The organism is Pseudoxanthomonas winnipegensis (assembly GCF_004283755.1).
In the GTDB taxonomy this organism is placed as follows: domain Bacteria; phylum Pseudomonadota; class Gammaproteobacteria; order Xanthomonadales; family Xanthomonadaceae; genus Pseudoxanthomonas_A; species Pseudoxanthomonas_A winnipegensis.
Window position 1 is genome coordinate 1 of record NZ_SHMH01000013.1, and the last position, 56,009, is coordinate 56,009.

At 67.0% G+C, this 56,009-nt stretch carries 52 protein-coding genes, 2 tRNA genes and 1 pseudogene; 17 read left to right on the plus strand and 38 right to left on the minus strand.

The genetic code is table 11. The features are described 5' to 3' along the window. Positions 1 to 275: hypothetical protein (locus EAT51_RS20465; protein ID WP_205965182.1), on the plus strand; the 275-nt coding region annotated here is incomplete at its 5' end. 87 nt (positions 276 to 362) lie between these two features. On the opposite strand, the gene EAT51_RS19115 is transcribed toward EAT51_RS20465, so the two are convergent. The 9 genes from EAT51_RS19115 to parA all read right to left on the minus strand — a co-directional run bounded on the left by EAT51_RS19115 (position 363) and on the right by parA (position 10,969). Next, a complete protein-coding gene (locus EAT51_RS19115; RefSeq protein WP_130550565.1) occupies positions 363 to 3,518 on the minus strand; it encodes an efflux RND transporter permease subunit in 3,156 nt (1,051 codons plus the stop codon). Between the two features lie 13 nt (positions 3,519 to 3,531). After that, complete coding sequence (locus tag EAT51_RS19120) at positions 3,532 to 4,524, minus strand: efflux RND transporter periplasmic adaptor subunit (protein WP_130550566.1); 993 nt, start codon at positions 4,522 to 4,524, stop codon at positions 3,532 to 3,534. After that, positions 4,521 to 5,807, minus strand: coding sequence for a TolC family protein (locus EAT51_RS19125; RefSeq protein WP_130561906.1), 1,287 nt, complete (start codon positions 5,805 to 5,807; stop codon positions 4,521 to 4,523). The genes EAT51_RS19120 and EAT51_RS19125 overlap by 4 nt, the downstream gene beginning before the upstream one ends. A gap of 58 nt (positions 5,808 to 5,865) precedes the next feature. Then, the gene (locus tag EAT51_RS19130; RefSeq protein ID WP_130550568.1) at positions 5,866 to 6,249 is read right to left on the minus strand and encodes a hypothetical protein; all 384 of its coding nucleotides are present in this window, start codon (positions 6,247 to 6,249) and stop codon (positions 5,866 to 5,868) included. Between the two features lie 195 nt (positions 6,250 to 6,444). Then, on the minus strand, positions 6,445 to 8,436 hold the full coding sequence (locus EAT51_RS19135; protein WP_130561907.1) for a relaxase/mobilization nuclease and DUF3363 domain-containing protein: 1,992 nt from the start codon (positions 8,434 to 8,436) through the stop codon (positions 6,445 to 6,447). A 460-nt stretch (positions 8,437 to 8,896) separates the two neighbouring features. Continuing rightward, positions 8,897 to 9,496 (minus strand): S26 family signal peptidase, encoded by a 600-nt coding sequence (locus EAT51_RS19145; protein WP_122379257.1) that lies wholly within the window; start codon positions 9,494 to 9,496, stop codon positions 8,897 to 8,899. Next, entirely contained in the window at positions 9,493 to 10,050 is a 558-nt protein-coding gene (locus tag EAT51_RS19150; protein WP_122379258.1) for a DUF2840 domain-containing protein, read from the minus strand. The genes EAT51_RS19145 and EAT51_RS19150 overlap by 4 nt, the downstream gene beginning before the upstream one ends. After that, complete coding sequence (locus tag EAT51_RS19155) at positions 10,047 to 10,334, minus strand: chromosome partitioning protein ParB (protein WP_122379279.1); 288 nt, start codon at positions 10,332 to 10,334, stop codon at positions 10,047 to 10,049. The genes EAT51_RS19150 and EAT51_RS19155 overlap by 4 nt, the downstream gene beginning before the upstream one ends. After that, entirely contained in the window at positions 10,331 to 10,969 is a 639-nt protein-coding gene (gene parA, locus EAT51_RS19160) for a ParA family partition ATPase (RefSeq protein ID WP_122379259.1), read from the minus strand. The genes EAT51_RS19155 and parA overlap by 4 nt, the downstream gene beginning before the upstream one ends. On the opposite strand from parA, the gene EAT51_RS20365 reads away from it, so the two are divergent. Further along, on the plus strand, positions 10,968 to 11,108 hold the full coding sequence (locus EAT51_RS20365) for a hypothetical protein (RefSeq protein WP_158612759.1): 141 nt from the start codon (positions 10,968 to 10,970) through the stop codon (positions 11,106 to 11,108). The two genes, parA and EAT51_RS20365, sit on opposite strands and share 2 nt — an antisense overlap. Positions 11,109 to 11,270: 162 nt before the next feature. Here EAT51_RS20365 and EAT51_RS19170 read toward each other — a convergent pair whose 3' ends face one another. The 4 genes from EAT51_RS19170 to EAT51_RS19185 form a co-directional block, all read right to left on the minus strand. Then, a complete protein-coding gene (locus tag EAT51_RS19170) occupies positions 11,271 to 12,128 on the minus strand; it encodes a replication initiator protein A (RefSeq protein WP_122379261.1) in 858 nt (285 codons plus the stop codon). Positions 12,129 to 12,154: 26 nt separating this feature from the next. Next, entirely contained in the window at positions 12,155 to 12,439 is a 285-nt protein-coding gene (locus EAT51_RS19175; protein WP_084304870.1) for a helix-turn-helix transcriptional regulator, read from the minus strand. A gap of 119 nt (positions 12,440 to 12,558) precedes the next feature. After that, complete coding sequence (locus EAT51_RS19180) at positions 12,559 to 13,329, minus strand: DUF2285 domain-containing protein (RefSeq protein ID WP_122379262.1); 771 nt, start codon at positions 13,327 to 13,329, stop codon at positions 12,559 to 12,561. A gap of 346 nt (positions 13,330 to 13,675) precedes the next feature. Next, positions 13,676 to 14,011: a DUF2958 domain-containing protein gene (locus tag EAT51_RS19185; RefSeq protein ID WP_122379263.1), complete on the minus strand. Its 336-nt coding sequence runs from the start codon at positions 14,009 to 14,011 to the stop codon at positions 13,676 to 13,678. 285 nt (positions 14,012 to 14,296) lie between these two features. Here EAT51_RS19185 and EAT51_RS19190 point away from each other — a divergent pair, with 285 nt between their 5' ends. The 3 genes from EAT51_RS19190 to EAT51_RS19200 are packed head-to-tail and all read left to right on the plus strand — an operon-like array spanning position 14,297 to position 16,029. After that, on the plus strand, positions 14,297 to 14,587 hold the full coding sequence (locus EAT51_RS19190) for a helix-turn-helix domain-containing protein (RefSeq protein WP_122379264.1): 291 nt from the start codon (positions 14,297 to 14,299) through the stop codon (positions 14,585 to 14,587). An 8-nt stretch (positions 14,588 to 14,595) separates the two neighbouring features. Then, positions 14,596 to 15,159, plus strand: coding sequence for a TIR domain-containing protein (locus EAT51_RS19195; protein WP_122379265.1), 564 nt, complete (start codon positions 14,596 to 14,598; stop codon positions 15,157 to 15,159). A 33-nt stretch (positions 15,160 to 15,192) separates the two neighbouring features. Beyond that, positions 15,193 to 16,029, plus strand: a complete 837-nt coding sequence (locus EAT51_RS19200) for a macro domain-containing protein (protein ID WP_128550710.1) — start codon at positions 15,193 to 15,195, stop codon at positions 16,027 to 16,029. A gap of 111 nt (positions 16,030 to 16,140) precedes the next feature. On the opposite strand, the gene EAT51_RS19205 is transcribed toward EAT51_RS19200, so the two are convergent. From EAT51_RS19205 to EAT51_RS19250, 8 genes are all read right to left on the minus strand, one after another. Continuing rightward, complete coding sequence (locus EAT51_RS19205; RefSeq protein ID WP_122379235.1) at positions 16,141 to 16,455, minus strand: DUF736 domain-containing protein; 315 nt, start codon at positions 16,453 to 16,455, stop codon at positions 16,141 to 16,143. 811 nt (positions 16,456 to 17,266) lie between these two features. Further along, entirely contained in the window at positions 17,267 to 19,330 is a 2,064-nt protein-coding gene (locus EAT51_RS19215; protein WP_122379233.1) for a ParB/RepB/Spo0J family partition protein, read from the minus strand. A gap of 80 nt (positions 19,331 to 19,410) precedes the next feature. Further along, on the minus strand, positions 19,411 to 20,238 hold the full coding sequence (locus EAT51_RS19220) for a DUF932 domain-containing protein (protein ID WP_122379231.1): 828 nt from the start codon (positions 20,236 to 20,238) through the stop codon (positions 19,411 to 19,413). Between the two features lie 742 nt (positions 20,239 to 20,980). Continuing rightward, positions 20,981 to 21,376, minus strand: coding sequence for an ATPase (locus EAT51_RS19230; RefSeq protein ID WP_122379229.1), 396 nt, complete (start codon positions 21,374 to 21,376; stop codon positions 20,981 to 20,983). A 335-nt stretch (positions 21,377 to 21,711) separates the two neighbouring features. Beyond that, positions 21,712 to 22,779 (minus strand): PDDEXK nuclease domain-containing protein, encoded by a 1,068-nt coding sequence (locus EAT51_RS19235; RefSeq protein WP_122379228.1) that lies wholly within the window; start codon positions 22,777 to 22,779, stop codon positions 21,712 to 21,714. Then, positions 22,776 to 23,975, minus strand: coding sequence for a tyrosine-type recombinase/integrase (locus EAT51_RS19240; RefSeq protein ID WP_122379227.1), 1,200 nt, complete (start codon positions 23,973 to 23,975; stop codon positions 22,776 to 22,778). The genes EAT51_RS19235 and EAT51_RS19240 overlap by 4 nt, the downstream gene beginning before the upstream one ends. Before the next feature lie 229 nt (positions 23,976 to 24,204). Next, positions 24,205 to 24,289: transfer RNA gene (locus tag EAT51_RS19245), tRNA-Leu, on the minus strand. Positions 24,290 to 24,984: 695 nt separating this feature from the next. Continuing rightward, a tRNA-Leu gene (locus tag EAT51_RS19250) sits at positions 24,985 to 25,069 on the minus strand. 95 nt (positions 25,070 to 25,164) lie between these two features. Between EAT51_RS19250 and rnr the strand changes: the two genes are divergently transcribed. From rnr to EAT51_RS19270, 4 genes are all read left to right on the plus strand, one after another. Further along, entirely contained in the window at positions 25,165 to 27,708 is a 2,544-nt protein-coding gene (gene rnr / locus EAT51_RS19255) for a ribonuclease R (RefSeq protein WP_425479887.1), read from the plus strand. A 15-nt stretch (positions 27,709 to 27,723) separates the two neighbouring features. Then, entirely contained in the window at positions 27,724 to 28,173 is a 450-nt protein-coding gene (locus tag EAT51_RS19260; RefSeq protein WP_130519176.1) for a GFA family protein, read from the plus strand. Between the two features lie 142 nt (positions 28,174 to 28,315). Continuing rightward, entirely contained in the window at positions 28,316 to 29,062 is a 747-nt protein-coding gene (rlmB, locus tag EAT51_RS19265) for a 23S rRNA (guanosine(2251)-2'-O)-methyltransferase RlmB (protein ID WP_130519173.1), read from the plus strand. 36 nt (positions 29,063 to 29,098) lie between these two features. After that, on the plus strand, positions 29,099 to 32,101 hold the full coding sequence (locus EAT51_RS19270; RefSeq protein ID WP_130519171.1) for a diguanylate cyclase: 3,003 nt from the start codon (positions 29,099 to 29,101) through the stop codon (positions 32,099 to 32,101). 178 nt (positions 32,102 to 32,279) lie between these two features. On the opposite strand, the gene EAT51_RS19275 is transcribed toward EAT51_RS19270, so the two are convergent. Then, positions 32,280 to 32,786, minus strand: coding sequence for an O-acetyl-ADP-ribose deacetylase (locus EAT51_RS19275; RefSeq protein WP_130561908.1), 507 nt, complete (start codon positions 32,784 to 32,786; stop codon positions 32,280 to 32,282). A gap of 47 nt (positions 32,787 to 32,833) precedes the next feature. Next, the gene (locus tag EAT51_RS19280; RefSeq protein ID WP_130519167.1) at positions 32,834 to 33,376 is read right to left on the minus strand and encodes a helix-turn-helix domain-containing protein; all 543 of its coding nucleotides are present in this window, start codon (positions 33,374 to 33,376) and stop codon (positions 32,834 to 32,836) included. 99 nt (positions 33,377 to 33,475) lie between these two features. Here EAT51_RS19280 and rhtA point away from each other — a divergent pair, with 99 nt between their 5' ends. Next, a complete protein-coding gene (gene rhtA / locus EAT51_RS19285) occupies positions 33,476 to 34,366 on the plus strand; it encodes a threonine/homoserine exporter RhtA (RefSeq protein WP_165421964.1) in 891 nt (296 codons plus the stop codon). A gap of 4 nt (positions 34,367 to 34,370) precedes the next feature. Here rhtA and EAT51_RS19290 read toward each other — a convergent pair whose 3' ends face one another. The 9 genes and pseudogenes from EAT51_RS19290 to pstS (EAT51_RS19330) form a co-directional block, all read right to left on the minus strand. Continuing rightward, a complete protein-coding gene (locus EAT51_RS19290) occupies positions 34,371 to 34,712 on the minus strand; it encodes a DUF6966 domain-containing protein (protein WP_130519163.1) in 342 nt (113 codons plus the stop codon). Then, positions 34,712 to 35,371, minus strand: coding sequence for a ribonuclease T (gene rnt, locus EAT51_RS19295; RefSeq protein WP_130519161.1), 660 nt, complete (start codon positions 35,369 to 35,371; stop codon positions 34,712 to 34,714). Before rnt ends, EAT51_RS19290 begins: the two co-directional genes overlap by 1 nt. Positions 35,372 to 35,488: 117 nt before the next feature. Then, positions 35,489 to 35,808: pseudogene (locus tag EAT51_RS20885) on the minus strand (RcnB family protein). 102 nt (positions 35,809 to 35,910) lie between these two features. Continuing rightward, the gene (phoU, locus tag EAT51_RS19305) at positions 35,911 to 36,642 is read right to left on the minus strand and encodes a phosphate signaling complex protein PhoU (RefSeq protein WP_130519159.1); all 732 of its coding nucleotides are present in this window, start codon (positions 36,640 to 36,642) and stop codon (positions 35,911 to 35,913) included. Positions 36,643 to 36,780: 138 nt separating this feature from the next. Further along, positions 36,781 to 37,611, minus strand: coding sequence for a phosphate ABC transporter ATP-binding protein PstB (gene pstB / locus EAT51_RS19310; protein ID WP_130519157.1), 831 nt, complete (start codon positions 37,609 to 37,611; stop codon positions 36,781 to 36,783). Between the two features lie 19 nt (positions 37,612 to 37,630). Further along, entirely contained in the window at positions 37,631 to 38,482 is an 852-nt protein-coding gene (gene pstA / locus EAT51_RS19315; RefSeq protein WP_130519155.1) for a phosphate ABC transporter permease PstA, read from the minus strand. After that, positions 38,482 to 39,450 carry a phosphate ABC transporter permease subunit PstC gene (pstC, locus tag EAT51_RS19320; protein WP_130519153.1) on the minus strand — a complete coding sequence of 323 codons (969 nt, stop codon included), beginning with the start codon at positions 39,448 to 39,450 and terminating at the stop codon, positions 38,482 to 38,484. Before pstC ends, pstA begins: the two co-directional genes overlap by 1 nt. 401 nt (positions 39,451 to 39,851) lie before the next feature. Then, positions 39,852 to 40,952, minus strand: coding sequence for a phosphate ABC transporter substrate-binding protein PstS (pstS, locus tag EAT51_RS19325; protein ID WP_130519151.1), 1,101 nt, complete (start codon positions 40,950 to 40,952; stop codon positions 39,852 to 39,854). 748 nt (positions 40,953 to 41,700) lie between these two features. Beyond that, complete coding sequence (gene pstS, locus EAT51_RS19330) at positions 41,701 to 42,711, minus strand: phosphate ABC transporter substrate-binding protein PstS (RefSeq protein WP_425599596.1); 1,011 nt, start codon at positions 42,709 to 42,711, stop codon at positions 41,701 to 41,703. Between the two features lie 274 nt (positions 42,712 to 42,985). On the opposite strand from pstS (EAT51_RS19330), the gene EAT51_RS19335 reads away from it, so the two are divergent. Further along, the gene (locus EAT51_RS19335; protein WP_130519147.1) at positions 42,986 to 44,275 is read left to right on the plus strand and encodes a porin; all 1,290 of its coding nucleotides are present in this window, start codon (positions 42,986 to 42,988) and stop codon (positions 44,273 to 44,275) included. Positions 44,276 to 44,998: 723 nt separating this feature from the next. On the opposite strand, the gene nth is transcribed toward EAT51_RS19335, so the two are convergent. The 3 genes from nth to EAT51_RS19350 are packed head-to-tail and all read right to left on the minus strand — an operon-like array spanning position 44,999 to position 46,820. Further along, a complete protein-coding gene (nth, locus tag EAT51_RS19340) occupies positions 44,999 to 45,676 on the minus strand; it encodes an endonuclease III (protein ID WP_130519145.1) in 678 nt (225 codons plus the stop codon). Beyond that, positions 45,673 to 46,038: a hypothetical protein gene (locus tag EAT51_RS19345; RefSeq protein ID WP_130519143.1), complete on the minus strand. Its 366-nt coding sequence runs from the start codon at positions 46,036 to 46,038 to the stop codon at positions 45,673 to 45,675. Before EAT51_RS19345 ends, nth begins: the two co-directional genes overlap by 4 nt. Next, on the minus strand, positions 46,038 to 46,820 hold the full coding sequence (locus EAT51_RS19350; RefSeq protein ID WP_130519141.1) for an enoyl-CoA hydratase/isomerase family protein: 783 nt from the start codon (positions 46,818 to 46,820) through the stop codon (positions 46,038 to 46,040). Before EAT51_RS19350 ends, EAT51_RS19345 begins: the two co-directional genes overlap by 1 nt. Before the next feature lie 175 nt (positions 46,821 to 46,995). Here EAT51_RS19350 and EAT51_RS19355 point away from each other — a divergent pair, with 175 nt between their 5' ends. From EAT51_RS19355 to EAT51_RS19365, 3 genes are all read left to right on the plus strand, one after another. Then, a complete protein-coding gene (locus EAT51_RS19355) occupies positions 46,996 to 47,724 on the plus strand; it encodes an FKBP-type peptidyl-prolyl cis-trans isomerase N-terminal domain-containing protein (RefSeq protein ID WP_130519139.1) in 729 nt (242 codons plus the stop codon). A gap of 98 nt (positions 47,725 to 47,822) precedes the next feature. Next, positions 47,823 to 48,623 (plus strand): CoA pyrophosphatase, encoded by an 801-nt coding sequence (locus EAT51_RS19360; protein WP_130519137.1) that lies wholly within the window; start codon positions 47,823 to 47,825, stop codon positions 48,621 to 48,623. Beyond that, the gene (locus EAT51_RS19365) at positions 48,620 to 49,483 is read left to right on the plus strand and encodes a sulfurtransferase (RefSeq protein WP_130561910.1); all 864 of its coding nucleotides are present in this window, start codon (positions 48,620 to 48,622) and stop codon (positions 49,481 to 49,483) included. The genes EAT51_RS19360 and EAT51_RS19365 overlap by 4 nt, the downstream gene beginning before the upstream one ends. Here the strand turns inward: EAT51_RS19365 and EAT51_RS19370 are convergent. The 3 genes from EAT51_RS19370 to uvrA form a co-directional block, all read right to left on the minus strand. Continuing rightward, positions 49,458 to 50,249, minus strand: coding sequence for an enoyl-CoA hydratase/isomerase family protein (locus tag EAT51_RS19370; protein ID WP_130561911.1), 792 nt, complete (start codon positions 50,247 to 50,249; stop codon positions 49,458 to 49,460). The genes EAT51_RS19365 and EAT51_RS19370 overlap by 26 nt on opposite strands. An 80-nt stretch (positions 50,250 to 50,329) precedes the next feature. Continuing rightward, positions 50,330 to 50,758 (minus strand): acyl-CoA thioesterase, encoded by a 429-nt coding sequence (locus EAT51_RS19375; RefSeq protein WP_130534784.1) that lies wholly within the window; start codon positions 50,756 to 50,758, stop codon positions 50,330 to 50,332. After that, the gene (uvrA, locus tag EAT51_RS19380; RefSeq protein ID WP_130561912.1) at positions 50,758 to 53,715 is read right to left on the minus strand and encodes an excinuclease ABC subunit UvrA; all 2,958 of its coding nucleotides are present in this window, start codon (positions 53,713 to 53,715) and stop codon (positions 50,758 to 50,760) included. The genes EAT51_RS19375 and uvrA overlap by 1 nt, the downstream gene beginning before the upstream one ends. Before the next feature lie 276 nt (positions 53,716 to 53,991). Between uvrA and rplU the strand changes: the two genes are divergently transcribed. The 3 genes from rplU to obgE all read left to right on the plus strand — a co-directional run bounded on the left by rplU (position 53,992) and on the right by obgE (position 55,856). Continuing rightward, a complete protein-coding gene (gene rplU, locus EAT51_RS19385) occupies positions 53,992 to 54,315 on the plus strand; it encodes a 50S ribosomal protein L21 (protein ID WP_130519127.1) in 324 nt (107 codons plus the stop codon). Between the two features lie 12 nt (positions 54,316 to 54,327). Next, a complete protein-coding gene (gene rpmA / locus EAT51_RS19390; RefSeq protein ID WP_130519125.1) occupies positions 54,328 to 54,588 on the plus strand; it encodes a 50S ribosomal protein L27 in 261 nt (86 codons plus the stop codon). A 200-nt stretch (positions 54,589 to 54,788) separates the two neighbouring features. Then, positions 54,789 to 55,856: a GTPase ObgE gene (gene obgE / locus EAT51_RS19395; protein WP_130519123.1), complete on the plus strand. Its 1,068-nt coding sequence runs from the start codon at positions 54,789 to 54,791 to the stop codon at positions 55,854 to 55,856. The last annotated feature ends 153 nt before the right edge of the window (positions 55,857 to 56,009 follow it).

Genomic DNA, 56,009 nt, shown 5'->3' on the forward strand with positions numbered 1-56,009 from the left:
GCTCGATCACCTGCTTCACCGCTTCGGCCTGGAACTCATCCGTGTACTGCTTGCTGTTGCCCATAAACACCTCGGTCATTGCCATCAATTATGGCAACCGGATGTCTACGAAAGGCTGGCCGGTCCAAGCCTTGACGAACAAGGCTTGCGCAGCGCTCGGCGGAGATTTATTTCGGCGACATTCATTCATGGCACATGCCTTATCGGGGACTCTGCGGCGAACCCTGGACATAGCCATCGCGACGATGACGCGAGTGATCGACACTCATTCCTGAGTCCTCCTTGCTACGGGCGGGTGTTTAGTGTTCGCACCAGTACGCCGATCACCCGCCAAGAAACGGCGGGTGATCCGGGGCTTGGCGTCACGCAGCCTGTGTTTGCTTTCCGGGAAAGCGGCTATGCACCCATCGGTACAGCACTGGCAGGACCACCAGTGTCAGCAGGGTCGAGGAGATGATCCCGCCGATGACCACCGTCGCCAGTGGTCGCTGAACTTCCGAACCGGCGCCGACGTTGAGCGCCATGGGCACGAAGCCCAGCGAGGCCACCAATGCCGTCATCAACACCGGCCGCAGGCGGGTCACGGCACCGTGCCGCACCGCCTGTTCCAGCGACTCGCCCTGTTCGCGCATGTGCCGAATGAAGCTGATCATCACCAGGCCGTTGAGCACCGCAACACCGGACAGGGCGATGAAGCCGATGCCCGCTGAAATCGAGAACGGAATCCCGCGCAGGATTAGCGCCATCACCCCACCGGTCAGCGCCAGCGGCACACCACTGAACACGATCGCCGCATCCTTGACCGATCCGAAAGCCCAGAACAACAACGCAAAGATCAACACCAGTGTCACCGGCACCACGATCGCCAAGCGCTGGCTGGCCGAGATCAGTTGCTCGAAGCTGCCGCCGTATTCGATCCAGTAGCCGGTAGGCACCTGGACCTGAGCATTGATGGTCTGCTGCAAATCGGCCACGAAGCCACCCAGATCGCGGTCGCGCACGTTGGCAGTGACTGCAATGCGACGCTTTCCGTTGTAGCGGTTGATCTGGTTTGCGCCCTCGATCATTTCCACCTTGGCCACACTGCCCAGTGGCACAGTGCGCGGCTTGCCATCACCTCCCGCGTCCGGCAAGGCCGGCAACGGAATCGGCAGTGCAGCGATAGCAGCGGGGTCTTGACGCAGTGTCTCGGGCAGGCGCACCACGATGTCAAAACGACGATCACCCTCGAACAACTGGCCGGAAACTTCGCCACCGATGGCGGTAGACACCGTTGCCTGCACGTCCTCCAAGTTCAGCCCATAGGTAGAAAGCGCAAGTCGGTCTGGCACGACAGACAACAACGGCAAACCACCCGCCTGCTCCACGCGTACGTCGGCCGCACCGGACACACTGCCAGCAGCGGCTGCAATGCGCTGACCCACCTGCAACAGAGTGTCCAAGTCATCGCCATAGAGATTGATCGCCACGTCGGCACGCACGCCGGAGATCAGTTCATTGGTACGCATCTGGATCGGCTGACTGAACTCATAGTTGTTGCCTGGTACCTTGGCTGCAATGGCCTGTATTTCTGTGACCAGTGCCTCCTTGCGCTTGGATGGATCAGGCCATTGATCGCGCGGCTTCAACATCACATAAGCGTCGCCCACGGATGGCGGCATTGGATCGGAAGCAACTTCCGCCGTGCCCAGGCGGGTGAACACGCGCTCCACCTCGGGGACTTCGAGCAGGCGCGTTTCCAGTCGCCGCTGCATCTCAACCGACTGGGTCAGGCTGGTGCCGGGGATGCGCATGGCCTGCAGGGCGATGTCGCCTTCGTCCAGGTTGGGCACGAACTCGCTACCCAGGCGAGTGGCCAGGGCCGCACTGCCCGCCAGCAACACCACAGCGCCGATACCGACCAGCGCGCCGCGGCGCAAGGCGAAGCCCAGCAACGGCTCGTAGCGCCGCCGTAGCCAGGCCATCACTCGGTTCTCCTTTTCCTCGACCTTGCCCCCCAAGGCCAGGGCAATGGCCGCAGGCACGAAGGTCAGCGCCAGCACCATCGCGCCGGCCAAGGCCATCACCACGGTGATCGCCATCGGGTGGAACATCTTTCCTTCCACCCCGCTCAGGGCGAAGATCGGCAGGTACACGGCCGTGATGATGCCCAGGCCGAACAGGCTGGGACGGATCACCTCCGCAGTGGCGCTGGCGGTCAAGCCAAAGCGTTCATCAAGGGTCAGTGTCCTGCCTAGTTCGTGCTGTCGCTCGCCAAAACGGCGTAGGCAATTTTCGATGATGATCACCGCACCATCGACGATCAGACCGAAGTCCAGCGCGCCCAAGCTCATCAGGTTGGCTGACACGCCGGTGCGGGCCATGCCGGTCAGGGTGAACAGCATCGCCAGCGGGATCACCGCGGCGGTGATCAGTGCCGCACGGAAGTTGCCCAGCAGTGCGAACAGGATGACGATGACCAGCAGTGCACCTTCGACTAGGTTCTTCTCTACCGTGGCGATGGTTCGGTCCACCAGAACGGTACGGTCATAGACCGGCGTGGCAGTGATGCCCTCAGGCAAGCTCTTGCCAGCTTCCTTCAAGCGTGCCGCGACAGCTTGGGCCACGTCGCGGCTGTTGGAACCGACCAGCATGATCGCCGTGCCCAGCACTACCTCATGTCCGTTCTGGGTAGCCGCACCATTGCGCAATTCCAGGCCTTCGGTCACTTGAGCCACGTCGCGGATGCGCAGGACCGCGGCACCACGCGTACCCAGCACGATGGACTGGATCTGCGGGATGTCAGCCACCTGGCCCGGTATGCGTACCAGGAACTGCTGTCCATTACGTTCGATGTAGCCAGCACCGGCGTTCTGGTTGTTGGTCTGCAGTGCCTGTACCACGTCTTCAAGCGTGAAACCGAGCGCGCGCAGCCGTGCAGGATCAGGGGTAACGTGGATCTCGCGCTTGTAGCCGCCCAGGGTATTGACCTCGGTGACACCAGGCACGTTGCGCAACTGCGGGCGAATCACCCAGTCCTGCAACGTGCGTAGATCGGTAGCGGTGTACGTCGTGCCATCGGACTTGCGAGCCTTCGGGTCGGCGTCGATCGTGTAGTTGAATATCTCACCCATGCCGGTGGCTATTGGCCCCAGTGTCGGCTCCACACCGTCGGGGATCTGCGATTTCACCTGCGACAAGCGTTCGGCCACCTGCTGGCGGGCGAAGTAGATGTCCGTGCCGTCCTTGAACACCACGGTGATCTGCGACAGGCCGTAGCGCGAGAGCGAGCGGAAATAGTCCATCTTCGGCAGGCCGGCCATCGCCGTCTCCACCGGATAGGTGATGCGCTGTTCGGTCTCCAGGGGTGAGTAGCCAGGTGCAGACGTGTTGATCTGGACCTGGACATTGGTGATGTCGGGAGTGACGTCAATCGGTAGTTGTCTGAAGCTCCAGACACCTACCGCGATCAGCGCCAGGGTGAGGGTCATGACCAACCAACGATGATTGATCGAGGCGCGGATGATTTTCTCGAGCATGTCGGCGGTCTCCTCAGTGCTCGTGGGAGGCGCCGGACTTTTCGATGTCCGCCTTGACCAGATAGCTCTGCGCAACCACCACTTCTTCTCCGGCCTTCACGCCTTCGAGAACCTCGACATGGGTGGCATCACGGGCACCGGTCTTCACTGCACGCGCAGTGTAGGTATTACCGCTACGCACGAACACCGCGTCGCGGCCGTCCATCGTCTGCAACGCTGCCAGCGGCAGCACCAGTGCCGCATCCCGGCGAGCGGTCGTGATGCGAGCGGTCACGGCCATGCCAGGCCGCCACTGTCCATCGGCGTTGTCCAGCGTGATGCGGGCAATCGCACTCTGGCTGGCGGCAAAAGTGCCGGGCAACACGCGCTCAATGGTGGCCTGGGCGGCACTGCCGTCGTACAGGCGGGTGAGTGTGACTGGAGCACCGGCCGGCACTTGGCGGATCTGGTCGCCGAACAGGTTCAGGTCAGCCCAGACCTTGGAAAGATTGGCGATCTCGAACAATGGCTGGCCTTCGGCTGCACCACCGCCGACCTGAGCCTGCCGGCTCAACACCACGCCCGACAGTGGCGTTGCCACCGAGTATGTACTCAGGCTGAGGTTGCTCTCGATAGCCGCCAGCGACTGTCCAGCTTTTACTTGGTCACCGACGTTGGCGCGTAACGCCTGGATGCGCCCGGGGTAGCGAGCCGTGACCTGGGCCACGCTACCGTCAATCGCGGCAAGCAAGCCCTGAACTTCCAGTTCCTGTGCGATGGTGCCCGGGCCGGCCAGGGCGACCGCGATGCCGTTCGCATCGGCCTCGGCCTTGTCGATGACCGTGGACTCGGCGGCCTCTTCGTGCTCACCACCTTCTTCTTCGTGGGAGCCTTCGGCTTCCTCGTCGGCATGCGTTGACTTGTCTTCTGTGGCTGGCGCAGCGTCTTGCTTGCCGCAACCGGCCAATAACAGGGAAATCGTCAAGGCCAGCGCCGTGGCTGAGAGGCTCTTTGCAATAATCTTCATGGGGTGTTGTCCGAATGGGAGGCGGTGCCGGCAGCCGCGACGACGGGCTGGCCGGTCAGACGTTGGATTTCGATGAGGGCGGTCTGAGCGTCGAGAGCGGCTTGCAACTGGCGGCTGCGCGCCTGTACCCGCTGGTCCTGCAACATCGCCCACTCCATGTAACTGATCGCCCCGGCGCGCCAAGCGCGGTCGGCGGCCTGTTCGGCCTTCGCCAACCGTGGCAGCACGTCCCGGGAAAGGCGTTCGGTTTCCATCCGCGCAGTCGTGTAGTCGCCATAGGCGCTGGACAGCGTGGAATACAGTTGGATCGACAGCGCCTCACGTTCGACAGAACTCAGGGCCAGTTCCGCCTCTGCGGCGCGTATGCCCGGCTGGGCGCGACGCGACACACCTAGCGGCACGCTCAGGCCCGCGATCAGCGCCACGTCGTTGTCATCGCCTCGCAGGGCACGCGCGCCGATCTGCCATTGCAGGTCGGCCTTGGTCTCGCTACGCGTCAAGCGCACCTGCGCTTCGCGGATGCGCGCCTCGCCTGCCAATTGGGCCAACTCGGGCGTTCTCTCCAGCCAGGCGCTCAACTGCGCAAAATCCTCCAACGCCGGTAGCGCCAGCGGATCGCCAGCGACCGTGCCAAAGTCCGGGTCGCGCTGGTTCCAAAGTGCCGCCAGGGTCTGGCGGGCCGCCCGCTCGCGTTGTTGCGCGCGCTCACGATTCAACTCAGCCTCGGCCAGCGCCGCTTGTGCGGTCAGCACGACCGACTCGGGCGAGGCACCAGCCTCATGTCGTCGCCGTGCCGCCTCGACGCTGCGCTTGCGCTGCTCGATGTCGGTATCGGCAATCTCACGTTGCCGAATTGCGGCAGTGACCGCCAGATAGCGTCGTGCCGTCTCGGCGAGCAGATCCAGACGCGCAATCTCGCGCTGCGGCGCGAGGTTGTCGATGTTGGCTTGCACCAGGGTACGGCGGGCATCGAGCTTGCCGCCGCGTTCGAGCGTACCGGCCAGGGTGACGGTCAACTCGGCTTGGTCGAAGCCACGGTAGGTGCCGCTGCCAGCGGCATTCTCCAGCGTCGCACCCAGCGTCAGCGGCGGGCGCAGGCCGGCCGCATCCAAGTTGGCCTGCAGCACGTCGCGACGACCATCAACCAGGCGTAGGTCGGGGTGAGTTGAGGCGACCCGCTGGATCGCTTGGTCGAGGGTGAAAAGGGGAACAGGCGACCGTTCCTGTGCGTGAAGCACGGGCACGACCGCGAAGACGGCCAATGCCGCCAATCGCAACCACATGGGGATTCTCCGATGAACTCAGGGACGTGCGCCGGTTCCCAAGGAACCGGACGGGACATCAACCTGCGATCGGAGGACGGATCGGCGAAGTCTGACCAGCAGAAACCGAAAATACCGACTCGGAATGCGGTATTACAGCAGGAATCTGAGAGAAGATGAGAGACACGAACAACGCAGGAAGCGCCGTCTGGTGGCCACAGCCATGTACACCGTGCATCAGGGCGTGCAATAGATCGCCCGTTTTTCCATCGTCGTCGATGACTGCATCATCGCTGGCATCATGTGCCTGAAGGGGATGATCCAGATGCGCAGTATTGCCACGCACGGCTTCGTGCATATCCCCTACCGTGGCAAGAACCGGATTGGCCAGTACCGAAAACAACAACACCGTCAGCGCCGGAAGGCGCAATAGACGGAGAAGTTGTCGGATCGTACGGGACATAGCCTCTGATTCTAAGGAGAATTCATGTGTTAGACAATTTCATGGGGAGAGGGACTGTATAGCTTTTATCGCTACTGCTGAACAACCAATACAGGTTTCATTTGGCCACATAAGTATCGTTAACAACAGCACATGGGTCATGCTCTGAGGCTGAACATGAGTCATATCCTTTTATGAACGTGTTCCAACAGCCTGCTATCCAATGGTAGGTCCACGCTGCCGCCCAATCTCCCACGACACGCCTCGGCTGTGCGCCGTTGTGGCAAGCTGCCGCCCCAGCCGCTGTTCAATCACCGGCTGCCACGGCACCAAGCTGAATCCCTTGCCGTCGTTCAGCATCGCGTAGCGCCCGCTCGCTAGCATGATGGAGCGCCGGTAGATGCCGGCCACGCGCTGACCGTCGGCGACGGGCCGATGCTCCAGGCCAGTATCGGCGGCAATATCCTTTGCGACTTGCGCCAGCTCCCGATTGCGCAGCGTCCCCAGCAGGTTGCGAGCAAGGATCACCCGCTGCCCGCGCCGCTGGGCCAGCCCCTGTTCTTCGAGGAAGTCGGCGCGCTGTTGCATGGCCTGCTTGGCCTCGCCACCAAAGCCCAAGTCGCCCAGCCCTCGACCGCCGCCGATCAGTTGCTGGTCGAGCCAGGTGGCCCCGATCACACGGGCCTGCCGCTCGATGGGTAGGTGCGATTTCAGTTCCACCGCCACGCCGCCCAGCCGTTGCGCGTCGTACTGGCGGCCACGCTCGGCCAGGTCGTCCGGCACCTTCCATAGTCCATCGGCCACACGCTCCACGATGCCGGCCCGGCGCAGGGCTTCCAGCCGGCGAACGTGAGCCGCGACGACTTCCTGCGGATCGCGTCCAGCCGTGGCCCGGCCTTGTTCGATGGCAAGGTGGTGGTCGGCGCGATACAGGCCATCGCTCGCCAGCGCGGCGATGTTCTTGTCGGCCGCCCGTACCTCGGCAGAACCGCGCACCTCCACCACCGCACCGGTCGGGTAGTTCGCCAGCTCGTCGCGGGCATTGAGCGCGACGTAGTGGGCCTTGCCGTCCACGCCGTCGATGACCAGATAGCCGCGGTCGTGCAGCTCGTCGGCCAGCCCCTTGGCGGCCACGCGGCCGACGATGGTGCGGCCACTTCCATCGGCATTCTGGCCCGGCTCGAACACCGCCAGCTCGCGCGCCTGGCCGCTCATGGCCCGCTGCATCGTTCGGATAATGTCGCCACGCTCGCCCAGGGCGCGCAAGGTCTTCTCCGCATCCGCATGAATGGCCCAGGTGCCGGGCTGCACCTCGTCGGCCAGGCCAAGCCGCTGCAAGCGTTGCAGCCGGCCGATCAGCAGCAGGCGCTGGCGCTGCAATGTCGGTTCGTCGAAGCGTTCGATCTGTACCCGGCCATCCTCGCCGGCTTCGCGCTGCAATGTGCGGTCGAGGCTCGTCCACCGCTCTTGCTCCACCTCGCGCTGCAAGGTCTGCTGGATCTCCAGTTCGGTGCGCGGCCCCAACCATTCGGTTGCCAACTCGGCGGCGCGATGGCGGACGCCGTGGGCGATGTAGTCGCCGGCGATGATGAGGTCTTTGCCAGTGTCGTCGCGCCCGCGCACGATCAGGTGGGTGTGCGGGTTGTCCGTATTCCAGTGATCGACCGCCACCCAATCCAGCCGCGTCCCCAGGTCGGCCTCCATGCGGTTCATCAGGTGCCGGGTGTAGGTGCGCAGGTCGTCCAGCGCGGCCCCGTCCTCCGGGGAGACGATGAAGCGGAAATGGTGCCGGTCGTCCTGACAGCGTTCCTTGAAGGCGTCGAGGTCGGCTTCGTCGGCCTGCGACCCGTAGGCCCGGCCCGGTTCGCCATCGCGGCCCGCGCCGTCGCGCTCGACGTAGCGCAGGTGCTTGGCGAGCGATTGCGGGCTGGCGTTGCGCTGGTTGACCAGCAGCGTCTTGATGGTCACGCGCCGCGACATGGGCGTCAGCCTCGTCCCTGCGAAGCGCGCCGCCGTATGGCCGCGCCCCAGGCGTGAGCCGGGCCGCTGGCCCTTGTCCCCAGCCGTGGCAGGACGGCGCACCGCCGACTTGCCGCTGCTGGCCTTGCCCGCCTGCTTGAGCACCTTGGAAACGAAGCTCTGGCCCTTGCCCCGGTTCCTCGGGGCGCTGGGGCGCACCCGGAAATCGTCGTCGCGGGGATCGGTCATGGCTGCGCTCCCTGCAAGCTCTGGCCGAAGTTGTGGCGTGCTCGGGCGTGCGAAGCACGCGGACATGCCTGCATTGGCGCGACCCTCGCGCCGAACGCGGCACGGCGGCGAAGCCGCTCCGTGCCGCGTTCCCCCCATGTGCAGACAGGCTTTCGACGCGGCCCGGTGCCGCGTCCTTTTGTCTTGCCTTCCGCCTTTGCCCTTCGCTGTCGCTCCGGGCGTCGGCGGCCCGGCGGCGCTGTGCTGCTTGCAGCCAGCCCGCCGGCGAACGCAACGACGACCGCAGGCCGGGCGCGTTCGAGGCAAGACGCCTGCACGTTGGACGGCTGCGCCGAAGGCAGCGCGAAGTGCGGTGCGAATGCACCCGCACTGCACGCGCGACGACGCGGCGACGAACAGCAGGACGACACGCCCGATGGCACGATGAGAGGCACGGCAACGTGCAGCGAGTCGGCGGCCATCATGGGCGTGTCTCCAGCCAGACCGGATGCGCGTCGCCGATCACGGCGGATGCGCTGACCGGCCCGAAATAGCGGCTGTCGAACGATGCCGGATTGGTCACGCTCAACAGGAACAGCTCGCCCGGTTCGAGGCGGCGGCAAAGCTGCAAGGATGGCAGCGGCCGGCCCAATCGGTCGGCAGGCAGCGCGGCGGCCACCGGCACGCCGTCGATGCGAACCTGACGGGCGACGATGCAGACGTGTTGCGGCGCGACCGCGCCCACACGTTTGAGCAGCGGAACGCGCGTCGGCAGGTAGCCGCGCTGCGCAGCCAGCGTGGCGGCCCTGTCGGGCAGCGGCACCAGCACGATGCTGCCCACGGACAACGGACGTGGCAACGAGGCGGGCCGATGGTCGAGTGGATCGACGCGATACCAGCCGACTGCCACGCTGTCGGACGGGTTGTAGATCAGACGCGGCAACGGCTGCACGAACGCCGCCCAGGCCAGCGCAGCGAGGCCGACGGCGGCGAAGCCCGCCAGCACGAGGCGAGCGCGCAGGCGCGAGCGTGGATGCGGCGCGGCGTCGGGCGTGCGCGCGCTGGTGGATTGGGCCGTCATGGCAGCGTCCTCCCGGCCAGCCAGGCGGTGTGCCGCTCGGCGGTGTATTCGGGCAGCGCCAGGCGGGCCGCCAAGCGGTTGGCGAGAGTGCGCCAGTACGCGGGCGACACGTCGATGGCGGCGATGCGCTGCGCGTCGATGCCGTCGATGCGTTCCAGCACGGCACGCACCGCGTTCTCGCCTTCGGCGTGCAGCAGCAGGCGTGCGCCGGGCCGCACGCCGGGGATGCGCTGCACGTCGTCCGGCGGCGCGCCGGCCTGCATCACCATGAGCTGCCAGCGGATCGTGCCGTAGTCGTTGGCTTCCCAGCGCACGCGGCAGAACATGGCACGCGGCAGGAACACCGCGCAGCGCCGCCAGCGGTCAAGCCGCAGCGTGCACGCCGGTTCGCCGAAACGCAGGTAGAGCTTGAAGCGCGGTTCGATGTAGGCGAGCGATACGCGCGTCAGCAGCACGTTGCCGGCTTGGCCCGCGAGTGCTGAAAGTGACGGCGATGGCGTGGTCGATGCAGCCGCCGTGGCCGCGTTCGCGGCAGGCGCGATGGATGGGTTCATGGCAGGTTCTCCGTGCGGTTGTCGGGAAACTCCCGTTCCAGCAGGCCGCGCAGCAGTTCGGCCACGGTCACGCCCTGGCCGAAGGCGGCGATCTTGATGCGCGCGCGCAGCGCGGGCGTCACGTCAAGGGTCAGGCGTGCGGTGTAGAGGTCGCCCTTGTTGAGCGCATCGGCATCGCCCTGGCGAATCCACGCCTCGGCGTGCGGATTCGCGGGCGGACGTGCGCCGATGCCGACGCGCTTGCTGGCACGCGAACCGTTGCGGGTGGTGCTATCGCTGCTCATGCCGGCCACCGCAACAGTTCATCGACCAGCGCGGCGATCTCGCGTGCGGCGGCGCTGTCCGGCGCCGTCTCGCGGGCGAGCCGGCCAGCGGCCACGCTGTCGGCGAAGACGATGCGCTGGCGCACTTCGCTACGCAGCGCCGGCAGCGGCTGTTCGGCCAGCGACTGCCGTGCTTCCCTGCCGATGATGGTGGTACTGACGCGCCGGTTGATGACGAAGGCCGCGCGCAGCGCAGGCCGAAAGACTTGTGCCTCGCGGATCAGTGCCACCATCTCGGCGCTGGCCCACAGGTCATACGGGCTGGGCTGCACGGGAATCAGCACGCGCTCGGCCGCCAGCAGCGCGGAGCGCGCCAGGGCGGCAATGCGCGGGGGGCCGTCGATGATGACGTGATCGGCGCGGCGCGCCAGCTCGGGCGCTTCCTGGTGCAGCGTCTCGCGGGCGAGGCCCACGGCGCTGAACAGCCTTGGCAAACCCTGCTGGCTTCTGCGCTGTGTCCAGTCCAGTGATGAACCCTGCGGGTCGGAGTCCAGCAGCACGACGTGCTGGCCGCGCATCGCCAGTTCGCCGGCGATGTGCGTGGCGAGCGTGGTCTTGCCGACGCCGCCTTTCTGGTTGAGCAGAGCGACGATCATGGCGCGGCCCTCCAAGCTGGAAAGCCAGCCGGGTTTTGCCTTGCCGAACGGGGTTGGTTTCGGGGCTGTTCTTGTCTTCGGGACGGCGGCGCTTTTTGCCTTTCGGCAGTTGTCCACCGAAACGGCGCTGCTCTACTAAAAGTTAGAGAATTTAAGTTAGGAATGTTAGAGGGCGAGAAAACCCAATGCTGGCGCGGGTTTGCGGCCGATTGGCACGCCTGATAGCACGATAGGGCCACGCCTGATAGCACGATACCTCGCACGCCTGATAGCACGACACCATTCACAGCTTGTCCCAGAGTTATCCCCGTGCCGTCGGCGGCACGGGCTTGAACGTCAGCAGCTCCATGCCGTCGTCCGGCATCCGCTCGATGCCCAGGACGTAGCCGGGCAGCGACTGCCGCGCGACCAGCGCGCGCAAGTCGCAGGCGAAGTCGTAGGGCTTGGCGATGCTGCCGGATTTCTGGTGCAGGTAGCGGAAGTCGAACTGCCAGCCGTGTTCCTGCTTGCCGCCATGCTTGCGCACCAGGCGGTACAGCCAGCGTTCGATGCCTCCCGTGAGCCGGAAATACGCCGGATCGATGGTCAGCACCAGGGCGGCGTCGAGCACGCCGGCATAGAACCAGTCCGGCAGGATCAGCTCGATGCCCAGCGGCGTGCCGCTGGTGTCGGCCAGCTCCTTCCATTCGTTGATCCACGAGAAGCGATGCAGACGCCGCCCGGTCGTCTCGCGGATGGACGTGGCCACCGTGGTCGATTGCAGCCGGTCGAGCGCGGCCTTGAGGCGCTGGTAGTCGCGCAGCGACTTGCCGCGCCCGATGAAGCGCAGGATCTCGTAGGGCGTAGCGTGCATCAGGCGCGAGGGCCGCAGACCCGCGTCCTTCGCTTCCACGATCTGCGAGGCCGCCCAGATCAGCACGTCCGCATCCCAAATCGTGGCGATGCCGTGCTCCTGCGTGCCTTCCACGCGGATCGTCACGTTGCCGGCGCGAAAGTTGATCGGCGCCGTGCGCCGCGACTTCGCCAGTGAGAAGAACGGATAGGCCATCAAGTCCTGGCTGTCGCGCGGCGCCATGTCGCCGGGCAAGGCGCGAAACAGGTCGAGCTGTTCGCGCTCCTGCACCGGCCGCTGCCGGGGCGGCAGCGCGGGACTGGACATGACGGCGGCCACCCGTGAACCAACGATCAGCGGCGATCACGGTAGTCACCCGCATGGCGCTCGGCGTACTCCGGGTCGGACGTGGCATCGAAACTGCGTGCATCGGCCCAGGCATCGAGGTCGGCCACCGCGTACATGACGCGCCGGCCGAACTTGCGGAACTTCGGCCCGCCGCCGATCACGCGCTGTTTCTCCAGCGTGCGCGGCGACAGCCGCAGGTATTCGGCGGCTTCGTCGTTGGTCAGGTAGCGTTGGGGCTGCGCGGGCGCAGCGACAGCAGCGGCGGCAGGCCGCAAGGGAGCGGGTCGCATGGTGTGAACCTCCATCGGTCGGCAAAGGCCGGTCACACAGCGCGACCGGATGGAGTCAGTCTCAAGAAAGCGAGGCTTCCTGCTAAGGGACGATTTGCAGGGGGCGCGAAACGTCCCCCCTAATGCGGTGCAACTGGCGGAAGCTGCGCCAGGCTGCGATAGCCGCCGCGCATCAACGCCACGCCACGCCGCACCAGCCGCCGCACGCGGGCACGCAAGGCGCTGTCTTTGTGCCAGTCGGCGGTCACGGCATCCGCACCGAACAACCCTTCGGCGACTTCGCGCAAGGACGCGCCCGCCAGGGTCGCGTCGAGCGCCTGCAAGGTGTGCAGTTCCAACAGTGCGGCGGGTGTCGGCCTGGAACGGGCCGACGCCGCAGGTTCGGCGACCGTGGCGGCGGCCAGGGCGTCCAGCTCGGCCGCGAGCGTGCGATAGCGCGCGCAGGGCGTGGCGCAGGCGCGGGTGGCGTAGAGGTAGGCCATGCCGTCTTCCAGGCCCGGCGCCAGCGCGAGCCGCATGCAGCAGCCGGGCCAGCGCGACACCAGCACCAGGCGCTTGCCGTCGTGGATCAGGTGCTTGCGGCCGGGGACGCGCCAGAACTCGAAGGCGTCGGCTTCGGGCGGCGGGTCGGCGTCCGGGTAGAGCTGCACCACCGCATCGTGGTCGGGAAACCAGGCTGGATGCGCATCTCGTGCATCCAGGGCCGGGTCTTCCAGCAGGCGCAAGCCCCAGGCGTGCGCCGCATCAGGCCGGCGACGACGGCGCAGCCAGTCGCGCCGGTAGTCAGGGTTTCGGCGCAGATACTCCCAGGCCAGCGCGGGGCCATCAAGGTGCAGCGTGTAGAGATACGCGGCGGTCGGATACCAGTGTTCAACGCTCGGGTCGGCCATGACGATGCCTCCTGACGGTCAGCAGGAACGTCGCCACGGTTTTCGTGGTGCGGGAGCTATCGGTTCAACATCAAAACGTCATCGTTATCGGGTTAGGCTGTGGCAGTAGGTGTCAAGACCGATTGGCTCCGGTGCATTGCGAAAATCGTCTGAATGCGACGGCTGCACCGCCAGGAATTGACGGGCTGCATCGGACACCGTGCCGCAGTCCGCGCCGAAGACCATGACTGTTTGCAGCAGGGTCGTACCGCTTCGGTGCAAGAGTGCGGATTCAGACCGGCCCGGTCTTGAGTGAGACTGAAATAGTCACAATGCGCTGCGCTTGGAACCGCTGCGCGGGCCTGCGTCAGTCCGTGATGGAGCCGTTTTCCTGCGCCAGCCGGACGTACTCCGACAGCGGCCGTGTCGGCTGGAAGTAGCGATCGCGCATCACCGGCTGCTTGTTCGGCCCGACGATGGATGCCAGGTCGGACAGCTTGACCGTACCCAGGGCAGGCATCCCGATGCCCAGGTCGATCAGCCCCCAGGCCGTATCACCATCGGCGGGATCGAGCGAGGCCAGCAGCCAAGTGACATGGGCGTCCGGGGTGAACAGTCGCAGGACGGGCAGCGGGTCGTCGGCGCGGGCCTGACCGTTGGCGAGCAGCCGACCGCGTTCTTCATCGGTGATGAGCGCTTTCATGGCTGGCCTCTCCCCTCAAAGGAACGAAGCCGCCGAACCGCATCCCCGCTTGGGCACGGAACAACAGATACGCAAGCCCGCGAATCCGCAGAAGCACAAAGGCACGAACGTGCATGGGTGCAAGTCAGTAAAGACACGAATGCGGTTCCCTTGATTTGGAGTCATCCGCAGATGCGGATTTCCGTAAAGGCACGAAAGCGTAGAACAACACCAAATGAACACTATAGATTGTAGCTCTATAGGACGCAATGGGCTGTCATCTTGGTTTTTGAGAGGAAACCATAGGTGGCGGCAGCGTACTCGTTGGCGAAGGCATTGAAGACGGTCAGGAAAGCGCGTGGCTTGAGCCAGGAAGCGTTCTCCGACGTGTCGAGCCGCACCTACATGAGTACGCTGGAGCGCGACCTGAAAAGCCCGACCATCAGCAAGCTGGCCGAGCTGTGCGACGTGATGGAAGTGCATCCGCTCACACTGCTGACGCTGGCGTATGCCGGCGACAGCACGAACCAAGCCGACGAACTGCTGGCGCGGGTGCGTCAGGAGCTTGAGGCGCTACTGAATTCAGATGGAAATTGAGAGACGATATGGCATATCGAAACGGAAATTACACCGCATTTTACGTTGCAGAGCCATTCCATCCCAGCGCACTGGGCGCCAATGCAACGAGAGATTTTCAGTATTACAACACCTTGCGGATGTGGAAAGGTGCCGATGCGACGTTCCCTTTCGTTGATTCGCACGACAAAACTTACAGCGTCCGTGATGGTAGCGATTGGGAATACACCCTGAAACCGAGACTCCGGGAGCGCATTCGGAACTCGAAAAACATCATTTTCATCTTGAGTTCGATCACGACAAACTCTCGTGCCCTTCGAGAAGAAATTGACTATGGGATTAATGACCAAGGATTGCCCGTCATTGTCATCTATCCCGGATACACCACCAAGGAAAGCCTGCTAGTCAATGGATCACTAAAACAGGAGATCAAGAACCTTTGGGGAAATCTTCCTGTGTTCCGGGATTCGATGAGCAAAGTCCCGACGCTTCATGTTCCTATGAACAAGGAACTTATCAAAAAGTCCTTGCAGGATGGTGGATTCATGGTTGGGAGCAAGAAGGCCCCAGATATCTACAGGTACAATCCGTAATTAATTGAGAAATTGGAGTAAGCGGTCCACGTCATGGCGAAGGTCGATTTTTTTGACAAGCGGGTCATCAAGAAATTCCTGGAGATCACCGCTGTCGCCAGCGGCACGCTGTCTTTCGTGGTCATTTTTGCCGACATCCCTGCCGAGTGGAAACTGACGGCCGGCTTGGCTTTTCTGGCACTACTTGCACTCACCTATCTGGCGATATGGCTCTGGTCTAACAACCTGAACAGCATCGACATCAATGTTGAGGGCAGCGATGTTTCGATCAAGACCGGCGACATTTTTCAGCAGCCGGGATTGAAGGCAATCGCCTTCAATGAGTATTTCGACACGCAGGTGGACAACAAGATTATTGGTGAGACTTCCCTCAACGGCGTTTTCATCCAGAAGCATCTTGGTGTCCCGACCTCCGAGCTGGATCGTCACATCGAGGAATACGCATTTGACGACAGCGAAGTCCTGGATGAGAACGAGGCTAGGAAGCAGGGGAAGAAGAAAAGGTACCAAATCGGCACGATCTGTCTGTATAAAGATTATCTCCTGACCGCGTTCTCCAAGTTCGACGAGAACAACAAGGCGTTGTTGACGATGCCGGAGTACCTTGAGTTCCTCATCAATTTCTGGGACAAGGTAAACAATGTCTACGCCCAGAAAAGCGTATCGACCACGATCTTCGGCTCGGGAATCACGCGAATCAAAGGGCACAAGAACATTTCCGACGAGGATCTCCTGAAGATAATGTTATGGACGTTCAGGATCAGCGAGATGAGATTCAAGTATCCCGCGAGGCTGACCATCGTGATCCATAGAGACAAGATCGACCAGATTAATCTTCTCGACATCAAATCCGCCAGGAACGGCGTGTAATCCTCCTAACAGCCCGGAGCGGGCCGGCCTCTTTCTGGATTCTGGCTGGCGCCCTGTGTGGTGCTACAGCACAGCGCCCCGTCGCAATGGGCGGGGCGCTTTGAGCGGGCGTCAGGCCGCCTTGGGCCTGCTGCGCGACCAGATCAGGTCGTGCGTGCCGTCCTCGTTCTCGATCAGGCGGGCATAGACGGTTGCCGGGAACGAAGGATCGTCAAGGGACACGGACACGTAGGGCCGCCCGGCCTCGCTGGTCTTCTTCCACCCCGCGCCGATGTCGTGGCCAGCCGCCTGAAGGCGGAAGTCGGGGGCGTTCTCGGTGTCGCCCTTGTCGTTGGGAACCAGCTTGACCTTGACGTTGAGTGTCAGGGTGCGCAGCGTGCCGGTGAAGCCGTCTTTGTCTGCGGTGAAGGTGCCGATGTTAGCCATGATGTTTCTCCTTTCGGGTTGAACAAGGTCGCGCCAGTGCGTCCTTGTTGTGATCCGGCCGGCGGGGGATGGGCTGGCCGCACCGCGCAGCGGTCGCAACACCGTGGAGAACCTGGAAGCGAAAAGAATTTGCTGGGCGAGGAAGCCGCGCAGCGGCGGGGAAATTGTTTTCGCTGGAAGGTTGCAGCCATGAAGCCCAAGGCGCAGCCATTCCCTCGCCAGGATTCACGACAAGCCAAGGACGCACGGGCCGCCCGTTCCCGAATGGAGACATGGCCGACTCGCCATCCCGCGTGACGGCTGCGCCGGCTTGCGCCCTGACGCGAACCAGGTCAAAGCCCCGACGACAAGGCCAGAGCGCCCCTGCCGCAGCTCGCGGCCACATGCTTGAGGCGTGGTGTGGAAGCTCCATCAGGCGAGGCCGGGCGGTGGGTCGATGAACCGTCCTTCGTGACGCACGGACGACGAACCGCCAGCGTCGGGGACGGCACGCTTTCGCACAACCTGCCGCAGCAAGCCGGGGCGTAGCCCCACAAGTCCCGCCCATTGCGGCGGGGCGCCATCGAAACCTTGCCCGCGCCAGCGGGCGCCGATGGCCGTGTCGCGTGCAAGGTACTTGCACGTCCGCCCCGTTGCCGCCTGGACGAAGGCGGCAACGGGGCGATTTTGACTTCGATGTTGGAACCGGGCGCGGCCACTGCCGCGCCCGGATTTTTGACCACCGGCCCCAAGGCGGCACGGCTTGGGGCCGGTGCTGACTGGACAGCGAAGCGCCCCGGCTAGAACCAGGGCGCTTGCTTGCGGTTGACGATCACGCGGCCAATGCTTCGGCCGGCTCATCCGCTACGGCGGCGGCTTCCTCCGTTGGTTCTGCGTTCGCATCCTCTGCCACGGCCTGCGCGTCCTGCTGCGGGCCTTCGGCCCGGAAGATGGCGGGCATCCAGCCGGTGCCATCGGCCAGCCGTTCGGCTTCGCTGGCAATGTCGCCTTTCTTCAACTTCGCCAGCCGGGTGACGTGCGAGGGGGCGAACGCGCCCACGGCATCCAGAATCACGGCCTTGGAAACGTGCTTGAAGTAACCTTCTGCGGTCGGCTTCCACCATGCGGTCATGTCGAGGCCCACGGCTTGCGCCAGTTCCTCACCGGGCCGGTGCGCCGTGGCACGGGGCGTCACCACGTCCACCGTGGAGGCCACGCACACGGCCAGCAGCCGCACCAGTTCGTCTTGCGACTTCGCCAGCAGCGCGGCGAACAGTTCGGCGCTGTCCTGCGGCAAGGCTTCGCCCGCGACTTCCTGCAAGGTGCGAAGCGCCAAAGCGGCAGGCGATTCCGACACGTCCGGGGCGAGGCTATCCAGCCGGTCTTGCACCGTGAGGCGCACGCCCAGCGGCAGAGCATCACGGGTGAGGCCATAGTGGCTTTCCTGCAAGACGGTCTGCACCATGCCATGCACCACGGCGGCCAGCGCGGCTTGCGGATGCCGGGCCACTTCGATTTGCAGCGCGGCGGTGCGGTGGGCGCTCAACCGCTGCGCCAGCCTGTCGGACATGGCGGCGGTCTTGGACTGCCCGGCGTCCTCGCCTTCGTCGTCGTTCCCGACTTCGCCTTCGCTGCCGAAACCCTGCCGCAAGCGTTCCAGCGTGCGCAGCGCCTTGGCTTCAACCTCGCGCAGCAGCCCGCGATGAATCACGGCTGCGCCGTCGCGGTCGATGCTGACGATGGCACCGGCTACGGCTTTCACGTTCGGGGCATAGTCCTGCAAGCCATCTTCCAGCGCCTGCAACTGCTCGCCCAGGGTTTCGCCTTCCTCCTGCAAGGCATCGGCCTTTTCCTCGTCGTCGGCGTCCAGTGCGGTATCCACGGCCTCGGCCAGTTCGTGCAGCTTGGTTTGCAGCTTCTCGATGCGCTGCGCTTCGCGCTTGTTCGGGCTGCGGCGCTCCCTGGGTGCCTGCTGAAAGACGTGCAGGTCGGCATGGGTCACGCCCGGCGTGGCATCCACCCATGCCCAGCCTTCGGCCTTCACCTCGGCGGCGATGCCCGCCAGCTTGTCCTGCGCCAGCCGTTCCAGCAGCGCGGCGTCGGTCAGATACACGCCTTTATCGCCTTCGGCGAACAGGTCGCGGCGAATGCCGCCACCTTCCTGCTCGTAGCTGTCCAGTCCGACGAAACGCACCAGCGGATGCCGGTAGGCGTCGATTTCGCGTTCGGTCAGGCGGTCGCGCAGGTTGTGCGGGCTGCGCTGCCATGTCGGCGCATCGTAGAACGCGCTTTCCTGCGCGGCGTGGTCGTCGGTGATGGCAAGGGCCATCAACTGGTCAAGGCTCACGGCCTCGGCGCGGTAGTCGGCGAGCAGACGCGGCGAGACGTTGGCGAGCTTCAAGCGGCGCTGCACCACCAGCGGGGACACGCTGAAATCTGCGGCAATGTCCTCGATGGGCCTACCTTCGGCCACCAGCGCGGCGAATGCCTCGAACTGGTCGGCGGGGTGCATGGCTTCGCGCTGCACGTTCTCGGTGAGGCTGGCCGTGCGCGCCGTGCCATCGGCCACCAGCAGGCAAGGCACGTCCCATTCCTTGCTGATGCGGTGCTTCTTCGCCAGCAGCTTCAACGCGGCCAGCCTGCGGCCACCGGCCACGACTTCGTAATGTTCGCGATCGGTGGCGGCGATGACGATGAGGTTTTGCAGCAGGCCGACACGCTGGATGCTGGCGGCGAGTTCGGGAATCGACATGCGCGGGGTCTTGCGCACGTTGCGGCCTGCGGGACGCGACACCAGCCGCGACAGCGGAACCAGAATCAGGTTCTTGGTGGGGTCGGCGGCTTCCAGCGCGGGGGCTTGGATGGCGCGGGCTTCGGTTTGGGTAACGGCGTTCATGGTGATAGCTCCTATCGGTTCAGGAATGCAGCGAAAGAAGCGGCAAGGGCTGCTGCCTGCCCCTGCCGCGTGCGCGGGGTTCAGGCTTTCAACTGGCGCAGGCCATCGGCCAGCAGCCACAGGGCACGGTTCAGGCGCACATCGGAATCAATGCCCTGCACGGGGCGGGTACGCTGGCGGCGTCCGTTGGCGCTGCGGCCAGACAATCCGCCTTTGGTCAGGTTCTCCTGCGTGCGGTTGAACACGCTCCACAAGTCCGGGCGGCGGTCATCGAACCGGCGCGGTATCAGGATTTGCGATTCGGTGATGGGCGCGGGCTTGTCGGGGTCGTCGTACTTGAGGGCCAGTGCGGCGCGGGCGAACACTTCGGATTCGCCATCGTTCAAGGTGATGGCGCGCATGGCATCGCGGTTTTCCTTCACGCGCTCGAAGCCGCTCAACACTTCGTAAGCGCCTTCGATGACGGAACCGGCCACGTCGCCTTTGTGGGGCACGCGCACATCGGCCACGGTGTCGCCGCAGACAAGGCCATTGCTGCAAACGAACCGGAACATGCCGGCCAGCATCTGATAGCTGCTGGTGCCGTCATGCGAGTTCAGCAGCACGATTTCATTGGCTTCCGCGCCGTTGATCTGGCTGGCATGGCGCAGGCGGATCATGTGCTTGGTGTAGTCGCGGCGGTCTTCGTTGCGCACGCGGGTCTGCGCCACCATGAAGGGCTGGAAACCTTCCTTGCGAAGCTCGGTCAGCACGGCGGCGGTGGGGATATAGCTGTACCGCTCGGAACGGCTCTCATGCGGGGCGTCCGCGAAGATGGACGGGGCCACGCGCTGGATTTGGCCATCGGACAGCGGGTAATCGCTGCGCAGCGACGGCGAACGGGAAGCGAAACGGGAAGCGAGTTGCATGGTCTTGACTCCTGACGAAGAAGGGTTTGCTGTTCACCGCACACCGGATTCCTAGATTCGGAGCCCAGCCTTTCGGCCTTCTGTGCGGTGGGCACGAAGAACCCGGTCGGCCTCGTTGCCACCGTCTTTCCTGAGTTCATCGCCCGCGACGGTCAGGAGCGCGCGGACGGAGGCCGTCAAGGAAACGAGCGCAGGGTTGGTGCGGCCCGCAGCGCAGCGAGGACACGGCCCTGCGCGCCTTGACGGCCTCCGGCCGTGGGCTACAGTCGCGGACAAGGTGATGAGGTCAGGAAAGATGGCTGGACAGGCAACGGCCGTCCCTTTGTGCCGGACTGCACGCAAGCGAAGCGCGCAGGCCCGAAGCTGGAAGCCGGGCCGTAGGCGTCAGCGATGGAAGCCCGACAGGGGCGAGACTCGCACCGCGAGGCTCGATGCAACGCACGACAGCGCGACCCGGCCATGCCTTCTTGGCCGGGGGACGCACATGCAAGGAAAGATGGACAGCACGGGCTTGATGCCCTGGGACAAATGCTGGTGATGCGAGGGGGTTGCCGCGCCGGCGCAGCCGGGGCGGCGGTCTTGCAGGGGCGCCAAGCGCAGCGCGGCGGGGATAGCCGCAGGGCTTTCCCCTGGAGTGCAAGCGCCAGCGCGCAGCGCCGAAGGCGCGAAGGCATCGGCACCGGGCGCAGCAGAAAAAAATGGCGCGTCACCCCGAAGGGCAACGCGCCAGGTGGATGCGCGATCAGTGCGCCGCCGGCTCCACCATCGTCTGCAACTGCTCGATCACGCCAGGTTCAACGAACACGCATGGCTGGCCGGCCGCGATCGGCACGTTGAACACCTTGGCGAACACCTCGCGCTTGAGGTGCGCCAGGCGGCCCGTCCGGTACGCCTGTTCGGGCTTCATGCGCCCGCTGCCCGCCGGCGAGCCGCTGCGCTGCGGATCGCATTCGACCAGTGCGACAAAGCCATCGTCGGACAGCTTCTGGTGTTCCGGGCACAGGCCCCAGCCGGTCGTCGTGTGGCGCTTCATGCTCGCACGCAGGCGCTTGTCGAGCAGGATGGCGCCGGTGTCGAAGCTCGCGCCGCAGACCAGGCAGATGTGTTGTTCAAGCGAAACATGGGATTTGTCGTTCATGACGATCTCCGGTTGCACGGGCGGAATTGCCCGGAACCGTGGCCAGCACGGCGCAGCGCAAGCGGTCAGTGGTCGCAGACGGCCTCCAGGCCGCAAGCGTGCGAGCACGCGCAGCCATTGACTGCGAGAACGCCGTGATACGGTGAAGGGAACAGCAAGACCGCCCACCCACACCCTCGCAGCCCCGCCGTTGGCGTGCGGAGCGGGCAGGCCCGGATCAACAAGCCGGGCCGAAGGCGTCAGGGGTCAGCGCCGAATGGCCGCGATTCGGTACGAAGCGCGGGGCGCAGCCCGCGAACCCGACGGCGGCACGCCGGGACGCCCGGATATTGCAGTCAGGATTTCTTGTCAGACTGCCGCTGCTCGATCTGTAAACGCGCCCGCTCGGTCGCCTGCTGCAACCGTTCGCCCAGCACCGCACGCGGCGGCAAGCTGGTCAGATACTCGGCAACGTGGATGCCCGACTTGTCCAGTTCCAGCAACTCGATCTGCTCGCGCTTCTTGCCAGTGCAGAGAATGATCCCCAGCGGCGAGGCTTCTTCCGGCTCCCGCTCGTGCTTGTCCAGCCAGCGCAAGTAAAGCTCCATCTGCCCCTTGTAGGCGGCCTTGAACTCGCCGATCTTCAATTCCACCGCCACCAGCCGACGCAACTTTCGGTTGTAGAACAGCAGGTCAAGGTGAAAATCCTCGTCGTCAATCGGGATACGCTTCTGGCGGGCGACGAAGGAAAAGCCCGCACCCAGCTCCAGCAGGAAGGATTCCATTTCGCGGATGATCGCCGCCTCCAGATCACTTTCCTGCCAAGTGTCCCGCAGGCCCAGGAAATCGAGGATGTACGGGTCGCGCATGACCAGCGCCGGCGTCATGCGCTGCGCATCGCGCAAGCTCGCCAGTTCCTGCGCGATCGTCTCGTCCGGCTTTTGCGACAGGGCCGTGCGCTCGTACAGCATCGAGTCGATGCGCTCGCGCAGCGTGCGCACGCTCCAGCGTTCGGCGCTGGCCATCTGCGCGTAGTAGTCCCGCTGGAGCGGGTCTTTCAGCGGGATCAGGGCGATGAAGTGCGTCCAGCTCAATTGTCGTATCAGTGATACGACAATTCGCTCGTCGGGGAAGGTGGCGGCAAACTGCACCATCCGGCGCAGGTTCTTCATTGCAAAGCTGCTGCCGTACTCTTGCACCAGTTGCGTCGCCAGCGTCAGCACGACTTCCTCGCCATAGTCGGCCCGTCGCCCCTCCAAGACCTGCGTATGGATGCGCTGGCCGATGCGCCAATAGAGCATCGTCAGTTCGCTGTTCACTGCCGAGACGGCGCGCTGCCGCGCCGCCTCGATCAGCGCCCGGATGTCGCCCAGCAGCGCCGCAGGCGCTGCGGGCGAAGGAACGGATGTTTTGCGCCTATTCATGCCACGGCCTCCTGCGGCTGCCGTGCGCCAGTAATGGCCTGCCGTCGGCTCGCCACCAGTTCGGCCGCATCCCGCACCGGCTTGTCCTCGGTGTGGACGTAGTGCATGAACATCGCCACCGTCTTGTGGCCCGTCAGCTTCATGCCGACCTTGGTCGGCACGCCCGAATTGGCGATGTCGGTCGTGGCCCGATGGCGGATGCCGTGCGTGCCGACATGCGGCACGCTGGCGGCCTTGAGCACGCGCGTCCAGCCGCCATAGTGCTCGCCGTGGGTCAGGTGCCGGGTCGGATCGTTGGGCGACGGCAGGACATAGGGGCAGCCGTCCCGGCGCGGCGCGGTGGACAGCAGCCGATAGGCTTCCTCGCTCATGGGCTTGGAGATACCGCCGGTCTTGCTGTCGGGCCAGACGACGCGGCGCTTTTCCAGATCAATCCAGTCCCATTCCAGCGGGCAGATTTCGGAGCGGCGGGCGGCGAACTCGAATTGCAGGCGGATCGCCAGCGGGATGACGTAGCTCTCCAATCCTTCCGCCTCCAGGTGTTCCAGATGCCGGAAGATCCTCACCAGCTCGTCGTCCACGATGAGCCGTGTTTCCTTGCCGGGCGGGTACATCGGGACGTGGCGGCACGGATTGGTGCCGTCCGGGCGCAGTCCCCACACTTCGGCCAGGTTGAACATCTTGCGCAAGACGCCGAAGCTCTTGTTCGCCTCAGTCGGCTTGTAGGCCAGCTTCTTCATCAGCGCAGCCACGTCCGGACGCTTCACGTCCTGCACCTTCATCCGGCCCAGGATCGGGATGATGCAGCGGTCAATCACGCCCTGATAGCCGCGTTGCGTGCTGGGCTTGTTACGCTGCTTGGAGTAGTCCTCCATGAACGTGTCGCAGAACTCCTTCATGGTCGGTGCCTTGCGAGCGGCGTTCTTGGCCGCGCTGGGATCGCCGCCCTTGCGTACCTCGGCCAGCCACTCCTGCGCCATCGTGCGCGCCTGATCGACCGTCAGTTCCCCGTACTGACCCAAGGCGGGCTTGCGGCGCTCGCCGGCGTTGGTGCGGTACTGGAGCATGAACACCTTGCGGCCGGCCGGGGTGATCTTGCACAGGAAGCCGGGCACCACGGTATCCCGCAGTTCGATGGCCTTGTCTTGGGGTTGTGCCGCATCGACTGCGGACTTGGTGAGCTTGATCTTCGCCATGATGACTCCTCGGAAAGCCCGGTTTCCAAGAGCCGCATGGGAGCCACGCGAGGGGAAGCCGGGTCAAGTTTCGGAAAGCACCGGCATATGTTGAACTCGCCTAAGTGATTGATAAACCTTCTGTATCGAGCCTTGGCGTAGTCCAGCGAATTGCGGTACTGGAGTCATCGTGAAACAAAAAACCCCGCGCTGGCGGGGTTTGATGTGTGGCAGTGACCTGCCGATCCGTTGGTGCCCAGGAGAGGACTCGAACCTCCACGGTTTTACCCGCTAGTACCTGAAACTAGTGCGTCTACCAATTCCGCCACCTGGGCAACGGGGCGCGCATTCTGCGGTCAGGGCGGGGCGCACGTCAACAGGTTTTGCGCATCGCATCGCGCGCGCGGGCAGGAAGATCGGAAAGTCGCCTCGTCGGAGTGCGGCGACGCGGACCTGTTGATGTGCTTGCGGCCGGTGAGTTCGCTTCGTTTACCAACCGCGACCCGGCCTGGTCGAGGCTCTACAGCGAAGAGATCAGGACTCCGCTCGACCCGGAGGCATTGATCAAGCGCTCTGCCCCCTCCCTTTCGCCGAAGGCGAAGGGGAGGGCCGGGGTGGGGTGCTTTTGCTCTTGCTTCTGTGGCTTGCCGGGTAAAGCCCCGACCCCTCCCCAGCCCTCCCCTGCGCTGCGCGCAAGGGAGGGGGCCTCAAGTCGATCATTTCCCGTCACTGATCGCGTTATGCGCGAGGGAAGGTGGTCTAACGCTCTCCGCAAACCGCAGCCTCGTGACCTGACGCACGAGGCAGCGGTCCGGCGGGCGGGGGGCCGCGCCTAGCGAGGCAGGACGCCGAGCGCCTGAATCAGGGCACGATGCCCTGATTGAGGGATCAGCGGCCCCCGCCCGCCGGACCGCTGCCCTTCCGAAGCCAAGAAAACTCGTGCGCCACGATCTCTCGCCGCCCAAGAAACGAACAACAAAAAACCCCGCGCTTGCGGGGTTTGATGTGTGGCAGTGACCTGCCGATCCGTTGGTGCCCAGGAGAGGACTCGAACCTCCACGGTTTTACCCGCTAGTACCTGAAACTAGTGCGTCTACCAATTCCGCCACCTGGGCAACGGGGCGCGTATGGTGCGGTGAACGGCGAGGATTGTCAACGCGGCAGGCGTGCCGGGCCAGGAAGCGCGGGCCTTGGGGTGTACCATGCGCGCATGACCAAAAAAACTGGATCGGGCGGACGCAACCCCCCATCGGGCAAGGCTTCGCCTTCCAAATCACGCAATGCCGCCGGCGGCGGAAAGAAGCCCGCCGGCAAGTCGCTCCCCCCCTGGATGCCGCAACAGCCCGACGCGCCCGCCCCGGCGCGCCCCGGCAAGGGTGCGCCCGGCGGGCGCCGCGGCGGCGATGACCGGCCGCGCGATGCCGGGCCGCGTCCGTTCGAACGCCGCCCGCGCGGTCCGCGCGTGGTGGTGCCCGCGCAGGGCGCGGGCCACGCCGGCTTCGTCGACCCCCATGCCGCCCGCGAGGCCGAGCGCTACGCCCAGCCCATCGCCAGCCGCGAAGTGATCCTGGGCACGCTGGCCGCCAGCGAGGGCCCGCTCACCGCCGAGGAAGTGGCGGCCAAGCTCGACCTGACCGCGCCGGACCGCTTCGAGGCATTGAGCAAGCGCCTCAATGCGATGGTCCGCGACGGCCAGCTGCTGCTCAACCGCCGCGGCGGTTACGCGCCGGCCGAGCAGATGGACCTGGTGCCGGGCGTGGTGATCGCCAACCCGGAAGGCTTCGGCTTCCTGCGGCCCGAGGCGGGCGGCGACGACTTGTTCCTGCCGCCGTTCGAGATGCGCAAGGTCATGCACGGCGACCGCGTGCTGGCCAGCGTCACCGGCATGGACCGGCGCGGCCGCCGCGAGGGCGCGATCGTGGAAGTGCTCGAGCGCCGCGTGCACCGGCTGATCGGCCGCTTCGCGATCGAGGCGGGCGTGAGCTTCGTGGTGCCCGACGACAAGCGCATGCAGCGCAACGTGATGATCCCGCCCGACGCGCGCGGCGAGGCGCGCGACGGCCAGCTGGTCGTGTGCGAGCTGACCCATGCGCCGGACGGGCGCCGCGAGCCGATCGGCAAGATCATCGCCGTGCTCGGCGACAAACTCACCCCCTCGCTGGTGGTGGAGACCGCCATCCACGGTCACGAGCTGCCTTACGAGTTCCCGCAGGCCGTGCTGGACGAGGCCGCCGCGGTGCCGCTGAAGGTCGAGCCGTCGATGATCGGCGGACGCGTGGACTTGCGCGACATGCCGCTGGTGACCATCGACGGCGCCGACGCCAAGGACTTCGACGACGCGGTCTACTGCGAGTCCAACCGCAAGGGCCTGCGCATCAGCAACCGCTCCGGTTACCGGCTGGTGGTGGCCATCGCCGACGTGTCGCACTACGTGCGCCCGGGCACCCCGCTGGACGAGGAGGCGCAGCTGCGCGCCACCTCGGTTTACTTCCCCGGCTTCGTGGTGCCGATGCTGCCGGAGACGCTGTCCAACGGCATCTGCTCGCTCAATCCCAACGTGGACCGCATGTGCTTCGTGTGCGACATGCAGGTCAACAAGAACGGCGAGGTCACCGAGTCCAAGTTCTACGAGGCGGTGATGCGCTCGCATGCGCGCCTGACCTACGACCAGGTATGGAAGGCGGTGGGCGAGGACGACGCCGAGGCGCAGGCCCAGATCGGCCCGGCCATCCTGCCGCACGTGCAGCGCCTGCACGCGCTGTACGGCCTGCTGGCCAAGGCGCGGCAGAAGCGCGGCGCGATCGAGTTCGAGACCAGCGAAGTGCGCTTCGTCCTGGACAACAAGGGCGAGGTCACCCAGGCCGGCATGCAGGTGCGCAACGACGCGCACAAGCTGATCGAGGAATGCATGATCGCGGCCAACGTGCAGGCCGCGCGCTATCTGCTGGCCAAGGGCGTGCCGGCGCCGTACCGCGTGCACGAGCGCCCGCCGGAGTCCAAGTACGCCGACCTGCTGGAGTTCCTCAAGGAATTCAAGCTGTCCATGCCGCCGTGGAGCAAGGTCGAGCCGCGCGACTTCACCGCGCTGCTGCACAAGATCCGTCAGCGCCCGGACGTGGCCCTGCTGGAGTCGGTGGTGCTGCGCAGCCAGAGCCTGGCGGTGTACACGCCGGACAACGCCGGCCACTTCGGCCTGGCGCTGGACGCCTATGCGCACTTCACCTCGCCGATCCGCCGCTACCCGGACCTGCTGGTCCACCGCGCGATCAAGCACGCCCTCAGCGGCAAGCCGGTGGAGAAGTTCCAGTACAGCCCGCGCGAGATGGCCGCGCTGTCGCTGCAGTGTTCCGAGCGTGCGCGCCGTGCCGACGAGGCCGAGCGCGAGGTCGACGAGCGCTACCGCGCCGCGTGGATGGAGCAGCATGTCGGCGGCATCTTCGACGGGGTGATCAGCGGGGTGACCAGCTTCGGGCTGTTCGTCGAGCTCAACCAGTCCAAGGTCAACGGCCTGGTCCACGTGACCCAGCTGCCGCACGACTATTACCACTTCGACCCGATCCGCAAGACGCTCTCCGGCGAGCGCCGCGGCATGGAGTTCCGCCTGGGCGACGCGGTCCAGGTGCAGGTCATGAAGGCCAGCATGGAGGAGCGCAAGATCGACTTCAGGCTGGTCGAGCAGCGCCAGGACGGGGCCGCCGCGGACGAGCAGCCGCCGCAGGCGTTCCCGGCCAAGCGCAAGAAGCAGAAGTACTGAGCGAGGCGGCGGACGATGGGCGAGTACAGCGGCGGGTGTCAGTGCGGGGCGGTGCGCTTTCGCGTCAGCGGGACGCTGGACGACGCCTCGATCTGTCACTGCCGCATGTGCCAGAAGGCGTTCGGTGCTTACTACGCGCCGCTGGTGTCCACCCGCGGCGCCACCCTGGAGTGGACGCGCGGCCAGCCCACGCGCTTTGCCTCCTCCAATCTGGTGGAGCGCGGCTTCTGCAACCAGTGCGGCACCCCGCTGACCTACGAGGCGCCCGACGGCGTGGCGCTGGCGGCCGGCGCGTTCGACACCCCGGCGCTGTTTCCCCCGCACATCCAGTACGGCGTGGAGGGGCGGCTGCCGTTCACCGACACGCTGGCGGCGCTGCCGACGCGCCGCACCGAGCAGGACAGCGCCTCGCTGGAATTCCTCTCCCGCATCGTTTCCTTCCAGCATCCCGACCGCGACACCTGACGAGGCGGAATCGTCTTCTGGATTCGGGAACAATCGCGCGGTGCCGACGGTCCGTCCTCGGTGCCGCCACGATCTTCCGCCCGCCCAGGTCCCACGCCCCGCCTTCCCCTTCAAGAAAGCCGATTTCCCAAGACTTTCCCTCATGAGCAAACAGAACCAATGGATCGTCGGCGTCAACGCCGTCGCCTCCGCGATCGACAACGATGCCGATCACGTGCGTGAAGTGCTGATCGACGGCAGCAGCAAGAACGCGCGCCTGACCGAGATCGAGGAGAACGCGCGCCGCAAGGGCATCGACGTGCGTCGCGTCACCACCCAGGCGCTGGACGGCGTCGGCGGCCAGGTGCGCCACCAGGGCGTGGCCGCGCGTTACGCCGCCGCGCGCACCTGGGACGAGGGCGAGCTGGCCGGCCTGATCGAAGGCGCGCAGGGCCGCGCGCTGCTGCTTGTGCTCGACGGCGTGCAGGACCCGCACAACCTCGGCGCCTGCCTGCGCAGCGCCGCCGCCGCCGGCGTCACCGCGGTGGTCATCCCCAAGGACAAGTCGGTGGGCCTGAACGCCACCGTGCGCAAGACCTCGGCCGGGGCCGCCGACCGCATCCCGGTGATCGCCGTGACCAACCTGGCGCGCACCCTGCGCGAGATCCAGAGGGCCGGCGTGTGGATCTACGGCTTGGCCGGCGAGGCGGACAACTCGCTCTACGCCCTGGACCTGACCGGCAACATCGCCCTGGTGCTGGGCGGCGAGGGCGATGGCATGCGCCGGCTCACGCGCGAGCACTGCGACGGGCTGGTCAAGATCCCGATGCCGGGCGATATCGAAAGCCTCAACGTCTCGGTCGCCACCGGGGTGACCCTGTTCGAGGCCGTGCGCCAGCGCGGCCTCTGAGGCGGGCGAAGGGGGCTACGTGCGGCAGGGGGCGGCATGACGCGGACGCATCGGCATCGCGCTGCATGGCGACGGGCGTGGGCGCTGCTGTGGCTGTGCGTGTTGCTGACGCCGGCCGCGTCGGCCCTGGCCGCCGCCTCGCTGTCGCCGGCGCCGCCGCTGCGCGACTACGCCATCGACCTGTGGACCTCGCGCGAGGGCCTGCCGCACAACTCGATCCGCGACATCGCCCAGACCCCGGACGGCTATCTGTGGTTCGGCACCTGGGAAGGGCTGACGCGCTACAACGGCCTGGACTTCACCACCTTCGACCGCGGTACCCGGCCGGCGCTGGCCGATAACGGCATCGGCGCGCTGTACGTCTCGCCGGACGGCGCGCTGTGGCTGAGCGATTCGCGCGGCAACATCAGCCGCTACGGCACCGATGGCACGTTCAAGATCTGGCCGCGGCCGGCCGATGCGCCGGCCGTGCTGCTGCCGGCGATGACCATGGACCGCCACGGCCGGCTGTGGATGCTGTTCGAGGGCCGGGGCCTGGCCTGCCTGGAGCCGGACGGCCGCTACCGCTACGAGACGCCGGGGCCGGATTCGCCGCTGCGCACGGCCTATGCGCACCTGGCCGTCGATGCGCAGGATCGCGTCCTGGTCGGCAGCACCGAGGGCCTGCTGCGGCGCGATGACGACGGCACGCTGCACAACGTGTCCCAGGAGGCCGGCCTGCCGCCCGGCGCGGCCTGGCCCTACCTGGCGCCGGACGGCGCGCTGTGGGTGGTGGCGCAGGACCATCTGTACCGCATGGAGGGCCAGGGCCTGGTGCTGCGCCATGTGCTGCCCAAGGTGGGGCGCCCCAGTTCGATGCTGCAGGACCGGCGCGGCGAGCTGTGGATCGGCACAGAAGGCGGCGAGGTGCTGCGCATCGGGCGCAACGGCGTGGAGACCCTGACCTCGGCCTGGCCGCTGCCGGGCGGGCGGATCACCGCGCTGAAGGAAGACGCCGAGGGGAGCCTCTGGATCGGTGCCAACGGCGGCCTGTTCCGCCTGCACGAGACGCTGTTCTCCAACATCACCAAGCGCCACGGCCTGGACTCGGACTACGTGCGCGCGCTGCTGGAGGCGCCCGATGGCGCAATGTGGGTAGGCCATCCGCTGGGCCTGCAGCGGATTAGCGCCGACCGCCACGTCACACCCGTGGCCCTGCCCACCCAGACGGGCAAGCCGCCCTCGGTGTTGAGCCTGGCGCGCCAGCGCGACGGCACGCTGTGGGTGGGCACGGCCAGCGACGGCGTGTATCGCGTGCCGCTCCACGGCGCGGTCACCCGCTACGGGACCGAGCAGGGCGTGCCGCAGGGCACCGTGCGCGCGATCAGCGTGGGCCCGGACGATGTGGTGTGGCTGGCCACCCAGCGCGGCTTGGCCTACATCGACGGCGCACGCGCGGTGCGGCCGCAGGTGCCCGGCCTGCCCAGCGGCCTGATCACCTCGGTCTACAGCGAGCCCGGCGCGGTCTGGATCGGCACGCTGGAAGGCGCGCTGGTGCTGCGCGGCACCCAGGTGCAGCACCTGCCGCTGGAAGGCCTGGGCGGGGCGCGCACGGTGTTCGGCTTCATCCGCCTGGGCGATGCGGTATGGATCACCACCGATCGTGGCCTGTACCGCGTGCGCGGCGGCAAGCTGGCGCGCGTGGGCCGCGAGCAGGGCATGCCGGTGGACACGGTGTTCGAGCTGCGGCCCGACCAGGCCGGCCACCTTTGGATCACCAGCAACCGGGGCGTGCTGTACACCGACCTGGCCAGCCTGGACCGCGTCGCCGACGGCCTGCAGCCACGGGTGGTGCTGACCAGCTTCAACGAGATGGACGGCATGGCCAATTCGCAGGCCAACGGCAGCTCGGGGCCGACCGCCGTGGTGCGCGGCGACGGCACGGTGTGGATCGCCACGGCCGGCGGGGTGACCATCGTCGATCCGGCGCGCATGCAGTGGTTCCGCGATCGGCCCGCGCCGCCGGTGGTGATCGACGAGGTGCAGCGCGACGGCGCGCCGCTGGCCTGGCGCACCGAGCAGCCGCTGCGCCTCAACGGCGACCAGCGCCTGACGGTCAGCTATGTCGGCCTGAGCTATCTGCTGCCCGAGCGCACCGAGTACCGCACCAGGCTCGACGGCCTGGACGGCGACTGGGTGCGGCGCGGACATCAGCGCAGCATCGAACTGGCGCGCCTGCCGCCCGGCGACTACACCTTGCGCGTGTCCGCCGCGCATCCGGACGGGGCGTGGAGCGCGCGGCAGGCGGTGCTGCACTTCACCGTCGAGCCCTTCGTGTGGCAGCGCCACGGCGTGCAGTTCGGCGCGATCGCGCTGCTGGTGCTGGTGCTGTTCGGCCTGTACCGGTATCGCGTGCACTGGTATCGCCACCGCACCGAGCGCCTGGCCGGGCTGGTCGATGCGCGCACCCGCGACCTGCAGGCCCAGGCGCAGCGCCTGCGCCTGGCCGACCAGGAGAAGACCGACCTGCTGGAGCAACTGCGTGCGCAGGCCGAGGCCTTCGAACGTCAGGCGCGCGAGGACGTGCTGACCGGCCTGCCCAATCGTCGCGCGTTCGAGGAGCGGCTGGCGCAGGAGATGGCCCGGGCCCGACGCAGCGGCCAGCCGCTGTGCCTGGCGATGCTGGACGTGGACCACTTCAAGCGGGTCAACGACCAGTACTCGCATACCGTCGGCGATGCGGTCCTGCGCGAGGTCGGCCAGGTGCTGGCCGCGCAGCAGCGCGAGGCCGACATGGCCGCGCGCAGTGGCGGCGAGGAGTTCTGCCTGCTGTTCACCGACACCACGCTGGAACAGGCCGCGCTGGCCTGCGAGCGGCTGCGCGCGCTGTTCCATGCGCGCCGCGACTGGGGCGGGATCGCCGGCCTGGCCATCACCTTCAGCGCCGGGCTGGTGGTGCTGGAGCCCGGAGATGCCGCGCCGGCCTCGCTCTATCAGCGCGCCGATCGCCTGATGTATCGCGCCAAGCGCAATGGGCGCGACCGGATCGAGCACGATTGAGTGCTTGGGGGTGTGGGGTTTGGGTTGAGGGCCGCCTTGTGAGCGTCCTTCTTTCCCGCGAAAGCGAAAACCGCGCGACTTTGATTCCTTGCGCGAACGTCCATGGATTCCCGCTTTAGCGGGAATGGCGATAGGTGGTGTGTTGCGGGCCCAGCGCTGGTCGCCGCAAGGACCATCGCTAGCGCAGCAGCGCTTCGTACAGGGCTAGGTCTTTCTGCGAGAAGCAGCAGAACAGCACCTCGCGCAGGCTCGGATATGCGACAGCCTCGGCGCGCACGGTCTCCACGGCGATCTTGGCCGCAGGCGCCGGAGGAAAGCCATAGATGCCGGTGCTGATGCAGGGAAAGGCGAGGCTGGCCAGGTCGCGTTCGCCGGCCAGGCGCAGGCTGTTGCGGTAGCAGTCGGCCAGCAGCGCCGCCTCGCCATGTTCGCCGCCGTGCCAGACCGGCCCGACGGTGTGGATCACGTAGCGCGCCGGCAGGCGATAGCCGGCGGTGATGCGCGCCTGCCCGGTCTGGCAGCCACCGAGCAGCCGGCACGCGGCCACCAGCTCCGGGCCGGCGGCGCGATGGATGGCGCCATCGACGCCGCCACCGCCGAGCAGGCTGCTGTTGGCGGCATTGACGATGGCATCGACCTGAAGCGTGGTGATGTCGGCGCGGAGGGCACGGAGTTCGGGTGGCATGGGAGCAGCCTGCGACGGCGCGCGTGGCCTGGGTGCGAAGACGGGCGTCAGTACACGACGTTGCGCACCAGCCGCAGCGGCGCCTCGCCATCGTTGCGGTAGGCGTAGTCGCCGGCATCGCTGGCGAACACCAGGTGTTCCCCCGCGGCGAACTGGCGCAGGCCGTGGACGCTCTCCAGCGTCAGCGTGCCTTCGATCACCAGCAGCAGCTCGCGCCAGCCGGCCGGATCGGCCTGCGAGGCATAGCGCTCGCCCGGCATCAGCGTCCACTGCCACAGTTCGACCTGATGGCCTGCCGGCACGCTGGACAGCATCACGCCGCACGAGGCGGGGTCGCGTCCGCGCCAGGCCAGCGCATCCACGCGCGTCGGGTCGTCGATCGCCGCGGACTTGAGCAGGTCGGCGAACTGCACCCCCAGCGCCGCGGCCAAGCGGTCCAGGGTGTTGAGGCTGACGTTGGCATCGCCCGATTCGATCGCCACCAGCATCCGCCGGCTGACCTGGGCGGCCTCGGCCAGCGCCTGCTGGCTCAGGCCGGCCTGCTGGCGCAGGCGGCGCAGATTGCCGGCTACATGTTCGAGCACGCTCATCGCGCCTCCGTCCGGTTGCGCACTATATTGCGCGTCATTAGATTGACCATCCTGCGCAATATAGTGCGCAGCCTCGCGCTCATCCACTGCAGGCTCTTCGTGTCCGCCTCGTCCCCCTCGCTGAAGTCCTCGGTGCTGTTCCCGGTGCTGCTGTTGCTCGCCTCGATGGTGTCCATCCAGGCCGGCGCGAGCCTGGCCAAGACGCTGTTCCCGGTGGTCGGCGCCACCGGCGCGACCGCGCTGCGGCTCGGCTCCGGCACGGTGCTGCTGTGGATCGCCTTCCGCCCCTGGACGCTGCCCTGGCGCGCGCTGCCGTGGAAGATGCTGATCGGCTACGGCGTGTCGCTGGGCACGATGAATACCTTGTTCTATCTCGCCCTGCAGACCGTGCCGCTGGGCCTGGCGGTGGCGCTGGAGTTCACCGGCCCTCTGGCGCTGGCGCTGCTGGGCTCGCGCCGCGCGCTGGATCTGGTGTGGGCGCTGCTGGCCGCGCTCGGCCTGGTGCTGCTGGTGCCGTGGCCGGGTCGCGACGCCGCGCTGGATCCGTTCGGCGTGGCGTGTGCGGTCGGCGCGGGCGTGTGCTGGGCGCTGTACATCGTCTTCGGGCAGAAGGCCGGCGCCGGGCACGGCCCGCGCATGGTCGCGCTGGGCTCGTCCATCGCCGCGATGGTGGCCGTGCCCTGGGGCGTGATTCACGCCGGTAGCGCGCTGCTGGCGCCGGCGCTGCTGCCGGCGGCGCTGGGCGTGGCGGTGCTGTCGATGGCGCTGCCGTACTCGCTGGAGATGATGGCGCTCACCCGCCTGCCCACGCGCACCTTCGGCATGCTGATGAGCCTGGAGCCGGCCATCGGCGCCCTGTGCGGACTGGCGTTCCTGCACGAGCGCCTGTCGGGCCTGCAGTGGCTGGCGATCGCCGCGGTGATCGTGGCCTCGGCCGGGGCCACGCTGGGCGCCCGGACCCCGCCGCCGGCGGCGCCGCTGCCGGACTAGGCGCTCAGGCGCGCCGCCGCCGGATCTGTTGCGCCAGCTCCCAGGCGCGGCCGCGCAAGTCGTCCAACCGCTCATTGAGTGCGGCGTAGCCCGGTTTCCAGGCGAAGCGTCCGTCCTGGTACGACTGGCCGAGGATCAGGTCGTTGAACGATCCCATGCCGCCGTAGGCGCCGAGCAGGTCGTCCGCGCCGCGATCATCGCCTTGCGCCAGGCGGGACTTCGCGCGTCGCATCCATGCGCTCCAGTGGGTATCGCCGTCCTGTTCCAGCACCTGGATCAACGCGTCCAGCACATCGATGAGCGGCTGCAGCGAGGCGTCAGCCGGCGGCGGGACTTCGCGCGTCATTATTCGGACGCGGCCTGCATTCGCGGCCACTGGTTGGCGATGTTGCAGAACAGCCGCGCAGTCTGCTCGACGTCGTAGACGGCCGAATGCGCCTCGTCGGCGTTCCAGTGCATGCCGGCCGCCTGCACCGCGCGCGCCAGCACCGTCTGCCCGTAGGCCAGCCCGCCCAGGGTGACCGTGTCGAACACGCTGAAGGGGTGGAACGGATTGCGCTTGTGCTGAGTGCGCGCCACCGCGGCATTGAGGAAGTGCAGGTCGAAATGCGCGTTGTGCCCGACCAGGATCGCGCGCTGGCAGTTGTGCTTCTTCACCGCCGCCCGTACCGGCGCGAAGATGTGGTCCAGCGCTTCCTTCTCGGGCTTGGCCAGGCGGAAGGGATGGTCGAGCACGATGCCGGTGACCTCCAGCGACTTGGGGTCGATCTCCAGCCCCGGCGCCGGCTCCAGATGCACGCAGGCGGTGTCGCCCAGCACGAAGCGGCCGGCCTCATCCAGGTCCAGGGGCACGGCGGCGATCTCCAGCAGCGCGTGGCGGTTCCAGTCGAAGCCGCCGGTCTCCACGTCCACCACCACCGGCAGGAAGCCGCGGAAACGGCGTGCCATCGGGGTGAAGGGCGGGGCGGTGGGATTCGGCGATAGCGGGGTGGGGGCGTCGTGCATCGCGAAAGCCTAGCAGACAGGCCTCGCGCGTCCGCCCGCGCAAGGCGCTCGCGACCATGAAAAAGGGACGCGTCGTTGCCGGCGCGTCCCTTTCGATCGCCGCATGACGCCAGTGGGTCAGTGACTGGCCGCGATCACGCTGGTGATGATGCCAGTGGCCACGGCCACCAGTACATAGTCGTTGTCGACGCGGCGCCACTGGTGACCGCGCGGCGGCGGAGGCAGGTGGTGAATGCGATAGTCGCGGACGTAGACGCCGCGGTGATCGTGGCCCAGATGCTCGCCACGGCTCCAGTGATGTGGGCATCGTGATGGCGCGCCGGCGGCGGCGGACCGCGACGGTCGTCATGGCGATCGTCATGATGCTGCGGAGCGGCCATTGCGGTGGCGCTCGCGGCCAGCGACAGAGCCAGGAAGAGGGTGGACAAGCGTTTCATGGCGTTCTCCTTTGCAGAGGGCCCGATCTCCGGGCTCGCGTGCAGCCTGCGCTGGCGAATATGAATACGCTGAAAATTTTCGTTACATCCCGCACTCAGGAGTCAGGATTGCGAAAGCCCGCCTGACGGGATATTGGTGGTCGAGGTCTCGTCGCGCTTGTCGCGCGGCGGCAGCGGATGATCGCCCTGTACCAGGAACCACACGTTCTCGGCGATGTTGGTGGCGTGGTCGCCGATGCGCTCGAGGTTCTTGGCCATGAACAGCAGATGCGTGCACGGGGTGATGTTGCGCGCGTCCTCCATCATGTAGGTCAGCAGCTCGCGGAACAGCGAGGTATACATCGCGTCCAGCTCGGCGTCGCGGTCGCGCACTTCCAGCGCCAGCTGCGCGTCCTGGTCGCGGTAGGCGGCCATGGCGTCGCGCACCAGCTCGGCGGCCAACTGGCCCAGCGAGCGCAGGCCCGTGGCGTGCGGCACCGGCGGCAGCATGTTCAGCGCCATCGAGCGCTTGGCCACGTTGGAGGCGTAGTCGCCGATGCGCTCGATGTCGTTGGGGATGCGCAGCGCGGCCAGGATCACGCGCAGATCGCGCGCCATCGGTCCGCGCAGTGCCAGCTGCATGACGTCGTGGCTGACCTTGTCCTCCAGCGTGTCGATGGCCTCGTCGTTGGCGATGATGCGTTCGGCGGCGCGGTCGTCGCGGCGCTCGACCACGTCCAGCGCCGCTTCCAGCTGGGCCACGGCGATCTCGCCCATGTGCAGGATCTCGGCCGCGATGCGGCGCTGCTCCTCGTCGTAGCTCTTGACGATGTGGTCGTGCGGGAAGTTGTTCATGGGCGCGGGAAATGAGTGGAGAGGAATGTGGAGCTTCAAGCGGGAAGTGAATGGAGAGGCGTGAGGCGCGAGCGGTGAGGCGTGGAAGAGAGGATCTTGCTGTTTCTCATTCCTCGCTCCTGTTCGCCCCTCAACGTCTCATCCGAACCTACCGGTGATGTAGTCCTCGGTCTGCTGCTTGGACGGACGCGAGAAGATGATCGAGGTGGCGTCGTGTTCGATCAGATCGCCCAGATACATGAAGGCGGTGTAGTCGCTCACGCGCGCGGCCTGCTGCATGTTGTGGGTCACGATGGCGATGGTGTAGTCCTGCTTGAGCTCCTCGACCAGCTGCTCGATGCGGCTGGTGGAGATCGGGTCCAGCGCCGAGGTCGGCTCGTCCAGCAGCAGCACGCTGGGACGCAGCGCCACGGCGCGGGCGATGCACAGGCGCTGCTGCTGGCCGCCGGACAGGCCGAGCGCGCTCTGGCCCAGTTTGTCCTTCACCTCGTCCCACAGCGCGCCCTGGCGCAGGGCCTGCTCGACGCGGTCGTTCATGTCGGCCTTGGACAGCTTCTCGTGATGGCGGATGCCGTAGGCCACGTTCTCGAAGATGGTCATCGGGAACGGCACCGGCTTCTGGAACACCATGCCGACCTTGCTGCGCAGGCGGTTCATCGGGTACTTGGGCGAGAGGATGTCCTCGCCGTCCAGCAGCACCTCGCCGGTGGCGCGCAGCTTGGGGTAGAGCGCGTAGATGCGGTTGAAGATGCGCAGCAGCGTGGACTTGCCGCAGCCCGACGGGCCGATCAGCGCGGTCACGCGCTTCTCCGGGATCTGCAGGTTGATGCCCTTCAGCGCATGGAAGTTGCCGTAATAGAAATCCAGGCCGCGGGCCTCGAGCTTGACCTCGGCCGGCGGCAGCGCGCCGCGGTCGGTGGTGACCGGGGTCAGGCGCGGGGAGGGCGAGGCGTGCTGCACATCGTTCATGGTGGGATCCATCGAGAGATCAGTCATTGGAGATCCGGTTGCGCAGCAGGAAGAAGCGCGCGCCGAGGCTGACAAGCAGCACGAACACCGTCAGGACCAGCGCGCCGGCCCAGGCCAGGGTCTGCCAGGTTTCGTAGGGGCTGCCGGCGAACTGGTTCATCACCACCGGCACCGAGGCCATCGGGCGGAAGATGTTGGTGCTCCAGAACTGGTTGCCGAAGGCGGTGAACAGCAGCGGCGCGGTCTCGCCGGAGATGCGCGCCAGCGCCAGCAGGATGCCGGTGACGATGCCGGCCGAGGCGCTGCGGTAGAGCACCTGCATGATCACCTTCCACTGCGGGATGCCCAGCGACAGCGCGGCCTCGCGCATCTGCGCCGGCACCAGGCGCAGCATCTCGTCGGTGGTGCGCACCACCACCGGCAGCACGATGAAGGCCAGCGAGATCGCGCCGGCCAGCGCCGAGAAGCCGATCACCGACACCACCATCGCGTACACGAACAGGCCCAGCACGATCGACGGCGCCGACAGCAGGATGTCGTTGACGAAGCGCACGACCGTGCCCGCCTTGCGCGCATTGCCGTACTCGGCCAGCCAGGTGCCGGCCAGCACGCCCAGCGGCGCGCCGATCGCGATCGCCAGCACGCACATCACCGCGCTGCCGAAGAAGGCGTTGCGCAGGCCGCCTTCCTGCATCGGCGGCGGCGTGTTCTGGGTGAACAGGTCCAGGTTGACCCCGGCGATGCCCTTGGCCACCAGCGTCCACAGGATCCAGGCCAGGAAGGCCAGGCCGAACAGCGCGGTGATGCAGGAGACGAAGATCGCCACCGCGTTGACCACGCGGCGACGGGCATAGATGGCGGCGCTGGACATCAGTTGCCCTCCCGGCGGGCCAGCTGCATCAGCATGAAGCGCGCGACGGCCAGCACCGCGAAGGTCACGATGAACAGGATGAAGCCCAGCAGCAGCAGCGCCGAGCGATAGGTCTCGGTGGCCTCACCGAAGTCGTTGGCGATCAGCGCGGCGATGGTGGTGCCCGGCATCAGCAGCGAGGCCGACAGGCTCACGCTGTTGCCGACCACGAAGGCCACGGCCATGGTCTCGCCCAGCGCACGGCCCAACCCCAGGAAGATGCCGCCGATCACCGCCGAGCGGGTGTAGGGCAGCACGATGTCCCAGCTCACCTCCCACTTGGTCGCGCCCAGCGCGTAGGCCGATTCCTTCAGCCGCGTGGGCACGGTCAGGAAGACCTCGCGCATCACCGAGGAGATGAAGGGGATGACCATGATCGCCAGCACGAAGCCGGCGGTCAGGATGCCGATGCCCAGCGGCGGCCCCTGGAACAGCGCGCCGATCACCGGCAGCGTGCCGAGGGTGTCGTTGAGCCAGGGCGTGACGTATTCGGTCATCACCGGCACCAGCACGAACAGGCCCCACATGCCGTAGATGATCGAGGGGATGCCGGCCAGCAGCTCGATGGCCGTGCCGATCGGCCCGCGCAGCCAGCGCGGCGCCACCTCGGTCAGGAAGAAGGCGATGCCGAAGCTCACCGGCACGGCGATCAGCATGGCGATGACCGCCGTGACCAGCGTGCCGTAGATCGGCGCCAGCGCGCCGTACTTGTTCTCCACCGGATTCCAGTCGGTGGAGGTGATGAAGTGCCAGCCCTGGTCGAGCAGCACGTGACGGCCGCCCCAGAGCATGGACAGGGCGGCGCTGGCCAGCGCGACCAGCACGAAGACCACCGTGCCGACCAGCACCCAGCGGAACAGGCGATCGGCCCGCGCGTCGCGCGCATCGCGCGAGTTGCTGTCGGGAAGGGGGAGCGTTGCTGCGTTCATGCAGGATGAGGGCTCGGAGGGGGGGCGGGAGACGCGATGCGACGTGTTGCCGCGAAAGCGTGAACGCACAATCTTTCAGTTCGTCATTGCCGCGGAGGCGGAAAAGCGGTCTTTCAGTTCGGCATTGCAGCGAAGGCGGGCAAGTGATCTTTCAGTTCATGACTGCCGCGGAAGCGGAAAGCGATCTCTCAACTCGTCGTTCCCGCGAATGCGGTAAGCCATCTCTCAGTTCGTCATTCCCGCGAACGCGGGAATCCAGGGACTTTGCTTTGGCTTTGAGGCGGGTGGAACAAGATCCACAGCAACGTCCCTGGATCCCCGCTTTCGCGGGGATGGCGGCGGCATACCGCCTCCGGCAATGGCAAAGGCGACTGGGCCTATGGCCCAGCCACGCCATTGCGTCACTTGAACTCCGCCGCCCAGTACGCCTCGATCTGCTGCACCAGCGGTGCCGGGAGCGGCACGTAGTGCAGGTCCGCCGCCTGCGCCTGCCCGTGCTCGAAGGCCCACTTGAAGAACGCCAGCGTCTCGGCGTTGCGCTTGGCATCGGCCGACTGCTTGTGCATCAGCATGAAGTTGGTGGCGGTGATCGGCCAGGCCTTCTCGCCCGGCGCATTGGTGATCACCAGGTTGAAGTCCTTGGCGTTGGCCCAGTCGGCGCTCTCGGCCGCGGCGGCGAAGGAGGCCGCATCCGGCTGCACCCACTGGCCGGCCGCGTTCTGCATGGCGGTGTAGGGCATGTTGCTCTGCAGGGCGTAGGCCAGCTCGACGTAGCCGATCGAGTTCTTGATCTGCTTCACGTACGAGGCCACGCCCTCGTTGCCCTTGCCGCCCACGCCGTCGGGCCACTGCACCGAGGTGCCTTCGCCGACCTTGGACTTCCACTCCGGGCTGACCTTGGACAGGTAATTGGTGAAGTTGAAGCTGGTGCCCGAACCGTCGGAGCGGTGCACCAGGTTGATCTTCGCGTCGGGCAGCTTCAGGTCGGGGTTGACGGCCTGGAGCGCCGGGTCGTTCCACTTGGCGATCTTGCCCAGGAAGATGTTGGCCAGCAGTTCGCCGGTCAGGCGCAGCTTGCCGGCGTCCACGCCGTCCAGGTTGACCACCGGCACCACCCCTCCAATGGCCGAGGGGAACTGGCCCAGGCCCGACTGCGCCAGCTCCTCGCTGGACAGCGGCTTGTCCGACGAGCCGAAGTCCACGGTCTTGGCCTTGATCTGGGCGATGCCGCCGCCGGAGCCGATCGACTGGTAGTTCACCTGGTTGCCGGTGGCCGCGGCGTAGTCGGCCGACCACTTGGACACCAGCGGATAGATGAAGGACGCGCCGGCGCCGGAGATCTGCGCGGCATTGGGGTTCTTGGCGGCCGCGGCCGGCTGTGTGGCGCCGTCGGCGGCCGGCGTGGCGGCGGTGTTGGCCTGGTCGGCGGGCTTGCTGCAGGCCGCGACGGCCAGGGCAACGGACAGGGACAGCAGGGCCGCACGGGCCGGCTTGAAACGCATGGACAACTCCAGGGAAGCGAAGAGGGCGCAGACGAGCATCCGGCCTGCTTGGCGCTATTGGATGATGCTTTTGTTACAGGGTCATGACGCCGTGATCGGGGCACTGGCGTTGCGGCTTCGGAGGGGCAGCGGTCCGGCGGGCGGTGTCCGCTTAGCCCTCGATCGGGGCATCCTGCCCCGACTCGGGCGCTCGGCTTCCTGCCTCGCTAGGCGCGGCCCCCGCCCGCCGGCCCGCTGCATCGCGCGTCAGGTCGCATGGCTTCGGTTTGTGCGGTCGTCGAGCCCTTAGTCCCTTCGCCTATGGCGAAAGAGATGGGGCGGGGCGCGATCGGTGACGGGATGGCTTCGACTTGAGGCCCCCTCCCTTGCGCGCAGCGCAGGGGAGGGATGGGGAGGGGTCGGGGCTTTACCGGGCAAGCCACCGAAGCAAGAGCAACAGCACCCCACCCAGCCCTCCCCTTCGCCTGCGGCGAAAGGGAGGGGGCAGAGCGCTTGCCCACGCCTTCGGGTGGAAAGAAGTCCTGATCTTTACGCTCGCAGAGCCTCGACCCGGGCGGGGCGCGCGGAGAGTAGGCCAGGGATAGTCCGCGGCGGCGAGTCCGCCTTAGAGGGCGGGCCAGCCGCGCCGGCCGGGTCGAGACAGCTTGGCCAAGTGGCGTTCGACGACCCGCATTTGGCCAAAAAAAACGCGGCCCACAAAGGGCCGCGTCATCGAACGTGATGCGGACGAAAGAGGCCGCGTGCCCGCTCAGTACTTCAGGTTGGTCGACCAGTAGGTCTGGATCTGCTGCACCAGCGCGTCGGGCAGCGGCACGTAGTCCAGCGCCTTGGCCTGGGCGTCGCCGGAGGCGTAGACCCACTTGAAGAAGTCCTTGGCGCCCTTGGCGCTGGCGCTGCTCTTGGGCGACTTGCGCATCAGGATGAAGTTGGTGGCGGTGATCGGCCACGCATCGGCGCCCGGCGCGTTGGTGATGACCAGGTTGAAGTCCTTGGACTTGGCCCAGTCGGCGCTGGAGGCGGCGGCCGAGAAGGTCTCATCGCTGGGCAGCACGAACTTGCCGGCCGAGTTGCGCATCGAGGCATAGGCCAGCTTGTTCTGCAGCGCATAGGCGTACTCGACGTAGCCCACGCCGCCCTTGATCTGCTTGACGTAGGCGGCCACGCCCTCGTTGCCCTTGCCGCCGATGCCGGCCGGCCACTGCACGGTGGTGCCTTCGCCGATCTTGGACTTCCACTCCGGGCTGACCTTGGACAGGTAGTTGGTGAAGTTGAAGCTGGTGCCCGAACCGTCGGAGCGATGGACGATGGTGATCTTCTGGTCGGGCAGGGCCAGGCCTGGGTTCAGCGCGGCGATGGCCGGGTCGTTCCACTTGGCGATCTTGCCCAGGAAGATGTTGGCCAGGGTGGCGCCGTCCAGCTTCAGCGCGCCCGCGGCGACGCCGGCCACGTTGAACACCGGGACCACGCCGCCGATCACCGACGGGAACTGCACCAGACCCGAGGCCGACAGCTCGGCCGAATCCAGCGGCTTGTCCGAGGAGCCGAAGTCCACCGTATTGGCCTTGATCTGGGCGATGCCGCCGCCCGAACCGATGGACTGGTAGTTGACCTTGTTGCCGGTGGCGGTGGCGTAGTCGGCCGACCACTTGGTCACCACCGGATAGATGAAGGACGCGCCGGCGCCGGTGATGTCCGCCGCCGAGGCCGGGTTGGCGGACAGCGCCAGGGTGGCGACGACAGCACCCGCGAGCACGCGGATCTTGGAAAGGTGGGTCACGAAAGAAGCTCCTGACGGGTGGTGCACCGGCGGCATTGCCGGCGATGGGCGCCATTGCAGGACGATTCGATGATGCTTTGAAGAAATATTCGTGACACCCGGATGACACGCCCGCCGTGACGGGGTTTCGGATCGGCTGTCTTGCGAATGTCATCAAAGTGACCCGTGAGCGTCATGGGCTTAGCGGAATCTTCACGCCGTCGCCCCGGGGGAGCACCAGGGGCACAGCCCTCGCATCCACCACCCGGAGAGAACCATGCGTTCCCATATCCTTGCCGTGGCCGTCGTCGCCGGGCTCGGCCTGGCGTCGAGCCCCTACGCCCACGCCCAGTCGAGCAAGAAGGCCAAGCCCGTCGCCGCGACCTCCTCGACCGCGACCGAGATCGAGGCGCTGAAGGCGCAGCTGGCCGCGATGCAGTCGCAGATCCAGCAGCTGCAGACCCAGGTCGCCCAGCAGGAAGCCCAGTCCGACGCGCAGTCCGAGGTCAACGTCGTCCAGGCGCAGGCCATCGAGGCCTCGGCCGCCACCACCACCAAGGTGGACGGCCTGTCCAAGCTGGTCAACGACAACAAGATCGGCGGCCGCATCTTCTTCGACCTGACCAGCGTCGATCAGAAGAGCAACGGCGTGAAGACCAACTCGACCGGCACCGGCTTCGACGTCAAGCGCTTCTACCTGACCTTCGACCACAAGTTCAACGACATCTGGTCGGCCAACATCACCACCGATGCGCAGTACTTCTCGGTGACCCCGGGCCCGGGCAGCGCCAACGGCGACGGCAAGCGCGCCGACAGCGTCGAGGTCTTCATCAAGAAGGCCTATGTGCAGGGCAAGTTCGACGACGCCTTCACCGTGCGCGTCGGTGCGGCCGACATGCCGTGGGTGCCGTTCGTGGAGAAGTACTACGGCTACCGCTACGTCGAGAACACGCTGATCGACCGCCTGTCCTACGGCACCTCGGCCGACTGGGGCGTGCACGCCTTCGGCGACCTGGGCGCCGGCTTCAACTACGCCACCTCGGTGGTCAGCGGCGGCGGCTACCGCAATCCGGGCCGCAGCAAGGGCATGGACTGGGAAGGCCGCCTGGGCTTCGCGCCGACGCCGGAGACGATCATCGCCATCGGTGGCTACACCGGCGAGCGCGCCAAGGAAACCCAGAACTTCGACCCGCCGCAGACCGCCAAGCGCTTCGACGCGATGGCCGCCTACGCCGGCTCCAAGTTTCGCGCCGGCGTGGAGTACTTCCAGGCCAAGAACTGGGCCGTCACCAACACGGTCGAGGACAAGGCCGATGGCTACTCGGGCTGGGCCAATGTGGCGCTGACCGACGGCGGCATCAACCTGTTCGCCCGCTACGACAAGGCCAAGCTGAGCAAGGACGTCGATCCCAACCTGGAAGAGACCTACTACAACCTCGGCGTCGAGTTCCCGGTGACCAAGGGCTTCAAGCTGGCCACCGTCTACAAGAACACGCACCGCGACAACGACCGCAACATCGACACCAAGACCAGCGAGTTCGGCGTGTGGGGCGACGTGTCGTTCTGATCGACTTCACCTCGATCGACGTCATCCGGCGGCGGAGCGAAGGCTCCGCCGCTTTTTTGTTCCTTCGACGGAGCAAGGGGCGGCGAGCGACACTTCGCCCACCAGCTTCGACCCGGCCGGGCGTGTCTCCTCCGCTCGGTTATTCCTCCATCGCTAGCGATTGAACGGGAAGAGCCTGCCCGCGCCTTGTGCTCCGGTGGGAACCGCCACGGCGGCGATGATGCTCCACCGGGAAAGCCCCATCGCCGCCGTGGCGGCTCCCACCTGTAGAGCGGAGCTTGCTCCGCTGCTCTTCGTTCGGTTCGCGGGAAGGCCCCAGCGGAGCAAGCTCCGCTCTACACATACGCCGTTGCGAGATTTGAGGAGACAGTTGCTCCCACAGGGAGTGAGCCTGCGCTCCGCGAGAGGAAAGATCAGGACTGCTTCGAACCGAAGCCTGCGTACTGAAAGCACGCGGCAGCGGGGCGGCGGGCGGCGTCCGCGCCTAGCGAGGCAGGAGGCCGAGCGCCTTAAGTCAGGGCAGGATGCCCTGACCGAGGGATAAGCGGACGCCGCCCGCCGGCCCGCTGCCCTTCCGAAGTACGAACGCGCAGGCGTCGAATTCCCGAGCCAGGTCGCGGGTTCGAGTCCCGTCCAGTCCGCCAGTTGCAAAGAACCTCTTCGAGAAAGAGCAAAGAGGAGTGCATGAGAGCGGCAGATCGGCCGCTCTCTTTGTCCCACCACTCACTCCTGCCGCTCAACCGTCTTGTCCGGAAACCGGCACAGATCGCGGATCACACACTGCGGGCAGTCCGGCTTGCGCGCCTTGCACACATAGCGGCCGTGCAGGATCAACCAGTGGTGCGCGTTGTAGAGATACCGCGGCGGGATCACCTTGACCAGCCGGTCCTCGACTTCGCGCACGTTCCTGCCCGGCGCCAGGCCGGTGCGGTTGGCGACGCGGAAGATATGCGTGTCCACCGCCATCGTCGATTCGCCGAACGCCGTGTTGAGCACCACGTTGGCCGTCTTGCGGCCCACGCCGGGCAGCGCCTCCAGCGCCTCGCGCTGGCGCGGCACCTGCCCATCGTATTGCTCGACCAGGATCCGGCAGGTGGCGATGACGTTCTTGGCCTTGGCGTTGAACAGGCCGATGGTGGAGATGTAGCGCTTCAGGCCGTCCTCGCCCAGCGCGAGGATCGCCTGCGGCGTGTTGGCCACCGGGTAGAGCCGGCGCGTGGCCTTGTTGACGCCCACATCGGTGGCCTGCGCCGACAGGATCACCGCGATCAGCAGCTCGAACGGCGTGGTGTATTCCAGCTCGGTGGTCGGGTTGGGATTGAGCTCGGCCAGGCGCGAGAACAGCTCGGCGATCTCCGCGCGCGTGAGCGTGCGGGAGCGGTGTGTCGAAGCGGGGCTCACGTGCGCGGCGTTCCGGCGGCGCGCGCCTTGGCCCGGGCCAGGGCGGCGGCCACGGCGGGGGGCAGGGCGGGCGCCTGCGGGCTCGGCGTGGCGGCGGGCTTGATCCGGCGTGCCTGGCGCTCGGCCGCACGCTGGGCCAGACGCGCGGCGCGTGCGCGATAGCGCTCCCTGGCCGCCCAGGCGACACGCAGGCGCTGCTGCGCCGCGGCCACCTGCGCCAGCGCGGCGGTGCAGTGCGCGCAGGTCCCCGCGTCCGCAGACACGTCCATCAGCCCGGCCTCGAGCGCGGCGTCGAGCCTGTCCTCGGCCAATAGCGCGGCCAGCGCCCGCACCTGCGCGCAGTCGTGTCCGTCGATGCCCATCAGCGCCCCGAGAACTGCGGCTTGCGCTTCTCGACGAAGGCCGCGGTGCCCTCGCGCATGTCGGCGGTGGCGAACATCAGCCCGAACTGCGCGCCCTCGAACTGCAGGCCTTCGCCCAGCGCGCATTCGCCGCCATGGATGACCGACTCGAGGATCGCGCGCAGCGCCAGCGGCGCGGCGCTGGCCAGCTGCGCGGCCAGCGCATCCACGCGCGCATCCAGCGCATCGAGCGGCACGACCTCGTTGACGATGCCCAGCGTCAGGGCGCGCGCGGCGCTGATCGGCGCGCCCAGCAGGCACAGCTCCAGCGTGGCCGCGCGCCCGGCCAGGCGCAGCAGGCGCTGGGTGCCGCCGAAGCCGGGGATCAGGCCCAGGTTGATTTCCGGCTGGCCGACCTTGGCGGTCTCGGCGGCGATGCGCAGATGGCAGGCCATCGCCAGCTCCAGCCCGCCGCCGAGGGCGAAGCCGTTGACCCGTGCGATCACCGGCTTGGTCAGGGTCTCGATGGTGCGCATCAGGGTCTGCCCGCGCAGGCCGAAGTCGCGCCCGGCCATGGCATCCATCGTGGTCATGCCGGCGATGTCGGCGCCGGCCACGAAGGCCTTGGGGCCGGCGCCGGTCAGCACCACCACGCGCACGCCCGGGTCTGCGTCGGCGGCGCGGAAGGCCTCGGTCAGTGCGGCGATGGTGTCGGCGTCGAGCGCATTGAGCTTGTCGGGGCGGTTGACGGTGATGCGGCGCACCGCGCCCCCATCGGCGACCAAAACGGAGTTCTCAGCCATGCGACACGCCTTGTTCGTGAAAAATTGGTGAAGCGGGAACTTTCCCGCGGACAGGCCGGTCAATCGCGTCCATGCCTCACTGGCCGTTAAGTCCGGCGGGGGCTATCCTAGCGCGTCCATTTGGGCCGCAAGTGCTTGCTGGACCCAACCCTTGAACCCCGGAGGTTTGTAAGACATGAAGTTGCGTTTGCTTCCCGCCAGCGTGCTGGCCATGACTCTGGCCGCAGGCACCGCCGCAGCACAGACCTCGACCGCCCCGGCTTCCACGCCCGCGCCCGACCGCAATGCACTGAGCTATGCGCTGGGCTACGACCTGGGCCGCAACCTGATCGAAAGCGGCGAGTCCGTCGATCTGGCCACCGTGCAGAAGGCCTTGAACGAAGGCTACGCCAAGAAGGAACCCTCGGTTCCGGTCGACCAGCTGCGCACCGCCGTGCAGCAGATGGAAGCCCGCCAGATGGCCAAGGCCAAGGCTGCGTTCGACCAGGCCGCCGCCGCCAACAAGACCAAGTCCGACGCCTTCCTGGCGCAGAACAAGGCCAAGGCCGGCGTGCAGTCCCTGCCGGGTGGCGTGCAGTACCGCGTGGTCGAAGCCGGCAGCGGCGCCAAGCCGACCCAGGCCAGCACCGTGACCATCCAGTACAAGGGTTCGCTGGCCGATGGCCGCACCTTCGTCGATACCTTCAGCCCGCAGCAGGGCCAGACCACCCCGCCGCCGCCGGCCAGCCTGAAGGTCAGCGAGATCCCGCTGGCGGGCCTGCGCGACGCGCTGGTGCAGATGCCGTCCGGCTCGCGCTGGGAAGTGGTGCTGCCGCCGGAGAAGGCCTACGGCAACACGCCGCAGTCGCCGATCGGCCCGAACCAGGCCGTGGTGTTCGACGTCAAGCTGGTGGGCGTCAAGTAAGCCTGCGCGCTGCCGCAGTGTGACAAGACGATGCGCCGGCCCGTCCGGCGCATCGTCGTTTCAACCGTCCCAAGACTTCGTTCCGCGTCCGATCGTCCATGTCTGCCGCCTCCGCCCCCAGCCTGCTGTCGCCGTGCATCGGCGTGTGCCGCATGGGCGCCGACGGGTTGTGCGCGGGCTGCCTGCGCACGCTGGACGAAATCGCCGGCTGGGCGCGGATGGGCGATGATGCGCGTTCGACCCTGATGAGCGCGCTTCCGCTGCGTCGCATGCCTGCCGATCTTCCCGCACTGTTGCCCGAGTACCCCCAGCTGCAGCGTGCGCTGCATCCGCTGGACACGGCACCGGCGGCACGCGGCTGGAATCAGGGCGAGATCGACGACATGCTCCGCACCAAGTCGCCCGCCGCCGCCGCGGTGCTGGCCGGGCTGGTGCCGCGTGCGAACGGGACGACCGTGCTGCTGACCCGCCGCCACGACGACCTGCGCCACCACGGCGGTCAGGTGAGCTTCCCGGGCGGCCGCGTGGACCCGGGCGACGCCGATGCCATCGACGCGGCCCTGCGCGAGAGCCACGAGGAAATCGCGCTCCCGCGTCACCAGGTGCAGCCACTGGGCCTGCTCGATCCGCTGGCCACGGTCAGCGGCTTCCTGGTCACACCGGTGGTGGCGGTGGTGGATCCGGCCTTCGTGCCGGTGCCCAATCCGGGCGAGGTCGCCGAGGTGTTCGAAGTGCCGCTGGACTATCTGATGGCGCCGGACAACCTGCGCAGCGTGGAGTTGTCCTTCAAGGGCCGCGCGCGCACCGTGCTGGAATACGACTGGGCCGCGCAGCGCATCTGGGGCGCGACCGCGGCCATCCTCTACAACCTGCGCCGACGCCTGGAGGCTGTGGCATGAACTGGACCACCCTGATCGATCCCACCGTCCTGCTGCTGCACCTGCACGACCCGGACCTGCGCCTGGTCGATGCCCGCTTCGCGCCGGCCGCGCTGGACGACCCGACCGCCGGCCGAGCCGGCTACATGCAGTCGCATCTGCCGCACGCGGTCTTCGCCGATCTCAACGAGGACCTGTCCGACCTGTCGCGGATCGTCGACGGGCAGGGTCGGCATCCACTGCCGGATGAGGACGCGTTCAAGGCCCGGCTGGGGCGCTGGGGTATCGGGCCCGAGCACCAGGTGGTGGTCTACGACGCCGGCGATGGCAGCATGGCCGCCGCGCGCCTGTGGTGGCTGCTGCGCCTGCTGGGTCATGCGCGGGTGGCGGTGCTCGACGGCGGCCTGGCCGCCTGGCGCACCGCTGGCCTGCCGGAGACCGAGGCAGTGCCCACGCCGGTGCCGCTGCCGCCGTATCCCGGCCACTTCGACCGCACGCGCATCGTCGATGCCGACCAGATCGTCGCGCGCCGCGCCGAGGCGCCGGGCTGGCTGATCGACGCGCGCGCCTTCGAGCGCTACAGCGGCCAGCAGGAGCCGGTCGATCGCGTGGCGGGGCATGTGCCCGGCGCGGTCAATCGCCCGTTCCAGGACAACCTGATCGATGGCCGCTTCCGCGACCCGCAGGCCCTGCGGCTGGAGCTGCTGGCCCTGCTCGGGCCGCACGCGGCGCGCGATGCGGTGCTGATGTGCGGATCCGGCGTGACCGCCTGCCATCAGCTGCTCGCGTTCGAACACGCCGGCCTGCCCGGGCCGAAGCTCTACGCCGGCTCGTGGAGCGGCTGGATCGCCGACCCTAAGCGGCCGGTGGCGACTTCCTGAGCCGGGCCGCCATCGCCTGCAGGGCGGCCTGGGTGTCCGGGCCGAACCACTGCTCGATGAACTCCTCCAGCACCACCGTCTCCAGCGCCGCGATCATGTCGGCGCGGGCGATCGCGCGGGTCCTGCGCAGCGGCGTCTGCGGCAGCCGCGCCAGCGCCTGCAGCCGCTGCACCGCGTGCTCGATCGTGGCCGCGGCATCGTCGGCGAGCGCGTCGACCAGGCCGATGCGCAGTGCGTGCTCGGCGCTGACCATCGCCCCGGGCACGACCAGCAGGCTGGTCTGGTGGGCGCCGATCGCACGGCGCATCAGGTGCTGGATCCCGTCGGGTACGGCCAGGCCGACCTGGGTCTCATTGAGGCCGATCTGCAGCGGATGCGCCGCATCGATGCTGCGGCACATCACGCGGTAGTCGCTGCACAGCGCCAGCACGCAGCCGCCGGCCGGCGCATGGCCGGTCAGCGCGGCGGCCACCGGGATGGGCGCGGCGGCGATGACGCCGGCCAGGCCGAGGAAGGCCGACCACGTCGCACGCAAGGCGTCGCGGTCCTGCCCGTGCGAGATCAGATGCGGCACATCCAGCCCGCCGCTGAACACCCGTTCGTTGCCCGACAGCACCACGCCGGCAACCTGGGCATCGGCGAAGCTGTCCTCGAGCGCGCGCGCCAGCGCCTGCATCAGCGCATCGTCGAGCGCGTTGACCGGCGGCCGCGCCAGGCGCAGTTCGCGCACGGCACCGTGGGACAGGACCTGGACCAGCTCGGACATCGCACGCCTCCTACCAATGCAGCGGGCCCGCATGATAGCGGGCCCGTGCGGTGAGGTATGGAAAGGCGCGGGGGCAGGCCCTAGACGCTGGCCTGGCGCACCGCCTCGGGAATCGGCGCGCTCTTGCCGGTGGCCGTGTCGATCCACACCACCACCACGTGGCCATCGGAGTACAGCACCGTGTCATCGTTGTCGGCCACGATGCGGTGGCCGATGGTCACGCTGGAATTGCCCAGGCGCTCGACGAACAGCTCCACGACGATGTCGTTGGGCCACACGATCGGCCGACGGTAGTTGACGTCGGTATTGGCCACCACCGGCGAGATGCCGCGGCCCATCGTCTGGCCGCCGGTGACGCCGTGCAGCCAGCGCACGCGCGCCTCCTCCAGGTAGGAGATGTACTTGGCGTTGTTGACATGGCCATAGGCGTCCATGTCGCGCCAACGCACGGAGATCGGCACGCGCGCCAGCACCTTGCGCGCAATCGGGGTTTCGCTCGCTTCGCTCATCAGGAAGAGGCCTTCTTCTTGCTTGGGATCCTGGCGGACTTGGCCGCGGACTTGGCGGCCTTCTTGGCTGCCATGCGCGGCGGCAGCACCTCGTCCTTGGCCACCGCCGCCGGCTTGCTGGCCTTGGCCTTGGTGTCGGGCAGCAGGTGCGCCAGGAAGCGGCCGGTGTGCGAGGCCGGGTTGGCCGCCACTTCCTCCGGCGTGCCGGTGGCGATGATGGTGCCGCCGCGGTGGCCGCCCTCGGGGCCGAGGTCGACGACCTGGTCGGCGGTCTTGATCACGTCCAGGTTGTGCTCGATCACCACGATGGTGTTGCCGTCGTCGCGTAGCTTGTGCAGCACCGCCAGCAGATGCTCGATGTCGTGGAAGTGCAGGCCGGTGGTGGGCTCGTCCAGGATGTAGAGCGTGCGCCCGGTGTCGCGGCGCGAGAGTTCCTTGGACAGCTTCACGCGCTGGGCCTCGCCGCCGGACAGCGTGGTCGCGCTCTGGCCCAGCTTGACGTAGCTCAGGCCCACGTCCATCAGCGTCTCCAGCTTGCGCGCGATCGACGGCACCGGCTCGAACAGCTTCAGCGCGTCCTCGACCGTCATCTCCAGCACGTCGTTAATGTTGAAGCCCTTGTAGAGGATCTCCAGCGTCTCGCGGTTGTAGCGCTTGCCATGGCACACATCGCACGGCACGTACACGTCGGGCAGGAAGTGCATCTCGACCTTGATCAGGCCATCGCCCTGGCAGGCCTCGCAGCGGCCGCCGCGCACGTTGAAGCTGAAACGCCCCGGCGAGTAGCCGCGCGCACGCGCTTCGGGCACCTGCGCGAACAGCTCGCGCAGCGGCGTGAACAGCCCGGTATAGGTGGCCGGGTTGGAGCGCGGCGTGCGCCCGATCGGCGACTGGTCGATGTCCACCACCTTGTCGAACAGGTCCAGCCCGTTGACCTCGTCGTAGGGTGCGATCTGGTGCGAGGCGCCGTTGATCTCGTTGGCCGCCAGGCTGAACAGCGTGTCGTTGATCAGCGTCGACTTGCCCGAACCGGACACGCCGGTGATGCAGGTGAACAGCCCCGCGGCGATCTCCAGGTCCACGCCCTTGAGGTTGTTGCCGCGCGCGCCGGTGAGCTTGAGCGTCATCTTCGGGTTGGGCTTGTGCCGCGCCTTGGGGACCTCGATGCGGCGCTTGCCCGACAGGTATTGCCCGGTCAGCGAGCGCGGCGCCTTGAGTAGGTCCTCCAGCGTGCCTTCGCCGACGATCTCGCCGCCGTGCACGCCCGCGCCCGGACCGATGTCCAGGACGTGGTCGGCCGCGCGGATCGCGTCCTCGTCGTGCTCGACCACGATCACCGTATTGCCCAGGTCGCGCAGGCGCGTCAGCGTGCCGAGCAGGCGCTCGTTGTCGCGCTGGTGCAGGCCGATGGACGGCTCGTCCAGCACGTACATCACGCCGACCAGGCCGGCGCCGATCTGGCTGGCCAGGCGGATGCGCTGGGCCTCGCCGCCGGACAGCGTGTCGGCCTTGCGCTCCAGGGTCAGGTAGTCCAGGCCCACATCGATCAGGAAGCCCAGCCGCTCGGCGATCTCCTTGATGATCTTGACCGCGATCTCGCCGCGCCAGCCGGCGAGCTTGAGCTCGCGGAAGAACGCCAGCGCCTGGTCCACCGGCAGCACGGCGATCTCCGGTAGCGGGCGATCGGCCACGAACACGTTGCGCGCGGCGCGGTTCAGACGCGCGCCGCCGCACTCGGGGCAGGGCTGCTCGGAAATGAACTTGGCCAGCTCCTCGCGCACGGCCGGCGATTCGGTCTCGCGGTAGCGGCGCTCCAGGTTGGGCACGATGCCTTCGAACTTGTGCTTGCGCTGGGTGCGCCCGCCCGACTCGGTGAGGTAGGTGAAGGTCACCAGCTCATCGCCGCTGCCGTACAGCACCGCCTTCTGGACCTTCTCCGGCAGGATCATCCACGGCGCATCGACGTCGAACTTGTAGTGCTTGGCCAGCGAGGCGATCAGCTGGAAGTAGTAGGCGTTGCGCCGGTCCCAGCCGCGCACCGCGCCGGCGGCCAGCGACAGCTCCGGATGCACCACCACGCGCGCCGGGTCGAAGAACTGCGCCACGCCCAGGCCGTCGCACTTGGGGCAGGCGCCGACCGGGGAGTTGAACGAGAACAGGCGCGGTTCCAGCTCGGGCAGCGAGTAGTCGCACACCGGGCAGGAGTACTTGGACGAGAACAGCTGCGGCGGCGCGTCGGGCTGATCCAGCGACATCACCGCGGCCATGCCGTCGCCCAGCTTCAGCGCGGTCTCGAAGCTCTCCGAGAGGCGCTGCTTGATGTCCTCGCGCGGCTTGAAGCGGTCGATCACCGCCTCGATGGTGTGCTTGACGCGCAGCGCCAGCGGCGGCACCGCGTCGATCTCGTAGAGCTCGCCGTCCACGCGCACGCGCACGAAGCCCTGCGCGCGCAGTTGGTCGAACACCTGGGCGTGCTCGCCCTTGCGCTCGCGGATCACCGGGGCCAGCAGCATGTAGCGCTGCTCGCCATCCAGCGCCAGCACCTGGTCGACCATCTGGCTGACCGTCTGCGCCTCCAGCGGATAGCCGTGGTCCGGGCAGCGCGGGATGCCCACGCGTGCGTAGAGCAGGCGCAGGTAGTCGTAGATCTCGGTGATCGTGCCGACCGTCGAGCGCGGGTTGTGCGAGGTGGACTTCTGTTCGATCGAGATGGCCGGCGACAGCCCCTCGATGTGGTCCACGTCCGGCTTTTCCATCACGCTCAGGAACTGGCGCGCGTAGGCCGACAGCGACTCGACGTAGCGGCGCTGGCCTTCGGCGTAGATCGTGTCGAAGGCCAGCGAGGACTTGCCCGAGCCGGACAGGCCGGTGATCACGATCAGCTTGTCGCGCGGCAGATCGAGATCGATGTTCTTCAGGTTGTGCGTGCGAGCGCCGCGGATGCGGATACTGTCCATGCCTTGGGGGTCTGGCCTGTGCAGGAAGGGGAGGGCGCCGGCACGTGTCGATCCGTCGCGAATCGGTCAGCCTAGCGAGTCCCCTGTATGGGGGCAATTGACGGATTTCCGAAGGCCCCGTGGCGGCCGGACGACCCCCGGGGACCGCGGGCGGGTACGGCATGGGGTGACTTGCTCCAAGTCACTGATCCGGCTATCATTCCGCTTCTGTCCGCCCCTCGATGGGCGGCAGGCACGAGAATAACTACGAAAAGCCAACACAAAGAGGAAGCACCCATGTACGCAGTTCTGGTCACGGGCGGCAAGCAATATCGCGTCATGCAGGGCGAGACCCTGCGCGTGGAGAAGCTGGACGCCGAAGCCGGTAAGGCCATCACCTTCGACACCCTGCTGATGCTCGGCAGCGACGACGGCATCAAGCTGGGCGACGCGCTGAAGGGCGCCACGGTCACCGCGACGGTCAAGTCGCACGGCCGCGCCGACAAGGTGAAGATCATCAAGTTCCGCCGCCGCAAGCACCACATGAAGCACCAGGGTCACCGGCAGCACTACACCGAAATCGAGATCACCGGAATCAACGCTTCCGGCGACAACAAGTAAGGAGCGCAAGTCATGGCACATAAAAAGGGCGTAGGTTCTTCGCGCAACGGCCGCGACTCCAACCCGAAGATGCTGGGCGTGAAGGTCTATGGTGGCCAGGCGATCGAAGCCGGCAACATCATCGTCCGTCAGCGCGGCACGCAGTTCCACCCGGGTCCGGGCGTCGGCCTGGGCCGCGACCACACGCTGTTCGCGCTGGTCGACGGCAAGGTCGATTTCTCGGTCAAGGGCGCGGCCAAGCGTCGCACCGTGAGCGTGGTGACCGAGGGCTGAGCCTTCGCGTCGCTGCGTCGCGAAAGCCCCGCTTCGGCGGGGTTTTTCGTTTGTAGCCGGGATGTCGGGATTGGGGATTTGGGATTCGCGAAGGCGGATTCGGCGGGTTCTTCGATTCCTTGTCTCCGTTCTTTGCCGGGGTCGCTAAACTGCGGCGTCCGGTGGTTCTTTCCAATCCCGAATCGCGAATCCCGAATCCCATGAAGTTGGTAGACGAAGCGGAAATCCAGGTCATCGCCGGCAATGGCGGCAATGGCTGCGTCGGCTTCCGGCGCGAGAAGTTCATCCCGCTGGGTGGCCCGGACGGCGGCGACGGCGGCAACGGCGGCAGTGTGTGGCTGCAGGCCGATGAGAACCTCAACACGCTGGTCGACTTCCGCCACCAGAAGAACTTCCGCGCCCAGCGCGGCGAGAACGGCATGGGCCGGCAGATGTACGGCAAGGCCGGCGAGGACCTGACCATCACCGTGCCGGTCGGCACGATGGTGGTCAACGTCGGCACCGACGAGGTGATCGGCGACCTCACCACGCACGGCGATCGCCTGCTGGTGGCGCGCGGCGGCAAGGGCGGGCTGGGCAACATGCACTTCAAGTCCTCGATCACCCGCGCCCCGCGCCGGGCGACGCCGGGCGAGGAAGGCGAGGAGCGCCTGCTCAAGCTCGAACTCAAGCTGCTGGCCGACGTGGGCCTGCTCGGCTTCCCCAACGCCGGCAAGAGCACGCTGATCCGCGCGGTGTCGGCGGCCACGCCGAAGGTGGCCGACTATCCGTTCACCACCCTGTATCCCAATCTGGGCGTGGTCAGCGTCGAGCCGCACCGCAGCTTCGTCATCGCCGACGTGCCGGGCCTGATCGAGGGCGCGGCCGAGGGCGCCGGGCTGGGCACGCAGTTCCTGCGCCACCTGCAGCGCACCCGCCTGCTGCTGCACCTAGTGGACATGGCGCCGGTGGACGAGGCCTTCGCCGACACCGGCGTGACCGTCTCGCCGGCCGAGCAGGTGCGCGCCATCGAGCGCGAGCTGCGCAAGCACGACCCGGAGCTGCTGGAGAAGCCGCGCTGGCTGGTGCTCAACAAGGCCGACCTGATGTTCGAGGACGAGGCCGCCGAGCGCGCCCGGGCGGTCATCGAGGAACTGGGCTGGACCGGTCCGTGGTATGTGACCTCGGCGATCTCGCGCGAGGGCACCTGGCCGATCATGCAGGCGATCATGGCCTTCTTCGACCGCCAGCGCGAAGAGGCGCTCGAGGCTGCGCAGAACGCCGGCTAGGTCTCGCGGGAGGCATGGCCGTGACGCATCCAACGCAGGAATCGGGCGGTTTTCGCCTGTGTAGAGCGGAGCTCGCTCCGCTGCTCTTGCTTGCTTCGCACATGGGAGCAGCGCTTCTGGAACAGGCGGGCGACGGACAATCCTGGGCAGGAT

Bases quoted from the DNA above. Each gene is read 5' to 3' on its own strand.
- EAT51_RS19115 (WP_130550565.1), bottom strand. From the start codon at position 3,518: ATGCTCGAGAAAATCATCCGCGCCTCGATCAATCATCGTTGGTTGGTC.
- EAT51_RS19120 (WP_130550566.1), bottom strand. From the start codon at position 4,524: ATGAAGATTATTGCAAAGAGCCTCTCAGCCACGGCGCTGGCCTTGACG.
- EAT51_RS19125 (WP_130561906.1), bottom strand. From the start codon at position 5,807: ATGTGGTTGCGATTGGCGGCATTGGCCGTCTTCGCGGTCGTGCCCGTG.
- EAT51_RS19130 (WP_130550568.1), bottom strand. From the start codon at position 6,249: ATGTCCCGTACGATCCGACAACTTCTCCGTCTATTGCGCCTTCCGGCG.
- EAT51_RS19135 (WP_130561907.1), bottom strand. From the start codon at position 8,436: ATGACCGATCCCCGCGACGACGATTTCCGGGTGCGCCCCAGCGCCCCG.
- EAT51_RS19145 (WP_122379257.1), bottom strand. From the start codon at position 9,496: ATGACGGCCCAATCCACCAGCGCGCGCACGCCCGACGCCGCGCCGCAT.
- EAT51_RS19150 (WP_122379258.1), bottom strand. From the start codon at position 10,050: ATGAACCCATCCATCGCGCCTGCCGCGAACGCGGCCACGGCGGCTGCA.
- EAT51_RS19155 (WP_122379279.1), bottom strand. From the start codon at position 10,334: ATGAGCAGCGATAGCACCACCCGCAACGGTTCGCGTGCCAGCAAGCGC.
- EAT51_RS20365 (WP_158612759.1), top strand. From the start codon at position 10,968: ATGGCGCGGCCCTCCAAGCTGGAAAGCCAGCCGGGTTTTGCCTTGCCG.
- parA (WP_122379259.1), bottom strand. From the start codon at position 10,969: ATGATCGTCGCTCTGCTCAACCAGAAAGGCGGCGTCGGCAAGACCACG.
- EAT51_RS19170 (WP_122379261.1), bottom strand. From the start codon at position 12,128: ATGTCCAGTCCCGCGCTGCCGCCCCGGCAGCGGCCGGTGCAGGAGCGC.
- EAT51_RS19175 (WP_084304870.1), bottom strand. From the start codon at position 12,439: ATGCGACCCGCTCCCTTGCGGCCTGCCGCCGCTGCTGTCGCTGCGCCC.
- EAT51_RS19180 (WP_122379262.1), bottom strand. From the start codon at position 13,329: ATGGCCGACCCGAGCGTTGAACACTGGTATCCGACCGCCGCGTATCTC.
- EAT51_RS19185 (WP_122379263.1), bottom strand. From the start codon at position 14,011: ATGAAAGCGCTCATCACCGATGAAGAACGCGGTCGGCTGCTCGCCAAC.
- EAT51_RS19195 (WP_122379265.1), top strand. From the start codon at position 14,596: ATGGCATATCGAAACGGAAATTACACCGCATTTTACGTTGCAGAGCCA.
- EAT51_RS19200 (WP_128550710.1), top strand. From the start codon at position 15,193: ATGGCGAAGGTCGATTTTTTTGACAAGCGGGTCATCAAGAAATTCCTG.
- EAT51_RS19205 (WP_122379235.1), bottom strand. From the start codon at position 16,455: ATGGCTAACATCGGCACCTTCACCGCAGACAAAGACGGCTTCACCGGC.
- EAT51_RS19215 (WP_122379233.1), bottom strand. From the start codon at position 19,330: ATGAACGCCGTTACCCAAACCGAAGCCCGCGCCATCCAAGCCCCCGCG.
- EAT51_RS19220 (WP_122379231.1), bottom strand. From the start codon at position 20,238: ATGCAACTCGCTTCCCGTTTCGCTTCCCGTTCGCCGTCGCTGCGCAGC.
- EAT51_RS19230 (WP_122379229.1), bottom strand. From the start codon at position 21,376: ATGAACGACAAATCCCATGTTTCGCTTGAACAACACATCTGCCTGGTC.
- EAT51_RS19235 (WP_122379228.1), bottom strand. From the start codon at position 22,779: ATGAATAGGCGCAAAACATCCGTTCCTTCGCCCGCAGCGCCTGCGGCG.
- EAT51_RS19240 (WP_122379227.1), bottom strand. From the start codon at position 23,975: ATGGCGAAGATCAAGCTCACCAAGTCCGCAGTCGATGCGGCACAACCC.
- rnr (WP_425479887.1), top strand. From the start codon at position 25,165: ATGACCAAAAAAACTGGATCGGGCGGACGCAACCCCCCATCGGGCAAG.
- EAT51_RS19260 (WP_130519176.1), top strand. From the start codon at position 27,724: ATGGGCGAGTACAGCGGCGGGTGTCAGTGCGGGGCGGTGCGCTTTCGC.
- rlmB (WP_130519173.1), top strand. From the start codon at position 28,316: ATGAGCAAACAGAACCAATGGATCGTCGGCGTCAACGCCGTCGCCTCC.
- EAT51_RS19270 (WP_130519171.1), top strand. From the start codon at position 29,099: ATGACGCGGACGCATCGGCATCGCGCTGCATGGCGACGGGCGTGGGCG.
- EAT51_RS19275 (WP_130561908.1), bottom strand. From the start codon at position 32,786: ATGCCACCCGAACTCCGTGCCCTCCGCGCCGACATCACCACGCTTCAG.
- EAT51_RS19280 (WP_130519167.1), bottom strand. From the start codon at position 33,376: ATGAGCGTGCTCGAACATGTAGCCGGCAATCTGCGCCGCCTGCGCCAG.
- EAT51_RS19290 (WP_130519163.1), bottom strand. From the start codon at position 34,712: ATGACGCGCGAAGTCCCGCCGCCGGCTGACGCCTCGCTGCAGCCGCTC.
- rnt (WP_130519161.1), bottom strand. From the start codon at position 35,371: ATGCACGACGCCCCCACCCCGCTATCGCCGAATCCCACCGCCCCGCCC.
- phoU (WP_130519159.1), bottom strand. From the start codon at position 36,642: ATGAACAACTTCCCGCACGACCACATCGTCAAGAGCTACGACGAGGAG.
- pstB (WP_130519157.1), bottom strand. From the start codon at position 37,611: ATGAACGATGTGCAGCACGCCTCGCCCTCCCCGCGCCTGACCCCGGTC.
- pstA (WP_130519155.1), bottom strand. From the start codon at position 38,482: ATGTCCAGCGCCGCCATCTATGCCCGTCGCCGCGTGGTCAACGCGGTG.
- pstC (WP_130519153.1), bottom strand. From the start codon at position 39,450: ATGAACGCAGCAACGCTCCCCCTTCCCGACAGCAACTCGCGCGATGCG.
- pstS (WP_130519151.1), bottom strand. From the start codon at position 40,952: ATGCGTTTCAAGCCGGCCCGTGCGGCCCTGCTGTCCCTGTCCGTTGCC.
- EAT51_RS19335 (WP_130519147.1), top strand. From the start codon at position 42,986: ATGCGTTCCCATATCCTTGCCGTGGCCGTCGTCGCCGGGCTCGGCCTG.
- EAT51_RS19345 (WP_130519143.1), bottom strand. From the start codon at position 46,038: ATGGGCATCGACGGACACGACTGCGCGCAGGTGCGGGCGCTGGCCGCG.
- EAT51_RS19350 (WP_130519141.1), bottom strand. From the start codon at position 46,820: ATGGCTGAGAACTCCGTTTTGGTCGCCGATGGGGGCGCGGTGCGCCGC.
- EAT51_RS19355 (WP_130519139.1), top strand. From the start codon at position 46,996: ATGAAGTTGCGTTTGCTTCCCGCCAGCGTGCTGGCCATGACTCTGGCC.
- EAT51_RS19360 (WP_130519137.1), top strand. From the start codon at position 47,823: ATGTCTGCCGCCTCCGCCCCCAGCCTGCTGTCGCCGTGCATCGGCGTG.
- EAT51_RS19365 (WP_130561910.1), top strand. From the start codon at position 48,620: ATGAACTGGACCACCCTGATCGATCCCACCGTCCTGCTGCTGCACCTG.
- EAT51_RS19370 (WP_130561911.1), bottom strand. From the start codon at position 50,249: ATGTCCGAGCTGGTCCAGGTCCTGTCCCACGGTGCCGTGCGCGAACTG.
- EAT51_RS19375 (WP_130534784.1), bottom strand. From the start codon at position 50,758: ATGAGCGAAGCGAGCGAAACCCCGATTGCGCGCAAGGTGCTGGCGCGC.
- uvrA (WP_130561912.1), bottom strand. From the start codon at position 53,715: ATGGACAGTATCCGCATCCGCGGCGCTCGCACGCACAACCTGAAGAAC.
- rplU (WP_130519127.1), top strand. From the start codon at position 53,992: ATGTACGCAGTTCTGGTCACGGGCGGCAAGCAATATCGCGTCATGCAG.
- rpmA (WP_130519125.1), top strand. From the start codon at position 54,328: ATGGCACATAAAAAGGGCGTAGGTTCTTCGCGCAACGGCCGCGACTCC.
- obgE (WP_130519123.1), top strand. From the start codon at position 54,789: ATGAAGTTGGTAGACGAAGCGGAAATCCAGGTCATCGCCGGCAATGGC.